The sequence below is a fragment of the Streptomyces sp. NPDC058653 genome (genome assembly GCF_042716895.1).
Taxonomy (GTDB): Bacteria; Actinomycetota; Actinomycetes; order Streptomycetales; family Streptomycetaceae; genus Streptomyces.
Genome location: NZ_JBHXRM010000007.1, coordinates 1 through 49,455, shown reverse-complemented (window position 1 = coordinate 49,455; position 49,455 = coordinate 1). Strand labels below are relative to the sequence as shown.

Below are 49,455 nucleotides of genomic sequence, written 5' to 3'. Positions count from 1 at the left end.
CCCCGGGGGGGGGGCCCGGTGCCTTGTCCCCCCCCCCCCCCGCTCCTGTGAAGACGTATTCCGGAGAATGTCCGTGAACACTAAGAAGAAAAAGCGGCACCGACCCGCCATGCTCGCCTCGCGGCAAGTGGTCGCTCGAAGGGATCAAGGGCCGGTATGTCTATCCTTTTCAGGGGGTCAGGACCCTTTCTCGCCTGGGATTTCCGACCCGGTCCAACCCGGTGGAACCTGGCCCGACAGGGTGAGGATGTGGACTCCGGGTGGACTCTGCCCCCAGTGGGACACCCTCACCGACCAGCGCCGCCAGCACTTGGCCCGCCGTGTCGGCCGCCGCGTGCGTGTAGATCCACGTTACCTCGCCACCCCGCTCGTGGCCCAGGATCTCCTGCACCACCACCTCCGGCACCCCGAGCGCATGCAGCCGCGAGGCGTAGGCGTGCCGGATCTTGTGGAACTGCGGCCAGTACTCGTTCCGCCCTGTCACCACGTCCTTAGTAATACGAGCGACGCCGGCACGCTCCACCGCCTTCACCCACGTCGTGCGGAAGTTCGCCTGCCGCATCACCGCGGAGCGGGGACCCTTGAAAACCAGCTCTTTCGCGCAGAGCCCGTCCTGGACCTTCGAGCGCGTGGCTGCCGCGGGGAACTTCTCCAGGTGCCCCCGCAGCGTCTCCACGGCCAGCGGCGTCAGCGGCACCGTGCGCAGGCCGGCATCCGACTTCGGGTACTCCTTGCGCCCGAGGTGCCCTCGGGCATCCTCCAAGACCTCGTGAACATGCAGCCGCGCACCGTCCAGATCGACATGACACCTGCGCAGCCCGACGAGCTCGCCCCAGCGGAGGCCGGTCTCCTGCGCCACGATCGTCAGCGCGTGATGATGGACCGGCAGGTGTTCGCGAATAAGGTCCAGTTGCGCATAGGTGGGCGGCTTGCGGTCCTGCGGGTGCTTCTTCCGCACCTTCGGCAGTTTGATCGAATCGCACGGGTTGGTCAGAATCCGCTTATCGAGGACTGCCGCTGTCAGCAGGCGGTCGAGGATCTGAAACGCGGCCGGGATGGATGAGGCGGCCAGTGGGCCATGGATCTTCTTCACCCAGCGGTCAACGTCCAGCCACGAGATGCTCGCCAGAGGCCAGGTACCGAACACCGGCTCGACGTGCAGGCGCCACATGCGCTCGTCGCGGGTGAGTGTGTTGAGGGCGCCGCGCTGATTGGGCCACCACATGCCGTGCCACTTGGCCAGGGTGATCTGAGACTTCGCCGGATCCAGGTAGGCGCCGCGCGCCATCGCGGACTTGGCCTCGATGAGGAAACTCTCCGCCTCCTTCTTGGTGGCGAAGTTCTGGTGGCACTGCTTCCCGCCCGGATCCCGGTAGCGGGCCTGCCAGCTGCCGGTGCAGTCCTTGCGGGTGGGCTTCTCATCCGGCCGGAACTTGGCTACACACAGCGAGCATCCACAGGATTTCGCCCGGATCTGCCGGGGGTTGTTCAGGGCCTTACGCGCCACGATGCACCTCCCTCACTCCATGGACGCGCTGCCGGGGGACGGTCCGCCCCTGTGGCATGTCCCATATCGTGAGCGGCTTGCCGCAGAAACAGCGCGCTTCCATTGTGGACTCTGCCGGCTGATCCGCGCCGAGCTCCTCGAGCATCCCCCGTGTGACGACCAGCATCTGAACGCGGCTCAGGTCGTCGGGCACGTGTATCGCAACCTCCTGCCTGCACCAGAAGGTCCGGTGGTCTTGTGTCGGTTCGACGACTACGCACATGGCTTCCCCCTGTGACGCACAGCTGTATCAATTCAGTTGGCGCGCTGGGTGGAGGCAGCGGAGAACCGAGCGTAGCCGCGCACACGGACGGAAGCACCATGCGTACCAAGAGCTACCCGTAACAGAACCGTAACGGCAGAAGGTTGTACAAGATGCCCATGATTTTCACCGGATCAGGAGGTGGTGCGCTCCTCCGAGGCGAGCGTCTCGACGAGCTGGTCAACAACCCGCCGGCGGCCTCCGGAGAGGTTGCGGTAGAGCGCCAGCGTTCGCGCTTCCGCTTCGGGCGACACCTCACCAGGCACTTGCTGTCCGATTGATTCGAACAGTTGCGCGACGGTGACCCCCGGGAGATGCTGGGCAAGGGACCGCAGCTGCTCTTTGGAGTCAGCCGAGTTGCGGGGGGACCTACGCCCCGAGATCCACGCGTTCAGCGTGGCGAGGGGCACCCCAGAGACATCGGCCAGACCCTTCTGGGTCAGGCCGTGCTGGTCGATCACGCGCTCCAAGAGCGCGGACAGGGACTCGCGCTCACGCCTGCTGTCATTCGCCACGTGTAGAAGCATGTGGCCAGCCTTCTACATAGGCAAGCGCAACGTAGAACTGTGACCGAAACCAGTTACGAACCGCTAACGGGACATACACCCAGGGCCACGAAGACCTCCAGGCAACAACAGGCGTGACCGGGCTTGACCGGGTTCTACGTCTACGGTAGAACAGAGATACCGCACAGCGCCCCACAGCCCGAGCGGCCAGAACCTGAACGCCTCAAGGGGAGCGCATGTACCGACGCAACGGCGGACAGCCGATCCGCGACGCAATCAGGCGAGCCGGACTCTCCATCCCCCGACTCGCGGCACGCACCAAGGAGATCGACCCCGACGGCCGCGGCCTCTCGCAGGCGCTCATCGGGTTCTACGCCTCCGACGGTGCGAGCGGCCGGGAATCCGCCAGCACCCGCACTACCGAGCTCATGGCCGCCGGCCTCGACTCCCCCATCGAGGAACTGTTCGGCGACCACCCCGATCCCCCATCCACCCAGGTCTCGTGATCTACGTCTACGAGAGAATGGAGAAACACTGTGTCCCCCAGCACCGCCACTGTCCAGCTTCTGAACCAGAAGCAACTCATGGAGAAGCTCGGCGTCGGTAAGTGGACCATCGACAACCGCATCGAGCGTTACCCGACCGGCCACCCGAACGCCTTCCCCGTCGAGTACATCGGCCGCTTCCGCCGGTTCGAGCTCGACGCCGTCCGCGCCTGGTTCGAGTGGGAGGCCGCCGGCTTCCCCGCCGAGCGCAACGCCGCCTAGTGCGGCATGCGGCCCCAACCGCCGGTGTCGAGACCGGCAGCCGGGGCCTCCGATCCAAACCCACCGAACGCTTAGAACAGGAGCGTGGACCGTGTCCACATCATCCCACCCCGATTCGTTCGTCCTCCTGATCGGCGAGTTCGCGCTCGCCGTGGCTTCGTCGCCCAAGGTCCTCCAGGTGGAGGCGATCACGCGCGCCTCCCAGTACGGCAGCCCGGCCGAGTACCGCTGGGACGAGCACCACAACGGCCTGCGCCTGATGAGCCGCCGTGGCGGCCGTGGCCGCTTCTCGTGGACCCAGTACTGGGTTGCGACCGTGCCGACTCTCACCGAGGGCGGTGCGTCATGAGCGCCCGCCCCGTACCCGCCACCCCGGATGACACCAACCCCAGCGGCCTGACGCCGGAGCGCGAGCAGGAGATCCGCGACCGCCGCGACGAGGCTGTGGATGTCTCGGCACTCGCGTCCTGGCCGCTCTCCGAGTACCGGCTGATCAAGCAGACGCTGATCGACATGGCACTGCTCCTGGCCGAGCTGGACCGGGTCCGTGCCGAGTTGGCGAAGGCGATCGAGCACCGCGCCACCGGCAACCCGATCGGCGGTGCGCGATGACCCTCGACACTCGCATCTTCGTCCTGGGCAAGGTCGAGCCGCACGAGGTCTTCCGCTTCTGCCGGGACCTGCTCGGCGCCGCGGACCGCCACGCCTTCAGCGACAGGCAGGACACGACCTGGCGCGAGGGTGAGTCCTTCGTTGAGCCAGGCAACCCGTGGACGATCAGCAACAACCCGGGACAGGGGCTGCCCGCCTGGCTGATGCTCTACTACCGGCCCGACGAGCCGCTGCGCACGCCGGAGCAGGCAGCCGAGCACGACATGGACTGCAACCTCCCCGAGAGCGGTGACTACGTCGAGGAGTGGGGGCCTTGCGACGGCGAGCGCCACCGCCGCGCCTGCTGGCTGACCGTCTCCTTCGACACCGCCTACGGCTACCGCGACGAGCGCGGCTACGGCTGTGGCGATCTGCACGCCGAGTACATCGCGAAACTCGGCCAGTGGCTGGACGAGCGCCGCGTTCGCTGGGAGTGGATGAACGAGTTCACCGGTGAGGTCCACACCGGCTACTCGCGTCTCATCGATCTTGCATCCGGCGGCTTCGAGGCTTCCGCATGGTTCCGCACGTCCGTGCTCCCTGTCATCCAGGCCGAGACAGGCGGCACCCGATGACGACCCCGACGCCCCCCATTGAGCGCCTGGACGTGCCGCTGGCCGACGTCCTCGCCGACCTGGCCCGCATCCGCGAATCCCTGCCGCTGGACGACCCGGACCGGCACGCACTCGACCTCGACGCCGACACCCGCTTCGCCCAACTCGCCGCCAACTGGAGTGCATCGTGAACTGCGACGAACCGCTGTACAGGGACGGCGAGGGCTACTCGTCCCGCGACTGCCAGTTGAAGCTCGGGCACCCGGGGTCGCACGACTACTTCGGCGAGAGGTTCCCGCGCGTCGAGGTGGCCGAGCCCGACCCGGACATCGCCGACCTCATCGAAGCGGGCGCCCGCGAGCGGCGCACCTGGGGCCTGGACGAGGTCCAGTGGCCCATCGTCGTCGAGGTCACCAGCGTCTACGTCATCAAGGCCCCCGGAGCCACCGAGGACGAAGCCCTGAAGTACTGGGCCGACGGGGGCGACTACCCGAGCCTGGACGGCGAGCAGGCGATCGACGGCAGCATCGAGTTCCGCCGTGTCGACCGGTGGCAGCGCCGCGACACCCTCGGCACCTCCCCGTTTGGGCCGCACATCCAGTGCCCCGACTGCGGCGCTCAGGCGATGAAGCGCGAGTGGTACCACAACCCGCTGCGGAAGTGCCACGGCCCGATCAAGTGGCGGGACATGCGGGCGCCGAGCCTCCGCTATCGGTACCGCCGTGAGATCGCCGCCACGCCCGTCTACGGCGTCGGTCAGGCGGTGGCAGCGTGACCGCCTCCCCGCTCCTCACCGACGCCATATCCCACGCCCGCACAGCGGCAACCGCCGCCGAGACCGTGGACCTGGACAACCGGCTGGCCGTTATCAGCTCCCACGAGACGCTCAGGGCCGAGCTCCGCCGCGTCCTGTGGACCCTTGACCACGACGGGCTCACCGAGGACGACGAGCCGGACGTGGCCGCACAGGTCGACCGCGAGGACGGTGTGCGACGGCCCGTCATCGTCCGCTACCAGCGACCGGCGGTGGCGGCATGACGCCCTACCTGTCCACGAACGCGGCGGTCGCTGGCGAACTCCTTGCCGAGGCGCCCCCGGTTATCACCGGTGCCGCCGCCACCGGCATCGTCCACGCCCTCGGGCTGACCGGGCCCCGCATCCCCGACTGGATCACCGACCCGAACCTGCGGGCCGACATCGCCGCCGGATACATGGAACTCAGCGACGACCTCGCCGGGGGTGCACGGTGAAGGGCTTCTGGATTCGCATCGCCCCCGACGGCTGCGTTCATGGATCAGTCCACGAGGAGTACGTCGGGCCGCTCGCCGAAGACGCGCACAAGGAGTTCACGCCCCGCGTCGCCGACCGACGTAAGGAGGCTGCGGCTGGCTGGCAGCACCAGTTGGTGAACGGCGCCGACTGGGACCGCCGCGCCAAGCCGTGCCTGACCGGCCGCTGTAACCACACCGCGCTCGGCCGCCGAGTCAAGGATGTGCCGCTCCCGGAGGTCGCCTCATGACCGCCCTCCCCACCCTGCGCGGCGTGCTGCGCCCCCACGCCGCCTGACACCGCCGTCGCGCCGTGCCCAAACCGGCGCGACGGCGGGCCACACGAAGAAACCCGCCGAGGACAAGTCGGCGGGCATCCACCACCAGCATCCCAGAAGGGCACCCCGGTGACCGTTTCTCTCTGCAAGCACCGCTTCCCGATCCAGCCCCCGCTCGGCTCGCTCGGACGCCCCGGCGACTGCTCGTTGTGCGGCACGACGTGGAACGAGGTACAGGCCGAACTCCAGCGCCAGGCCGAAGCCCTCATCGTCGGCAGCGCCCACGACGGCACCTGCCCCGACTGCGCCCAGCCGCACCGCCTGATCCGCTTCCAGCCGCAGGACAAGCCGTGGAACGAGATCGGCTACGAGGAGCCCGCCACGTTCCTCTGCATCGACTGCTGGAACGACGCCGCCAAGGCGGACCACGACGGCTTCCACGCCCTGCTGGACGCCATCTGACCACCCTCCCGCGGCGCGACCCCCTGCGCGCCGCACCCGCCGCCCGACCCCACCGGGCGGCGGGCCCCAACGAAAGGCACGCCGTGAACATCCGACTCGGCCGTTGGCAGGTGGAGTACCACCAGCGCGCCATCCATATCCAGAAGCAGCCCGACCCCAAGTGCCAGCAGTGCAAGGGAAACGGCGACATCGCACGCGGGCCGGGCGTCGGCCTGTACGGCGAAGAGCCCGACCTCGCGCCCTGCCCCTGCTGGGACCCGTACCGCAGCCTCCGCATCCCGCTCTGGTGCAAGCCCGCACAGGAAGCGTGGCCCTTCTGATGGCCGCCACCCAGACGCCGACCGGCATCCTGCTCGGCACCTTCACGCCCGGCACCCCCGAGTGGGACGAGGCGCGCGCCGGCCTCACCATCACCGCCACCGAGATCGCCGCAGTCATGGGCCTGTCGCCGTGGATGTCGCCGTTCTCGCTCTGGCACAAAAAGTCCGGACTCAAGACCCCGCCGTTCGAGATGTCGGCGCCAATCGAGTGGGGGACCCGGCTGGAGCCCGCCGTGGCGGCCAAGTTCGAGGACGAGCACCCCGAGTACCTCGCCCGGAAGACTGGCACCTGGCGGCACACCGAACGTGAGTGGCAGCGCGCCACCCCCGACCGGCTCCTCGCACACCGGGAGAACGGCGCCAGCGACGGGAAGCCGATCCGTATCGGCGAGGTCAAGACGTCCCCGTTCGGCGACGGCTGGGGCCCGTCCGGCTCCGACGAGTTCCCCATCCACTACCGCTGCCAGATCACCTGGCAGCAGGACACGCTCGGCCTGACCGAGCCCGCCCACCTAGCCGTCTTGATCGGCGGATGGGACTACCGCGAGTACGTCGTGCCCTACGACGAGGCCGACGCCAAGACCATGCGCGACGCCGCCGAGAAGTTCCTCGACACCGTCCGCAACGGGCAGCGCCCGCCCATCGACGGGGCCGACGCCACCTACCAGACGATCCGCGTCCAGCCCGACGGGCTCGAAGACCGCGACGTCGAAATCCCCATTGAGGACGCCGCCCGGTACGAGATCGCGCAGCAGCAGATGGCGGTCGTGAAGACCGAACTCACCGCCGCCAAGGGCGTGCTCCTCGACCACATCGGCAACGGCAAGCGCGCCGTCGCCTGCGGGCGCCGCATCGCCTACCGCACCGTCCGCGACGGCCAGACCCACTCGATCAGCCCCTACACCAGCAAGGACACCGCCGCATGAGCCAAATCAGCAACGCCATAGCCACCCGCGACGAAGGGCCCGCATCCGTCATCGAGCAGTACAAGCCCGAGCTCGCCCTCGTCGCCGCCAGCCACGTCAAGGTCGACACCTTCGCCCGCCTCGCCGTGGGCGTACTCCGTCAGGACCCGAAGCTCGCCGCCGCGGCACAGAGCAATCCCGGCAGCCTGATGAGCGCCCTCATGACCGCCGCACGCCTCGGCCTTGAGCCCGGCACGGAGCAGTTCTACCTCCGCCCCATCAAGCGCAAGGGCCGGCCCGAGGTTCAGGGCATCGTCGGCTACCAGGGCATCGTCGAACTGATTTACAACGCGGGCGCCGCGTCCTCCGTCGTCGTCGAAGTCGTCCGCGCCAACGACCAGTTCAACTACGTGCCCGGCCTGCACGAGCGGCCCGTCCACAAGGTCGACTGGTTCGGTGACCGCGGCGACCTCGTCGGCACCTACGCCTACGCCGTCATGCAAGGCGGCGCCACATCCAAGGTCGTCGTCCTCAACGGCACGCACATCGCCCGCGCCAAGGCCAAGTCCGACGGCGTCGACAGCGACTACTCGCCGTGGCGCACCGACGAGGAATCCATGTGGCTGAAGACCGCGGCCCGGCGTCTCGGTAAATGGGTGCCCACCTCGGCCGAGAAGCGCAACGCCGTGATCGAGCGGACCGATACACCCGCGCCCCCTCTGGGGCCCGCCGCTGCCGCGCTGAACGAGATGGACCCCGACGACGACGGACCTGTCGACGCCGAGCTTGAACCGGCGGGCGGGTGGCCCGAGACCGCGCAACCGCCCGCGTAGCCCGCACATCAGAGGCCGCCCCCGCGGGAATCGGGGCCGGCCCCCCACCAGGAAAGCAGACCGAAAGGACAAGCCGTGACGCACACCGCCACCCCCGCCGAGAAGCTCCGGATCGGCGCCGAGCTCGAAGCGTTCATCGCCTCCGTCTCCGAATGGGACAGGGCGCTCATCGAGCAGGCCATACAGATCTTCGGGGAGAACGGTCGCCCGTTCTCCATGAACACGTTCCGCGACCTGCTGCCCGAGATGGCACACGGCACCGCAGGACTCGTCTTCCTGTCGCTGATCAACCGGCGGCCGGCGCCGATCGTCGAGATCCGCAAGGTCCGCTCCACGTCCGGGCCCACACACAACAAGCAGATCGGCGAGTACATCCTCGCCCCCTACGCCAGCGGACGGAGGGCGGCATGAGCCCGCTCACCGCGGCCCTCGCCGCGGCCGGCGTGTGGTTCGCCGTCGTGCTCGCCGCGGTCGTCGCCACCATCCCGTTCCTGATCTGCCTCGCCCTCGCCTGGCTGGGCGTCACCGGCGCCCGGCGCATCGACCGCACCCGGAAGGAGCGGACGTGAACACCAAGACCCGAACCGCGCCCCAGCATGGGGAACGCCGCTACTACCTCCGCGGCTGCCGCTGCAACCTGTGCTCCGCCGCGCATCGGCGGTACTGCAAGCAGTACCAACTGGCCACCCTTCACCAGCCCATCCGCGTCGACGCCGCACCTGTCGCGGCACACCTCGACAGCCTCGCCGACCAGGGCTACAGCCACCGGCAGATCGCAGCCCTGGTCAGCCGCTGCGACGGAGAAATCTCCAAACTGCGGCTCCGTCAGCAGCGCACCATCAGCCCCGCACTGGCCCTCATCTACCTGAACCTGCGCCCCAAGGGCGTCACGCCCAACCTGGCGACCGTCGACTCCACCGGCACGGTCCGCCGCGGGCGGGCGCTCCACGCCATCGGTCACCCCGTCTACGACATCGCCCCCCGCATCCCCATGGCGAAGAACGGGCTCGGGCTGATGCTCAAGAACCCGCCGGCGACCGTGCTCCTCTCCGTCGCCAACGGCATGACCGCGGCCTACCAGCAGCTCCGCTGGCGCCCCGGAACATCCATTCACGCCCGCAACAGGGCCGCCCGGCTGGGTTGGCACGGCCCCATGGCATGGGAGGCCATCGACGACCCGGCCTGCCAGCCCGACGACGGCGGGCCCTACCAGCCGCCTCCCAAGAACGGTCGCGACACGTTGCGCCGAGCGGAAATCCGCCACCTGCTCACCCTCGGCGAATCCGCCGCGACCATCGCCCGGCGCATGGGGGTCAGCGAGAAGTACATCCACGACCTCACCACTCAGGGCCTCGACGAACCCACCTACGCCGCCGCCTGAGCGCACGACAAAGGCCCCGCACAGCGGGGCAGGAAGGAGAAGGGGATGTCAGTCGGACGACCGAGCGTCGCGCTCGGCAATTTCCAGGGACTCGCTGATAACTCGCGCGACTTGTCGGCCGCTGGCGTCACCTGCTGCCTGCTTCTTGTCGGCGTAGGCCCGCAGTTGCCGGAGGACGGCGGCGTCCGACTTGGCCTGCTCGTAGAACTCTGGTCCGACGATGACGGCCGCGTCCTTGCCGCGGTTGACGAGGATCGTCGCTTCCCCGCCGAATCGGGCGCGCGCGATGACCTCGCCGAGGACGTTGCGAGCTTCGGCGATCTTTGCGCGGTGCTCGGTGGGGGCTGTGGTCATGGCCTAACAGTAGCGGATTCGCTACGAACCTCAACACCGCGAATCCGCTTTCTTAGCTATGATGGCTACGAAGTCAAGCGGACGAACCACCGAGGCCCCAAGGGTCTGGTTCCGTGCGCCCACTCGGCACCCATGACCACCTCGATCCACAAGGGAGACTCCTTGATCGAGTTCCAACCGCCCACGCCTAACGGGCTTCGCGTCCTCGCCGCGTTCTGCGGCGTCGGAGGATGCACCCGCGGCTACCAGCGGGCCGGCTTCCACGTCACCGGCGTCGACATCGCACCCCAGCCCCGGTACTGCGGCGACGAGTTCCACCAGGGCGACGCCGTCGAGTACATCCGCAAACACGGCCACCAGTACGACCTCATCCACGCCGGGCCGCCGTGCCAGCACGACTGCACCCTCACCGCGGGCACCAACGCCGGGAAGTTCCAGTACCCGGATCTCCTCGACCCGACCAGAGAGGCGCTGGAGGCTACCGGTCGGCCGTTCGTGATCGAGCAGCCGCCCGGCCGGGCTTCGAAGCGGATGCGTGTCGACCTCACCCTGTGCGGGGAGATGTTCGGCCTCGCCGTTATCCGCCACCGCAACTTCGAGCTCGGCGGCTGGACGATGCCGCAGCCCGCCCACCTCAAGCATCGCGGCCGGGTCGCTGGCATGAGACATGGCGAGTGGTTCACCGGCCCGTACTTCGCCGTCTACGGCGACGGGGGTGGCAAGGGAACGGTCGCCCAGTGGCAGCAGGCCATGGGGATCGACTGGACCGACATCCGCAAGGAGATCGCCGAGGCGATTCCTCCGTCATACGCCGAGGCGATTGGTAACTCCTTCGCCGCCAAGTACGCCCGGCAGGTGGCCGCGTGACCGCCGGCCGGCTGCGAAATGGCAGTCAAGTGGCAGATGAACGGCGTACCAACGCCACCGAAAAACCGGAAGCGTTGATCACGAACCCCCGCGCCCCCACCTGACCGGGCCCAACCCGCCGCAGACCTATCCGTACCCGCCAGCCGAGAGAAGTTGCTCATGCCCTGGGTCCGTCTGGACGACCGCTTTCCATCGCACCGCAAGGTCGCGCTGTTGTCCGACCGCGCTTTCCGGCTGCACGTCTCCGCGATCTGCTGGTGCGCCGAGAACCTGACGGACGGACACGTCAGCGACCGCGAACTGACGCTCGTGGCGCACGTGCGCGGCGTCAAGGCCACAGCCAAGCAGCTCGAAGACGCCGGCCTCTGGGACCGCGTCGATGGCGGCTGGGTGGTCCACGACTACCTCGACTACAACCCCTCCCGCGATCAGGTACTGGCCGAGAGGAAGAAGAACGCCGCCCGACAGGAAGCCTTCCGGCAGCGCCGCAACGGCAAACCGATACCGCCTCCGGACGACTCCAATAACGGTCGCAGTAACGGCGTTACGAGCAACGGAAAAACGCACGACAGCGACACGACGGCGACACGAGCGCGACACGACAGCGACACGACGGCGACCGGAACACGTCCACTTCAGGACGAAGAGTCGCAGGTCAACGCGTTTCGTAACGGCGTTACTAACGCTGCCCCGACCCGACCCGACCCGACCCGACCCAAAGACTTGGCTGATGTAGGTGGAGAAAGTGCGGGCAGTGCGACGCCTCACGCCGGGCTTGACGGCCTCACCACCGTCCCCGACGACTTCCACCTGAACGACACGATGCGTCGCTGGGTCGCCTCCACGTTCCCGGGGCTCGACCCCGACTTCGAGACTCAGCAGTTCATCTCCCACTTCCGAGCCGAAGGCCGCCGGAAGCGCAACTGGCACGACGCCTGGCAGAAGTGGATCCGCGACTCGGCGCAGTACGCCTCCAAGCGCCGCACCTCCCCGAGCAACGTCATCGCCCTGCCCTCCGGCCAGACCCTCGCCGGCACCGACGCCAAGGTCGCCGGCTGGGCGGCCATCGCCGAACAGCTCCGCCAGGAAGGAGACTCCGCATGAACTCTGCCGAGGCTGCCGAACTGCTCATGCACGCAGCCGCGTTCGACAACCGCAACGGCTCCACGGCCGCCGCCAAAGCTTGGGCCGCAGCCCTCCACGACGTCCCGCTTGACAACGACGCCCGCAACGCCGTCGCCGCGTACTACACGACCGCGCCGAAGGACCCTGACGCGAAGCTGTGGATCCTGCCGCACCACGTCCGGACCCTCCGTACGAAGATCCGCAACGCCCGGCTGGAGAACTTTCAGTACGAGCCTCTGCCCGACGAGACCACCGCCGCATACCTGGCCCGGTACCGCGGACAGGTGCGGGCGATCGCTTCCGGACGAATTGCACCACCCACCGACCGGCCGGCTCTTGAGGGCGGCCCGTCCAAGAGCTTCATGCGCGAGCTGGAGGCGCACGGCTGGGAGGGCAACCGAACCGTCCCGGACTCCGACGGGGAATCCCTCGCGGACGCGGTGCGCCGTTCCGGCCCGCTCGGTGTCGAGTGCCCCGTGTGCGCCGCCGAGATAGGCCACCCGTGCAAGTCCGGCCGGGCCACGGCGAAGTTCCCTCTTGGCAAGCCGCTCTCGAAGCCGCACACGGCCCGTGCCCGACAGGCGGCCGGTGAACCGCAGTTGACGGTGGAGCAGCGCGCAGTGGAGGAGCAGCGGATCCGTGAGGCGTCCGCCCGAACCCTCGCCCGCCTTGCCGCGGAGCAGGAGATCGCGGACGTCGAGATCGTTGAGGACGCGTCGTGACGGACTTCGATCAGGACGACATTGCGGCGATGCGCCGGGAGAACGGCGGTGCGGACCTGAAGCGGTTCATGCGCGATCAGCTTCGGGCCGGCCTCCGACGCCGGAGCATGCCCACCGTGGCGGCCCCGCCGCCGAAGCCGCCGGGTTACCGGCCGGGTGCTTGGCCGTCCGGCACCAGCCCTCCCGAACCGCGGCCCCAGGCCCACCCGCCCGCAGCGTGGGGTGCGGCGCTCAACGACTACCGGGCCGCACTCATGACCTACGACCACACGCAACTCAACTCCGACCAGCCGTGCGGCTGTGTCACCTGCCAGATCGCGAAGGAGAACTGATGGCCCGCCACATTGCCGCCCCGATGCCCGACACGATCCGACACCGCTTGCGTACCGGCCAGCACCCCGCCCGCGGCACCAACTGCCCCTGGTGCAAGGCCCGCGCGCACCAGCCGTGCCGCATCCCGTCGTCTGGCAAGACCGGTGCGACGGTGCACCAGCAGCGAAAGGACGCGTGGGCGCGTCTCACCGCCTGCTGCACCGCCTGCCAGGTCACCCCCGGTGTCCCGTGCCACCGCGACGGGCGCGAGCTCGAAGGCGGGGCCGTGCACGCCGTCCGGCACACCGAGGCGGAGGTGGCTGCGGCATGAGCACCGAGCAACTGGCCGCACTCCTGGCCGAGTCGATCCCCGACGGGACATTCGGCGGCGCCCGCACCCTCCGATCCGTCCGCGGCGGCAAGCCCGAAACCTGCGGCCCCGACCCGAACGCCGCCCAACACCGGGCCGCCCTCGAAGCCGCCATCCGACGCCCCCGACGCACCGCCGCAGCCTGAGACCGGTCGCCGCCGAAACCGCCCCACCAACCCGAAGGAGAACCCGTGCTCAGCACCGCCCAGTGGTCCACGATCCGCGACCTCGTCGCCTGGCTCGACGCCAACAACGGCCGCTCCCAGGAGGAGATCACCCTCCGGATCCTCAAGTTGACCGAGGAGTCCGGGGAGGTCGCCCAGGCGTGGATCGGTGTCGTCGGCCAGAACCCGCGCAAGGGCGTCACGCACACAATCGCCGATGTGCAGGGCGAGCTGGTCGACGTCATCGTCACCGCCGCGGTGGCGCTCGCGTCGCTGACCGGCAACCCGGCCGCGGTGCTCGACGCGAAGCTCGCGCAGATCGCCGCAGCCCGGCTCACCCCGTGACCTCGCGCTGCGGCCCGCCCCGGGGCGAATCCGGGGCGGGCCTGGCCTCAGCATCCCAACCAACCCCGAAGGAGATCAACATGCCCGACCAGCCCGAGCCCACGAACCCTGCCGCCGAAACCGCGCCGCTCCTGTGCGGCAAGACGATCGGGATCGGCACGCCGCTCCCGTACCACCCGTGCGCCAGGCCCGCTGGGCACCCCGAGGCGTACTGCAAGGACGTCATCGGCGACCACATGTTCCTTGCCGCGTCCGGGGTGCAGCCCGACACCCGGCCCGAGTGCGGCACATGCTCGCTGCCCGTGCCCCGCCACAGCGCCGCATGCCCGAACAAGCCGACCCCCCGGCATACGGGCGACGGCATCCAGGGCAACGGCTACACGCCCGCGCAACTCCTCGGCGCCGACTACGACACCCGGCCGTCGGACCTCGGCCCGGCGGACGGGCAGCAGAAGATGCGGCTCCTGGAGAAGCTGCGCGCGAGCCTCACGCCGATCGAGCCCGTGCCCGACACCGAGCGGCGCGAGTGGTACGCGGCCGCGCTGTACGAGCAGGCGAACCCCGGCTTCCTTTGGGTGGACGCCCTCGCCGCTGAAGTCCCGGACTCCGGCTGGCGAGAGGCAGCCGACGCCGCCTTGGCCGTGGCGGACGAGGAGCAGCGGGACCTGCGCGCCGAGCTGGCCTCCGTGAAGGGCCGCCTGGTCGACTATGAGAACCGCATCACCTGGGACACCAACTGCGGTGAACACGCCCGGCTGTTGGACTCCTGCCGCGCGGCTGACGAGCGGGCTGAGAAGGCGATCCGGCGCGCCTGCGACGAGTACGACAAGCGGCAGGGACTGGAGCAGGTGATCGACGGCCTCCGCGCCGAGCTGGAGAAGGCCCGCGCCACCGTCCTTCGCGAGCGGGCCGACTTCCTCGAAAGCGTGCTCCGGGACTCGCTGGACCCGGACAGCGACCCCCGGTACTGCACCGCGATCCATGACGTCATCCTCGGGCTTCGCCGCCTGGCCGCCGAGACCGACGCCGCCCGGTCCGGTGGGCAGGCCGAGGACGGGGCGCAGCCCGCCCACGCCGGGGGCGACGCCGAGGACTGCCCCGTCTGCCGCCCGCAGATCGACAAGACCGTGCTCTACCCATGGATCTGCCCCGGTGCCGCTGGCGAGGACGGGGCGCAGCAGAAGTGACCGCCCGACCGACCGGTGTCGAGGTCTCCTGCGACGGGCCCACCGGCCGCGATGACTGCCCCGACAGCGCCGCCGTGGCCGCCAGCTACGCGTCCCGGACTGCCCGTCAGGTGCGCGCCGACGGCCGCGAGACCGGCTGGACCCGTCGGCGCCACGACGGCCGCCTGATCGACCTCTGCCCCCGCTGCCGTACCCAGCCCACCCCGCCGACCGCCTGACCCGGCGTGGCGCGCCCTGCCCCCACGGGGCGCGCCACACGCCCGCCTCCCGCCCGAACACCCGCCCGGCGGGGAGCCAGTCACCCCCAGCCCGCCACACGCCCGCACAACGCCACGGAGGACCACATGCCCACCCCACCCCGACGCCGCACCACCCAGGGGAACCTCGCCCGCGTCGTCTTCAAGGCCGCCAGCCAAGAAGCCGCCGCCCGCGCCACCAAGATCCGCACCGAATGCGACGCCATCGACGCCGCCACCGATGACCCAGCGATCCGCGAGGCGACCGCCCGCATCCGCGCCGCCCTCGACGAGCCCGCCAACTGACCCACGGAGGACCCGATGACCACCAACCCCAGCCAGGAACTCCGCACCGCCGCCGCCAAACTGCGCGCGCTCGCCACCGCCGCCACCCCGGGCCCCTGGGCACAAGCCGGCATCGGCGACTTCGGCTGGGGCGTCGACGGCCCCAGCGCCGAGACCCCGGACAGCGACCAGGGCCGAGCCGACGCCAGCTTCATCGCGACCATGCACCCCGGCGTCGGGGCCGCGATCGCCGACTGGCTGGACTGCTGGGTCGGCATCGACTTCAGCGAACACGCCGCCATGCCCGGCGACCTCGCCAACGCACTGTGCGTGGCCCGGCAGATCAACACCGGGGGCACGCCATGAGCGTCCCGTCGGCCCGGCTGCTGACGAACCGGCAGCGCGCTGTGCTGCTCCTCGCGGCGAACGGAAACACCAACGCGGACATTGCGCGCTGGACGGGCACCCGGCCGAACTCTGTGGCGCAAGTTCTGACGACCACGTACCGGGCGCTGGGGGTGCGGGACCGGGCGCAGGCGGTCGCGGTGGCCCTGCGACTGGGGGAGGTGGCGCTCGGGGACGTGCGGGTGCCGGTCGCGTCTCGACTCCAGCCACAACAGGCCCGAGAAGGCCCCCCAGTGGCCGCCTAACGACCGAACGGGCCGTCCGGGCACCCGAGTTCCATCGACCCCAAGAACGACCGCGAGAGGCGCCATACAGCGCGTCGACACGAAAGGACCCGAAATGGCCGCCCTCATCGGCTGGCTCGCCACCACCCTCACCCGCCTCACCCACCGGCTCGGCACCCACCACTACCTGTCCACCGGCTGCCTCCACGCCGACCACGCCTACTGCCAGGGCAAGACCGGCATGGCCGGGGCGAAGAAGCCTGGATCTTGCAAATTCTGCGATGCCGCGTGCCGGTGCCGCTGCCACAACTGACCCACCTGTACCGCCCGAACGGAGCCCGCCGTGAACATGTGCACGATCTGCTGCCGCGACCTGCACCCCGACGAGATCGCCCGCTACGCCTGCCACCCGTGCACCCAGCGCGTCGACCGGCAGCTCCTCGACCTCGCCGGCCCGCGCGGGCTGTACGCCAGGCTCGGGACCCGGCTCGTACCCGGCTCCGGCGGTGGCGGCCCGGCGGTGTCCGGGTCCCGCAACGCGCCGGTGCCGCTGCGGCTGGACGTGCTGAACCTGCTCACAGCGGGCGGCCCGGTCCTCGGCCCGCTGGAGACGTGGGTGCGGGACTGGGAGGTGCGCGGCCGGGCCGAGCTGGATGAGGCCGGGACGTTGCAGCGGCGGGTCGACCACGCGGTGGGGACGCTGCGGTTCAACCTGGAATGGTCGGCGATGAACCATCCGGCGTTCGAAGAATTCGCCCGAGAGATCCACCTCATACACCGCCAGTGCACCTTCCACGTCGCCGGCGAGACACCCCCGCGCGCCATCCCCGTGGCCTGCCCCTGCGGCGCCGTCTTGCGCGTCACCCTCGACACCCCCGGCGCCCGCTGCTACGGGTGCCAGACCCAGTACGGGCACAGCGAGGTGCTGCGGCTGCCGGTCGCCGAACGGCGGGCAGCGGCAGCGTAGGTGCACCTACGTCTCGTCGGGCGGCAGCCGATTCGCGATGCGACTGGCCAACCTGTGCGCCGCAACGTGCCCGTCGCCGTCGCCCGACGCAAGGACCCGCAGCAGCAGTACAGCGGCTTGCGCCTCACGCAAGCTGATCAACGGCAGCCGGTCATCTGGCGAGTCCAGCAAGTCGTGCAGCCGTTCCTCGACTTCTGTGATCGGGGGCGCGTCCAGAACCGGCAGATGTGAGCCGTAAGCGCCTGTCACCCCCATGGAGTCGGCGATCTTCAGCAACGTCGAGACGTCATCGCGCTGCCTGTTCGCACCCAACGGTTCGCTCATGCCCCCTATAACGCCCTGACCGGCCAGCGGTCACACACCGAAGCCCCCGGGCCATCGCGGCTCGGGGGCTTTCGCGCGTCCAGAGTCACCGAGGGAACCGCACCAGCCAGTCGGGCAGTGGCTTCCCGTCGCCGCCGTAGTGCTGGAGCGCGTACTTGAAGCTCAGCATGTCCACGCTGCGCACCGACCGCAGGCCTTCCAGATCCTCCCGGCCGAGCTGGGCCAGCGCGGCTTGCCGCTGCTCCCGGTAGACCCTCGGCCGCTTCCGTTCGAACTGGAGCAGCAGCCGACGGACTTGGTCGTCGTTGAGCTCGTCAGCCGCGTCGTACAGCCGCTGGAGTTCCCGCTGCCGCTCCTCGCGCCCACGCGCCAACTGGCCCGCACGAGCGGCAGCGAGTGCGGAGGAATGTTGCCCCTCGTCGTCTTGGTGATCCGTCTTTAGAGAACCCGTGTTGTTAGAGACCTCCTGGTTGGCCGACTTGCTGGAAGACCGGGTTACTGAACCTCCGGGGTCCTGAAGACCAGTAGCCCGGACATCGGCAACGCCGGGCAGGTCGGTGACCACCGTCTCGGTGCGCCACTGCTTGCGCTCGCCGACGCTTCCGTCGATCCGATGGCGGACATGGGTCAGCAGGCCTGCTTGCTCCAGCTCCTGCATGGCCTTCCGCATGGCGTCGCGACCCTCCGCCTTACCGCCTGCCGATCGCGCCCTTTCCATCAGCTTCTCGAACGTCAGGTCGTACCCGTCGGGATAGCTGAGGAGCTCAAGCAGCAGCCCCTTGGCGCGCCAACTGAGCTTGTGGTTCTGGGCCGTCACGTTGGCGATGGGGACCCACCCGTCGGGCGACATGCTGCGGATGACTCTCATACGCTCAGCGCGCCTTTATCTACGAAACGGCGGGCAGCGAGGCCGCCCGGCCGTAGAGGTTCGTGGTGACCGATTCAGCCGAGCTGACCGCGCAGGACCCGAAGGCTGTCGACGAATCCCTGCGCCTGCGCGATGAAGACGTCCAGCTCCGGACCGGACATCTCCCGCTGACCCTCGCCCTGCACGTAGATGACCTCTTCGCTGCTGCTGTCGAGCTCGTCCAGGCGGAACAGTTCCGCCCGCACGATCACATCCGGGCCGTTGATGCCGGGGGCGGTGAGCAGCAGTTCCGGACTGCGGTGCGCCGTGTCGTGCGTCGACGAGTTGTGGGCCGTCGGGTGGTTGCGGTCCTTGCACCACGCCGGGCACGGCGTCGGGTGAACCGTGGACCGGGACAGGACGGCCGGGCGCTCAGGCGATACGATGCTCATCGAGGTACTCCTTTGATCGGGATGGATCTCTGACTGGCGGGCTGGAACCCGCTGGTTGAACTGGCCGGGCGCTGATACGCCCGGCCGTTCGCGTTCTCAGGGCTTGACCTTCAGTGCGAGGGCTTCCGCGAGGGTCCTCAAGTCGCTCGGAGACATGTAGTTGGCGAGGAGTTCGGCGGCCTGCTGCGGCTGATCGACGGCGATGAGAATCGTCCGGTTGCCGTCGAGGTCACGCACGAACATCCCGGCCCCCTTCCGGGAACTGATCAGGTTCTCCGTCTTGAGGGATGCGAACGCCTGGCGGACCGTGCTTCCTGCGGCGCTGTACTCGCGCCTCAGTTGGTTGATTCCAGGCAGGCGTGATCCGGGCGCGAACTGACCGTCGAGGATCGCAGCCCTCAGGTCGTTCGCGATGTCCTTGTAGCTCACGCGCTTGCCGGAGCGCTTCAACCCGGCAATTTTCAAGGCGTTGTTGCTGATGTTGTGGCGCGGCCCCTCGGACGCGATGGCGAGCCTTTCAGCTTCCTCGGCCTCCTGAAGAGAATCGAGCCAGACGATCTGCTTCAGTTCCACTTCGGGCCACCACGGCTTCGAGCGGCCGTGGTTCCCGAACCGAACCTTGGGGTTGTTCGTGATGCCGACGTACAGGAGATTTCCGTCAGCGTCGTACAGGCGGTAGAGCGCGGTGGGCTCCGCCGAGGGTTGGTCGTCGGTCATTGACGCCCCTCTCGCTTGGCTATGCAAGTTGGTGACGCTCGAACGTTAGCCAGAGTGGACATGGATATGCAAGTGGTGCGACTGGAGCAATCGCTGCGCGCGGGTAGCGTGCCCATATGGGTATGCCAGCGAACGAGTGCAGGGCCCGGTTTGCCGCAGCGCGAGTGCTGCGGCTGGCCACCGTCGATGCCGAGGGTCACCCCCACCTCGTGCCCGCGACCTTCGCCTTGGACGGCGATGTGGTCGTCATCGCCGTCGACCACAAGCCGAAGCGGCATACGAACCTAAAGCGTCTCGCCAACATCAGGGCCAACCCCGCCGTCACGCTCCTTGTCGACCACTACGACGATGACTGGGAGCAGCTCTGGTGGGTGCGCGCTGACGGCACCGCTTCGGTGCTGGAGAGCGAACTTGCGCAGGAACTTGTTGACCGTTTGGCAAACAAGTACGGGCAATATCTTGATCGCCGACCGGACGGCCCCGTGATCAAGATTCGGGTAACCCGCTGGTCAGGATGGATGGCCCGGCAGGAATAGGCGCATATCGGTTCGGCAGGCTTACGCTGACTTGTGTACCCATTCAGTCAGGAGAGTGATGTCACCGAACCCATCCAGGGAGCACCCGTTCAAACGGGTCGCCAACGAACTGCGCGCCGAGATCCTGCGCGGGGATCTCGCACCCGCCGGCAAGCTCCCTTCAGAGAACGAGCTTGCCGAGCGATTCGGCGTCACCAGGTCGACGGTACGGAAGGGGATCGCCCTTCTCCGATCCGAAGGGCTCGTGACGTCACACCAGGGCAAGGGCGCCTTCGTCCGTGAACGGCCGCATGTCAGCTTGCGCCAGACCGGCAGCATCTACAGGGCTCGCCGCAACGCCGGTGGCAAGTCCAACTTCAACGCAGAGGTCGAAGCTCAGGGACTTCGGCCTAAGCAGATCATCAGGGAAGTAGTCGAGACTGGGGCCCCCGAGAAGGTGGCTGAGCGCCTCGGAGTTGAGCCAGGCGCCCCGGTCGTCGCCCGGCGCCTTCTCTTCACCGTGGACGACGGGCCGATGCACTTGGTCGACTGCTACTACGACTCCGCCATCGCAGCTGGGACTCGACTTGCCGAGGCGAGGCTCATCAAAGGTGGCGCGAACGCGTACCTCGAAGACGCCAGCGGTCCGATCGGCCGAAGGATCGTTCAGTTCATCGAAGATCTCGACATCCGAATGCCCTACCCGCACGAGGCCGAGCAACTGGACATCCCGGCGGGCGTTCCCGTTGCACGAGTACTGCGCACGGCCTACGACTCGGCCGGGGATGCCCTCGAAGTGATGGACTCGATCATCCCCTGCGACCGCCACGCCTTCCGGTATGTGATCAACGTGTAGCCCCTACTGCGAGCACATCGGCGCCCCCGACCTTCCGGCGGGGGCGTCTTTTTGCTGCCCGCCGCGACTCGCTCGAAGGAGGAGTAGTCGCGGCACTTGCATAACCAAGCTGTCGCGGCCTATCGTCAGAGCTGTCGGAACTTGCATAGCCAAGTGATCCGAATCCACCAGCCCCTGCCCGATTCCGGAGGACCGCGCATGTCTCCCCGCGACGCACTCGATGTAGTGCTCGACGACCTTCAGGACTCCCTCACCGTCCCTGAGGTGGCCGCTCTCATCGGCGTCCACCAGGCGACGGTCTACCGAGCAATCAAGACCGGCCGACTCCGCTCCACGAGCCGAGGTAGTGGCCAGGTCCGCCGAACCCTCACCAAGATCCCGCGCGCCGCCGTGACCGAGTACCTCGCCGGTTCGGTTATCACCCCGTCGGCGGTGGCGGCATGATCACCACCCTGGTCGGCACGCCCGACCCTGACCGCCGCCCCCTGACCTCCGCTCGCATCACGAATCCGCTGGCGGATGCCCGTTGTGTCGAGACTCGTGCCCGGAACCTGCGGGACGCCTTGCTGGACTTGCCGAAGTCGGAGCGTCCGGCGGTGCGTGCCGAGATGCGCGCCCTGTACGCCGAGGCCGCCGGGCTTCGCCAGCACGCCCAGCGGATGGGGTGGTGACCGTGCCCGCTCCGACGCTGGCGTTGGTGGAGGAGGCGCGCGGCGAGGGTCTCGCGGTTCGTGTCGCCGAGATCGCGTCCACGCCCGGCCACCCGTCGACCGGTTCGGCCTGGATGTACCGGGTGATGGCCCGCATGGCATTCGAGGCGGCTGCCGAGAACGCGGTACAGCCCGAGACGGGGTGGGGGCAGTGACCGCGCAGGAACTCACCGACGCGGACCGTGAGGCTGTGGCCGCCATGGAGCGTGCCCGCGCTGCCGAGAAGGCTGCCGAGGACGCCAAGTTCGAGCGCGACTGCCTGACCGCCGCCCGCCGCTGACCCCAAGACCGCCGTGGTCGCGCGGTGACCACCCCCGTACCCGCGTGACCACGGCTTCCCACCCACCCCAACCGCCATTGAGAGGCCACAGTCATGTCCGGCCAGACCGAAACCGCTTGGCCCGAAGGGGTCATCGCCCGCTTCCTGACCGTCGGTGGAGCCGCCGTCGACCTGTCGTTTGACGACGAGCGGGCGCCCGATGTGCCTGTCCATCAGGGCACAGCCTGGGCTTCGACGAAGCCGATGATCACCATCACGGTGATGGCGCGCTGCACCGGCAGGGGCTGCCGCGCAGGTACCTCCGAGGCGACCGTCATGGAGATCCCGTGGGGCGGACGCCCCCTGGAAACCGAACCCGGCATCGAGGCAACTCGTTGGGGCCAGGCGCACGCCGAGAAGTGCCGCGCGATGCCCCGCCCCACCAACTAACCACCCACCCGACCTGCTTCGAAAGGCACCCCCATGTCTCTGTACCTGCTGTCAGACCTGCTGGACACCCACGAGGCCGCCGAGTCGGCGGTCCTGCACTTCCGCACTCGCCTGGAGGTGGCCCTCGGTACCGGTGACGAGCTGGACGTCCGCCGGGTCCGCGCCGAGGCCGCCGTGTACGAGATGCGCCACCCGAACGTGCGGGTGTTGGACGAGCTCGACGCCATCCAGGCGGCCTGACCCTCCCCGCCTCCGTCGCCGCCGGGTGCCACCACGGAACCGGCGCCGGCAGAGGGGACCGGAACAGCCGGCCCGTAAGCGCACCGATCGACTCACCTGAAAGGACGCCCGTGAACATCGGACTTCTCATCGGCTTGACCCGGTTGCGGGTGGCCCTGCTGGTCGCCGGGCTGGCCTGGTTCTTCGGCCTCACCGCCGACTTCTCCGCCCGCCTCGCGATCGCCGGGCTCGTACTCGTGGCCCTCGCGTTCGACGGGCTCCTCGACGAACAGCGCATCGGCCAGCCCAAGGCCGCCGACCGGCAGCACCAGCCCACCAACTGACCCACCGACACCACGAAGGGACGATCGCCGTGAGCAGCGGATACCTCTCCTGGGCCGAGCGCGAAGCCCAAGCGGAGAAGACGCGCGCCGAAACGAAGCGGATCGCAGCGGAGGCGGAAGCCGCCCAAACCGCCGCCGAGCAGGCCGCCGTATCCGGTGCTGCCAAGACTGCCACCGACGCGCTTGTCGAGCAGGTCAAGCAGGCCAAGCTCGCCAAGCAACTGGAAGCAGTCAAGGACGACTCCAACGACGAGAAGCGACAGCGCAAGCAGCGGCAGAGTGAGAGCCGGGCCGACCAGGGCCTGCGGTTCAAGGCACTCGTCAACGTCGTCATGATCCTCGGGCTCCTCGCCGCCTTGCCCGCCCAGCTCTCCTACTTCCTCCAGCTCCACAAGAAGGGTGAGCAGAACCCCGGCTACTCGTGGCTGATGCTGCCGGTGCCGCTGTTCCTTGAACTCCTCGCCTGGGTCGGAGTCCTGGGTACGCAGTGGGCGCACCGGAAGGGCCTGCCCCGCTGGCCGTTCTGGATCCTCACCGCGACGCTGGCCTCCGTCGCCGGCTACATCAACTTCACCCACGGCGTCGACCAGTACGGCCTCGTGGCTGGCGTCGCCCTGGCGGCAACGTCGATCATCGGACCGCTCCTTGCCGAGGTGCGACAACTTCTTGAGAGCCGCGCGGCAGCCGACCCGAGGAGCCTGGAGCAGCGGGCGCTCGCGAAGGCCGCCGACAGAAAGGCCGCCAAGGAGAAGGAAGCGGCGGACGCCGCCCACGCGGTGGAGGATGCCCGACGCCTGGCGCTGTTCCCCGACGAGTTCGCCGAGTACGAGCGCATCGTCGTCGCGCACCCCACTGGGGCGATCACCCGCGAGGACGCGTGGGAGCAGGCGTGGCACAACTTGCACCTCCTGCCGCTCGGCGTCACGGCCGGAACCCTGGCCGTCCGCGAGGCGGCTCGGGCAGGCATTGAGATCGCACTCGCCGACGCCGGCCGCAGCCCGGAGTCCGTCGCTGTCGACATACTCCTCGCCGACATGTTCGGCCCCGGTCGCGACGACGGTGGACCCTCAGGGAGGGCGTCTGGAGGCGCCCCCGGCGGGGGTGCGGGGGGAGGATCGGGGGCCACTCCGCGGGGCGGCCCCAAGGGCGCTACAACCCTTGGGCGTAAAGGGAAGCAGGCATCTGGCCGCACCAGCTCCAAGACCCCCGAGAAGCCGCTCGACCCGGCCGACGTCGAGAAGGTCCGGAAGCTCGCCGAAATCTCCGGCGGCCCCGACGCACTGTCCGCCCGCAAGGTTCGCGAAGTCATCGGTGGCGGCTCCAACGAGTACGCCGTGCGCCTTCGCGACGCCGTCAAGACCGAGATCCGTCAGGAGTCGAAGTGAGTACCGCAACGCACCCGCAGACGGCCGTCGAGCGGCCCGCGCTGAGCATCGTCAAGGACATCCCCGAGGCGACCAATGGAACGGTCGTCGAGCACCAGGGCAAGTCGGTCCGGCCGGCGTGGCTGGAGTCGCAGGCTGCCCGCCTGGAGCGTGCGAAGCGGCACGCGCTGGGCAACCGCCTGTACGTCCCCTGGATGGGGCGCGGCTACCTCGCCCTTGCCCGCCGCTGGGCCGACGGGTGGCGGGACGACTACCCGCAGATGATCCAGTCCGCGCGTGCCGAGCTCAAGGCGTCCAGTGGGAAAGTGGAAGACGAGTCCAAGTTGAAGGCGACCGTCATCCGGCGCCGCGCCGACTACCGGCGGCACCGGCTGATCTACACCGGCAAGACCGCCGCCTGGGGCAGCGCCACCGCTGTGGGTGCCACCGTCGGAGTGGCGACCGGCGGGCTGTGGATCGATCTCGCGCTCGCCGTCGCCGGGTACGCCACCGGGGTGTGGCAGGGCCGACCCGGCACCCGAACCACCTCCGGTGTCCCACTGAACGGCAGCGTGGCCGAGCTGTGCGCGGGGCTCGATGACGAGACGGTCCAGAAAGCCGTCAACGAGTGCGGGTTCCGCGGCAGCATCCGAATCGTGCAGCCCACCGAGACCAGCCCTGACGGGTCGAGCGTCACCATCTTCGACATGCCCGGAGCGTCCACCGCGGCCGAGCTGAAGAAGAAGCTCGCCTCCCTTGCTGCGGCCCTCGGCCGAGACGTGTCCATGGTGGACGTCACCAAGACCGGGGCTGAGGGCCGGGTGTCTCTGTGGATGAGCGACACCCCGCCGTTCGACGCACCCCGGCCGTCGCCGCTGCTCGACCTGCGAGGTCCGCTCGACGCATTCGACAACGGTGTGCCCGTCGCCTGGAACAAGCGCGGCATGCCCGTCGTGCTCCCGATCAACAACAGCAGCTTCGTCATCGCCGGCGGCACCCGCTCCGGGAAGGGCGTCGGCGCGTCCAACCTGGTCGTCGGTGCCGCCATGGACCCGCGCATCAACCTGCGGATCGTCGCGGGGAAGGAGAACGGCGAGTGGAACGCCTACGCCACCGCCGGTGTCGCCTCCACCTACTTCAAGCCCAGCCCCGAGCGGCTCGTTGCCCTCCTCAAGGCCCTGGTCGCAGACAAGAACCGCCGGGAGCGCACGCTCGACAAGCTGTCGAAGTCGAAGGTCACCACGGACACCATCGGCGCGGTCGGCGGCATCGAACTGCTCATCATCGACGAGGTCGCCACGTACACCAGGCCGGGCAAGCCGATGCGCGACGAGATCCTCGAAGCGCTGACCGACCTCTCAGCCGTAGCGGCTGGTGCCGGAATCCTGATGGTGCTGATCACCCAGTACCCGGAGGTCGACGTCCTTCCCGCGGCGCTGGCAATGAACTGCACCACCCGGTGGGCAATGAAGGTGGAAACGGCTGCGCAGTCGAACGCGATCCTCGGCGGCGGCGCCTCGGGCATGGGCAGGGACTCCTCCAAGTTCGACCCGCCGATCCCCGGCCTCGGCTGGCTTGTGAACGGTTTCGCCGGGATTACCGACCTGGCCCGGTCCTTCGATTTGGACGAGGACCACCGCGGCGAGGTCAGCGAACTGATGCTGCGCGCCGCCAAGCTTCGGGAGAAGGCCGGGCGCCTGGCCGGGGTGTGGGACGACCCGATCGAGCAGATGCTCGCCAAGGAGACCGGCCTTTCATCCGTCGCCGGCGGCCCGAACCGCAACGGTTACCCGGGGCGGGCCGTCGAGGCGTTGAGCCCGGAGCAGCGTCAGCAGCTTGAGGCTGTCCGGGGGGCTCTCGCGGCCATGACGCACTTCGACCGGGACGAGGCCCAGTTGGACGAGATGGCCCGCTTTATCGGCAGCGGCATGACCTCGGCGCGCCTGGGCGAGCTGCTTCGTGACGCGGGCGCCGGCGGCACAGTCAAGATCACCGTTCCCCACAAGGATGGGCGCGTGAACGGCTACCGCCGCGCGGACATCGCTAACGCGGGCCAGTTCCTCAACGGCTCCTGAGCGGCCCGGACACCCCCGGGCGTTGACCTGGTTCGACCCGGTATGCCCTCCGGTCAGGGGGTGGTCAGTTCCCAGACGTGACCCGGGTCGCGTTCACCCCCCGACCGCCCTATGCCCATGGTGCATACCGGGGCAATGCGTGCGCCGTCCTGGGGGCAAACCATCAGAAAACAAACCAAGGAGAACCCTATGACCGCCTGGCAGCCCACCCGCCGAGACCTGAAGAAGTTCACCCGCGACGTTCTCGATCACCCCGGCAAGACCTACTACTCGGTTCTCGACGTGGTGCAGCCCTGGGGAGACACCCGCATGTACCAGGAGATCACCTTCAAGCCGTCCCGGCTCTGGGGTGCCACCTGGGGACACCACGGCATCGAAGGAGTCCTCTCCCTCTACGGGCCCATCACCGACGTGAAGCCCGACGTGCGCCCCCTCTTCGATGGCGGCGGCAAGCAGCACGCCCCGGACACCACCGTCAGCCAGCCCGCCAAGAAGCGCACCCTCGCCCGCCGATAGAAGCCAACCGACAGGAGAAGCACATGGCCCGCCCCGCCAACCACGCCGAACTCTTCAAGGCCGCCGTCGACGCCCGCAAGGAGTTCTTCGCCGACCAGAACCGCACCACCCACCACGCCCTCACGGTCACCGAGAACCGGGCCGTCATGGCCGGCTACTCCTGGCAGGAGATCGTCGACGCCGCCAAGTAAGGCGGATCCATACGGCCACTCGGAGACACAGGGAGAAGCAATGCCCAGCAGCAATATCGCTCGTTACATAACCCCGGCCAAGGCGGTAGTCACCGTCGCCATGGGGTGGGACGGATTCAAGGCGGCTTGCAGTGGATGCCGGGAGACCAAGTTGACCGGCACCTGGAAGCCCGGCCGTGCCGCTGCCCTTAAGTGGGCCGCCGCGCACGCCGACAAGTGCCGCACCCTGCCCCCTAAGTGACCCGCCCTTTCCTGAACCACACCCCAAGGGGATCCACATGCCGTTCAACCCGGACCAGACCCTCAACTGCGGCTGCGTAGTCGCCACCTACACCGTCACCGGCGACCCCGGATGGAGCGGGTGGTGCGCCACCGCCCTGCCGATCATGCGCGCCATGGCCAACAGCGAAGGCAAGGCGAAAACCGCCGCCGGTGCACAGCTCCGAGCCCATGCCAAGGCCAACGGGCTCCGCTGAAGACCGGGGGCGCTCCCCACGCCTGGACAGCCCGGGAGCGCCCCCACCCCACCCGCCACCCGAAAGCAGCAGGAGGACTCTGAGATGACCACGGCCACCGCCGTCAAAGCAAGACCGCCCACCGCGGCGCCGGCACTCGACCTCGACACGCGCCTTGCCGTGGTCGACGCCGCGATGACCGTGCGCCTCCAGGACGCCGTCCTCGCCCACGACATCGACGCCCAGCACCCCGAGACCGTCCTCAACTACGCGGAGATCGTCCGCCTGGTGCCGACCACCACCGGCAGCCCGGTCGCGGCCCTTCTCCGACGGGCCCAGCAGCAGGCCCTCCGCCCCGACGGTTGGTCCCGTGACACCGGCACCAACAGCCGCGGCGGCAACTGCCTGGAGTACGCCCTGATCGCCGAAGCCCGCAACGGGCGCGAAGAGCAGGAAGCCCGCATCCTCCTCCGCCAGGTCATCGGCAGCGGCGACCCCATCACCCACATCAACCGGCGCATCACCCAACCGCGGGCCGCCCAACTCCTCGGCCAAGCCGCCGGGCTGGCCGACAACCTCAACCTCTGACTGAACGAAAGGAACAGCATGCTCAAGAACCTGCTCAAGCGTCGCTCCGCGCCGCAGTCGATCGACCTCGACTCTTCCGCCGACATCGAGGCGGCCAAGAAGGCTGCCGCCGCGGTCAACGCGGGCGACGTCGACGGGGCAGGCGCCATCTGCGCACGCACAGCCAACCCGCGCGCCACAGCATTCGCGGCCTTCCGCTGGATCGAAGTTGAGGAGGGAGCGTGAGCGCCACCGGTTTCCCGAAGCAGATCACCGACGGCAACGGCGATACCTGGGAGCCTGCTGCAGGGCCCGGACGCCACGGTGAGCCTGTCTACTACCCGACCACAGGCCCGGAGAGCTGGGCGCTCACGCCCACCGAGATCCGCGACCAGCACGGCATCCGATCAACCAAGTAGGAGGAACCATGTCCAAGTACGCCGTCGCTTACCCCACCCGCCCAAGCAGTGTGTACACCCAGTGGGTCGAGGCTGACAGCCCGACCGGAGCCGTGCAGGCAGCCGCCAAGCTCGACTGGCCCACCGCCCCCGGCTACACCGTGGCCTTCGACAAGGAGCCCGAGGTGTGGATCAACCGCCGCCCGTACCGAATCCGCTCCAAGCGGGTCTCCGGCCCCGACTACGGCGGCTGACGTGCGACAGCCGGCCGACCTGGCGCGGTGACCCGTGTTCGGGTTACGGGTGTACGTCCCCGAACGGTCGTCGTCCACGCCCGTCGCCGACTTCACGTGCTGCTGTGGGGAGAAGCGGCGGGCCTGCGGCGGCAGTGAGATTGCGGCCCTCACCGCCCACGCCGGCGCCCACCGGGAAACCTGCGAGGCGATCGAACCCAGGCCGTGTGAGCACTGCGGTATCGCCACCCGGCTGTTGTCGAACGGGCAGAACGGCTACCCGGCACACAAGGAATGCCGGGAGACGTGGGAGACCCAGAAGCCCGAGATACGGCGGCGCGAGAAAGCCGCCGAACGCATCAAGAAGATCGAAAAGCAGTGGTACAAGTCGCAGATGCTGCGGGAGCAGCTCACCCGGGATGGCTACGCGCCCGATGTCATAGCCGCACTCATCTCCGGCGGGGCACTGCCCGACCCGGAGGTGGAGGTCGAAGACGACGAGTGAACTCACGGCGGCCCTGGCTATCGCTGGGGCCGTTGCTGGCCTCGTTGTCCGGACAAGGCCAGCCCCCTCACAGGAAGATGACCACATGACGACAGTAAGTGACCGAACGATCACGACCGCCATCGCCAGCCGCGAGGGGACCGCCGAAGACAACGCGGACGCCTGCCGCGTGTACGTACTCGCCGACGGCACGGTTGGCGCCGCAGTCATCGACGGCGTCGGGCATGGACCCCACACCAGCCGCACCGCGCCGCTCCTGGCCGAAGTCGCCGCCCGGCTCTCGGCTCGCCGCGCACCTCTCGCTGGCATCCTGGGTGCCGCCGAGTTGGTCGCTGACGAAGGTGCGGACGGTGAAGAAGCCGACGCGGTCGCGGTCGCCGTGATCCTCCCCCCGGGGGGACGGCAGGCGCGTGCCGCGTGGGTGGGCGACTGTCGGGCTTACGGGTGGGACGGCACGCGGCTCCGCCAGTACTCCACTGACCAAACGATGGGCGAGTGGGCGCGCCGCCACGGCGATGTCCCCATCGAGGTAGCCGCGCACCACGACTCGTGGGTGCGCGTCAGCCTCAGCACCGCCACGGTCGCCTCCGTCGGCGAAGTCGGCATCGACGATCACCTCATCGTGCTCACCTCGGACGGTGTGCACGACCAGATCGACCCCGAAGTGCTGACCACCGTGGTGCGCGAGCACGCCGACAACCCGCAGAACCTGGCCGACGCTCTCGTTGCCGCAGCGCAGGACGACGACGAGGGATACCGCGACGACGCCACCGTCGTAGTCGTTGCCCGCACCCTGGGGGTCGCACCTTGACCGACAAGAGGACCTGGGCCTGGCGAATCACCGACCAGACCCGAAACCGCACGCGACTGGCCGCAGGGCACATAGCGGCCGATGCGGACCTGCGCGAGTGGGACGTCGCCCAGCAGATCGCCAACGAGGCCCGGGAGGTGCACCCCGAATTGGGCGATGTGAACATCGTCCTATGGGCGAAGGAGAGCCTCCTCCCCGACGGCTTTCCGATCCCGTGGCCGTCGGACCGGGACCCGCACGGTGACGACCGCGCACCCTCCGAGGCTGCCCTCTACTCCTTCGCGTCACCCGCCAAGCAGGACCTTGCCGCCCGAGCCAGGGCTGACGCCTTGAGTCGGCGCGATGAGGCCGCCGCCCACATCACAATCCAGGCCGCCGTGAACGTTGTCGCCAGGCTCGACGCCGAAGAGGCTTAACTGCGAAGCGGCCCACCACGCACGGCCCCGACCTTCACCGGCCGGGGCCGTTGCCATTCGACGGGATTCACCGAACCAACCCGTATCAACATCAACAAGCGATAGCATCCCGATCCACCACAGTCCTGGGGGGACCATGACGAACAGCATGCCGCCGCCACCCGAAACACCACCAACGGTCCCGCCGCCCCTGACAGAACCAGGCGACATCCCCCATCAGAAGCACGGCCCTGGGCCCCTCGCCGCCGGGCTCATCGGCCTCACCCTCGGAGCCGGCATAGTTGGCGCCGCATGGACCATCACCGCCAACAGCGACCCCGGCAAGCCTGCCACGTTCACACTGGAAGGCGAGTTCACCCTCCTCGAAGACGCCGTCGATATTGACGACAGCTGCGCCGGCACCGGCGGCTACGACGACATCGCCGAAGGAACCTCCGTCACCGTGTACGGAGCCAAGGGTGACGTCATCGCGACCGGTAGCCTCGGCAAAAGCAGTTCCGCCGCCTTCGGCACGTGCACCTTCGACATCGCCGTCGCGGACGTTCCGAAGGGTGAGAAGTTCTACAAGGTTGAGGTGTCCCACCGGGGCACGCTGCAACTGTCGGCGGAGCAGGCGGAGAACGGGGAGCTCGCCAGCACCCTCGGCTGACCCACCCAGAGCATGTCTCAGCCCCGGGCCGTCTGGTCCGGGGCTGTTGTGGTTGTGGCCCGGGCGAGCCACCTGTCGCCGGCGATCTGCGCGGGGTTTTGGGTGACCGCCACCCGCACACCGTGGTCGGCCAGCAGGTCGAGGAGCTTCAGCCCGTCGGCGCATTCCCGCTGGGTTTCGCCGATGATGCCGATCCGAATCGCCATGCGGCCAGTCTGCCGGGTGGGCGGGGGCGGTTGGGGCGGAAACGGCTACTCGGACCAGGACGGGTCGAAGTCCTTGTGGTCGGTGTACTCCCATGCGAGTAGCCGAAGTTGCCGCTCGGCATTCCGCCCGCCCGGCCCGGCGGTCCCGAGGTACGGCACGACCGTCTCCTCGAACAGGGTTCGTCGGGCTTCGGCCGCCCGCGAACTCCGCTGGGCCTGGCTCTCCGCCGCCTCCAGGGTCACGCCCATTCGTTCCCGTTGCGTGATGAGCGTGTTCCCGATCAGCCGCGCGGTCTCAAGGCCCTCATCCAGCCGGGCCCGGAGGAAGGCCACGAGGCTGGCGGTCATGCGGGGCTCCCAGGCTGGTCGGTGGGCTGCTTACGGAGCCTAGCGGCGCGCTCCTCATACCGTTCGTCAGGCTCGATGCCCGCCTCGCGAGCCATTTTCCGCACGTGGGAATCTGTCCATCCTGACGCGCGGGCTACCTCGGTAGGTCGCACTCCTGCCTGCAGTGAAGCGACCACGTAGGCGCGGCGCTCCTCGCGCGGCAGTTTCGACGGGTCCTTCACCTCGGGCGCCATGATCCGCCGAAGGTTGTGCGGCCCGTAGCGACGGTTCAGTCCCGCCCAGTTGCGAGCCGAGCCCGAGTAGCCAGTCGCCGCGTTCTCCCACCCTGCCGCAGTCCGCCGGAAGTTGAGGTAGCCGGTGGTCACCAATGAGCCGATCGGCGGCTCGTCGGGAGTATCTGCGGAAGCGCCTTGGCGTTCCAATTCGATCTTCCACCACGGGTGAGCCAGGTATTCGCGCGCCCACCCGGGTGACGATCCGCAGGGCAGGGCCGAGTTGCAGTCGGAGCACAGGAGGCCACGAACTGCCCACTGCCCCACGGTTGCGTCGTGGTCCACAACGAGGAAGCCGTGTCCGGTCTGCTCAGGCGCAATGCCGCAGATCTCGCAGACTCCTCGGGCGTGCTCGATGAGCCGGTCGTAGTCGTCGCAGGCCAGTTCGTATGCCTTGTGGGCGCAAGGTGCACTGCGGGGCGGCGCGTGCGAGTGGGCGGCCTGACCGGGAGTGATCACCTTCATACGGTGGAGTCCTCGTTGGCGCGCGCCTTTCGGGCGTGGTCGACGACGCCCCTGTCAGGTCGTGCTGGAAGCTTGGCGCCGGGTTCGCGGATGTACCAGTCGATGAGTTCTCGAATGACCGTCGCACGTTCGGTGCCCATGGCCTTCGCGGCGGCATCGAAGTCGTACCAGGTGTCTCCGATGCGGATCTGGCGGGGCGGCGTCTTCGGCTGATTCGGCGACATGCGCTGACTGTATTCGGGTGTAGCTACCGGCGTCATCTTCGCTCCTTTCGGGTGTAGCTACGAGGTGTAGCTACAAATTCTCGACGATCGGCTTGCGGGGTGTAGCTACGCAAGCTTAAGGTGTAGCTACACCTCGAACAAGGGGTACACCGCACCAGGGGGACTCGTTGAACGTCAGCCGCCACATCGCCCGCACCCACCAGGCCGCCCGCATCGTGACCCAGGCCCTCGCCTACCGGTGCCGCTCAGGTCTCATCGCCGCAGCCGTCGAAGCGGGCCGGCTCATCCGCACCGGCGACCTCCTCGACCGGCTGGGCGCGAGCGACCTGAAGGACGGGCACAAGTCCTGGTACGGGCGCGCGGTCAAGAAGGCATTCGTCGCTGCTAACGGGTCCGAGCCGGTGCGGGTTTGGGCGCAGCACCGCACCACCGGGCGCTACCTGCACGTCCACGCGTACAACCCGTTCGACATGGCCCTGTACATCGGGCTCGCCACGTACAAGCAGACCAAGCACCTCGCCCGCCCCGCGTTCTTCCAGGCGGCATACGCGGAGGCGGCCTAAGACCGACTTCACCGCCGTCACCCGCCCCGTCCCCGGAAGCGCCTCGATGACCACCCTTTTTCGCCTGTGCAACGCAGCCGGTTGCGACTTCCGCACCGAGGTCGACCCCGCCGACCCGGACGCCGCGTGGGACACCGTCACCGACCACTACCAGGCCGACCACGGCATGACCGGGCCCGAGGCCGCGTACTTCGCGTCCTGGCACAGCACCACCAAGGAGGAGCACCGATGACCGCAAGGAAGCCCCGTAAGCCGTGGCGCGTCACCATCATCGGCCCCGACATCCGGGCCGAGTCCGCGCACACCAGCGAGGCGAAGGCATACGAACTGGTCCGGGCTGCACTTGGTGGTGACAGTCCCGCCACCAAGGCGCGCGTTGAGCAATGGGAGAACGGACGCTGGTGGCACTTCGAAACCGTCGATGCTGGGGACGTCCCGTGACGGCCGACATGCTCGTGCCGCCTCACGGCTGCCGCTGGTGCGGCGACGAACAGGGCCACCACGGCAGCCAGTGGGCACCCATCATCGGCCTGCACCAGTGGATCGAGCCCACGCAGAGGCAGATCCTCGCCCGCATGCGCGACCGCCGGGCCGCGCGGCTCGATGCGCCGCCTGCCGTCGTCCACACCGCCACTGTCGGGGTGTCGCCCTCCGACGGCGGGGCGGATATCCCGTTCTGCGTCCACTGCGAAACAGGTGGGTGCCGCCCGTGGATGCGCGCCCAAGCCCGGCTCAACCAGTGGAGATCAACAGTGACCGCCCGCACCACCCCGCCGCCGCTTCCGCCGTGGGAGGAGACCGTGGAAGAAGCCGCCCACGCCGACGACCGGTACTGGGAACGCGACACCGACAACGAGGAGTAGGTCATGGGACAGCAGATCATCAAGCAGCCTGACGGCAAGCTCGCCGTCTTCTCCACCATCACGGACACGTTCATCGTCGTCGACGCCACCCCCGAGGAGCTTGTCGAGTGGCGAGCCGAAGAGGCTGCCGAGCGGGCGCGCGAGCACACCCTGCGCGAGCTGGGCAAGGTGCTCAACGGAGACCCGCGCAGCGCCTGCTTTCAGTTCGCCATGACCTACGAAGAGGCTGTGGAGAAGGACCGCCAAAGCGACGGAGACCTCATCGACCCGCCCACCACCCAGGAGCCCACGCGATGATCCAGCCCGGACAGACCTACCGGTCGTTGAAGCCGAGCGACAAGGGATGGCGGATCCGCATCGTCGAGGTTGGCGCCACGATGGCCCGAGCCGTAGACGCTTCTAACGGGCGCCCCCTGCTCAACCCCGTCATGCTGCACAGCCTCCACGCCACGGCCACCACCCGCGACGGGAAACCCCGCCGCACCGGATACGTACTGGAGACGCCGTGACGCAGATCAACATCCCCGCCGACGGCCTCCAGATCGGCGACGTCATCCTCCACGCCGCCGGCGAAACCGAGGTCCGCGCTCTCACAAGGAACGGCCACACCATCACGACCAACCCCGGCGCCGACGACCAAATCACCGGTCAAGTCTGGCAACACGTCGAAGCACGGAGGGGTGGTCAGGGATGACGGTCGAGTTGTACTGCACCGGTGATCGATGCGCCGACTGCAATCCGCCCGACCCTGGGAATGATCCCTACGGCGAAGGAGGAGAGTGCTGCGAGGCCACCTGCGGTTGCTGCCCACGCGTCGACGAACACGACCACTGCCGACTTACACCCGGTAGCGAAGAGGACAGCAAGTACTGCGACCAGCACGGCGAAGGCTGGCTGTTCGACCGGTCACCCGAAGCCGAACGCCGCTACCAGATTCTCCCTGGCGCCTGACCAGACAAGGCCCGCCCCACCCGGGGCGGGCCTTTCGTTAGTCTATGAACGAGCCGTCACGGCGCCGCTGATGCCTACTGTCCAGGTGCTTGCACTGCGGGCAATGCCGCATAAACCCGCGCTTCACCAACCACGACATGCCCGCCGTGCACAAATGCATCAACCCGACCACCCAGCTCTGCCCCATGCGGGCCACCCCCGGCATCGTGCACGTCCGGCAATCCCTACAACCCCCGGCCATACGGCTACCCCCTGCTGATCGCGGAAGCCGACTGTAAGGCCGATCAGACTGGCGGGGAGGGTGGTTCGGGAAGGTGACCGCCAACGGGTCACGCAGCCTTCAGGCCCGGCTTCCCGTCCGCCTCATCCTCATCGTCGTTGGCGGCGGACTCGGCTTCCTCGTCCCCGTCTTCAGTATCAGGGTCTTCGTCGTCCGCGACCCCACCGCCCGTGTTGAACGGATCCCCGGCCGGAACCGCCGATGACCTGTCCTCGCGGATCCGCTCAACCTCCTCCATGACCTCCGGGTCATCCAGCTCCGGGCTGCGCATCTTGACCTTCATGAACGTGCTGATTGCCCCCGCCGAATCCAACAGCGACAATGTGCGGGCCGTCGCCTCCTGATCCGGCTGCACCGCCTGCGGCCACGACGCCGTCAACTCGGCTGCCGGGTCCACACCCTTCGCACCGCAGTGCCGGACGTCGACCATCATCAACGTCGTCAGATGCTCAATCAGTGCGGGCCGCGTATACAGCAGCTTCGTGCCCCGGGTTGCCAACGACTCCTCCTTGCGGGCCACGGCCTCCGTCGCGGTCACCGCGACGTTGCCCTCCTCACCGAACGACTGGGCGGAGTAGCCGGCAGAGGACAAGATCTGGCGGCGCAGCGCCTTGCACGTCGCCTCGTGTTCTTCAACCCGGATCTTGAACTGGATCTCGCTAATCGAGTCCTTCATTGTCTCCGCACCGAGCAGCCCGGACAGGGCGACAAGGAGTTCCTTGTCCAGGTCAAAGCGTGCGCCTGTCCCCGGGCCGTCCGTGTCCAGCATCGACTGCGGGACGACAAGCTTCGCCTTGCCGAGCCGAAGATCCCTCATCCAGGACGTCCAGGATTCGTCCAGGGCGTCCATCATCGGCTCCACGCCGGCGAAATCCGAGCGCCCCAGCGGTGCCGTGCCGGGGATCCCGTCCCAAGTTCTGTTCGGCAGCACATTCGGCAGATGCGTGATCAGCAGGCGGTTGATGCCCGTCGCCTGGCGGCCCTGGTCGTCAGCGCGTTCGGCCAGGTACTCGGTGTCGGGGTGGGCGGCCAGGCTGTCCGCGCGCGTGCCGAGCACCCCAACGCCGCCCTCGTACAGTCCGTACTCGATGGTGCCCGGCGTGTGATATTCGAGCAGCCGCCACACCTTCGACTGGTCCGTCAGCGGCGGCAGCTCCCGCCACACGATGGCCGCGGCAAGGAACCCCCACCGCCACTCCGGGATCACCGCCGTCGCCGGGAGAACATCCGTCCACGGCCGGGGCCGCAGCGTTGTGTCCCAAACCGCGCGCAGGTACACGTTGCTCAGCCCGGCCGTCGCCTCCGCAGCCTCGCGCATCTTCGCGTGCCCGCGGTCGTCCAGATACCGGCCGATCTGCGCCTGCGTCGTCTTCGCGGTCACGGCATCGGTGGAGTCCTTGTCGACCGTCACCGCCGGAACATCCGCCCACAGCAGGTTCGCGGACATCTCCGCAATGTCGGCGCCGACCGGAACGTGCAGCTTCGCCGCCTGCTGCCCAGGGGAAGGCTGCCGCCCCCAGAACATGCGCAGCTCCTCTCCGCCGGCCCGCCGCTTGTCGACCTCGTACACAGCCGCCAGATGATCCGTGTTGCCCGAGTACCAGGCTTGCCACATGTCCATGTCGGCGTGCGGGATTTCCAACTGGGGCGGCGGCCACGAGGTGTTGCCGGAAGGGGGCAGCGGCATGACGGGTCCTTTCGATCAGGCGGCCAGGGCGAGATGCCGCTGCCACAGAGCACGGGTGGTGAAGATCGCGTAGCGGAGTGCGTCCACCCCGTGATCAGCAACCTTGATGGGCTGCTCGATGCCACGGAGCGCGGCCTGGTCGTCCCAGGAGTAGCCGCCAATCTCCGTGATCAAGTCCCTGCAGGAGGCGTGGACCAGCAGCTTGTTCGCGGCAAGGAGACTGCTCACCGTGCGGATGCCGTCCATGACGTCGTTCTTCGCTGCGGTCGGCGTCAGCTTGTCCCGGCGCAACTGCGTGCTGAAGCTCGCCGCCGATGGGTCGACACAGGCGAACTGCGGGCGGACCGGCCCGATCCCAGGCACATCGCCGAGCCATGCCCGCATGCGCTGCGAATACTCGGCATCCGTGAGCTGACGCTTCTGCTGCCGCGAGTCGTACCGCCAGTCCGCCGCGGCGTACAGCTTCCGGTCCGCACCCAACCCGAGGAGTACAGCATGGAACGGGTTCTTTGTGCCGTAGTCGACACCCAGGCTGATCCACCGGTGGATGCCGGCCTTTGGGAGGGCGGTGACGATGTGTCGGTCCCGGTCCCAGGAGTCGTAGATTGCGCCTTCTGCGGCGACCCATTCGCCCAAAATGAACCGGCGGTAGAAGAGGCCCTCGTGCATGGCTTTGATGTCGCGCACGTAGTCGGCGTCGAGGAACGGGTTGTCGTCGATCGTGAACGAGAACCGGCGCAGCGGCTTCGTGCCCTCCTGGGACAGCCAGTCCCGCATGAACCAGTGCGCCGGATTGTCTGGGTTCGTGGTGCAGAACAACTGGGCGCCCTTGACTGACATGCGACCGAGGAGCTGCTCGAAGAACACCTGCGGAACAAGAGTGACCTCGTCGACGTAGGCGCCGCAGATCGTCATGCCTCGGATCTTCGGTTCCGACTTGGCGTCGTTGGCGCCGATCACGTGCACAACGCGGCCCAAGATGATCGCGGTCGGCGCACCGGGCGTGTAGTGGATGTACGCGGAGATTGCCCCGAACAGAGCTGAGTTCTGTAGCGGCAGAAACAGGTTCCGGTGAATCGTCTGGGACGTTTTCCCGATGATCACAAGCTCGCCCGTGGTGGGGGCGCTCGCAATGAAGATCAGCCACTTGAGCAGGGACGCGATGGTCTTGCCGGAGCGAATCGCGCCCTCCCAGCAGGAGATCTTCGTTGTCGACTCGGCAACAGACCTCACCTGCTTCCGGGACAGCGGCAACGACTCCAGCATCGTCACCAGCTACGCCTCGCCGTCGGTCTCATCCTCGGCCCGCACGTACTCCGACAGGGCGGCACCCAGGCTGCCGAGCATCGACTTCGCCGCGTCCAGGCCAGCGTTCGTCTCGGCCGGCGCGAGCTTCAGGGACTTGTCGACGGCGATGGCGGCGGCGGTCATGAGCTTGACGCGGTCCGCGATGGGCGCCTCGGAAAACGTGTGGTCGTTGTAGTCGTTGTTCTTGCCGCCGAAGCTGAACACCGTGGTTTCCCGGTAGATGCGGTCAAGGGAGTCTTCGGCGATGTCTATGAATCGGGTGGCAAGGAGCTGGCGCCGCGTCTCAAGGTCCGCTTGACGGGCGGCTGTGGCGGAGGCGACTTCGGGTCCGCGTTCGAAGGTGAGCCCGAGCTTTTCGGCGATCTTGCTGATGGTGCTGCCGCTGCGGTCCATGATCTCGGCGATGTCGTTGCGCGACTTGCCCTGTGAGTGAAGTTCGGCGACGCGATCACGGTCGGCGTTCGTGATGGGGCGGGGTGTTCGACGAGCAGCCATCAGCGGCCTCCAGTGCGTGCGTGCCGCCGGAGCAGCAGCGGTAGAGGCGTACCGCCCGTGTGCCATTCGCGCAGGTAGGGAACGAGCGAGCACCGGCAGTGAACGTGGCGAGGCGGACCGCTGATAGCGCTCGGAAACCGGGTGCCCCTCGTGTCGAGTGACAGGCCGCCGGGGAACTCCTGGCCGGGCAGAATCGAACGCCCGGCGTAAGCGGTACACGAGGGGCAGGCGCCTGGCTCGGTCACCCACAGAAGGCGCACAGTGGGGCCGATGGCGCGGGCGACGGCGGTAGCACCCCAGGCGGCTGCGCTGGTTACGGCGACGGCCATGGTCCGGGTGATGCGCCCGATGGCCCGCCTTGCCCGGTTGAAAACGGCGAGGAGCCCGCTGAGGCCGAGCGCGGTAAGGCTGGCAGTAGTGAGCAGCGTGAGGGCGTGCTGGTGCTCCTCCTCGACGGCTGCGGGCGCACCGTCGGCTGCGGCTTTCGCGTCGGGCCCGATGACCGGCTGTACGGCCGGGGGGCGGGTGCCGGTCATGTCGACGACCAGGCTGCTGGCTTGTTGGGCTCCGAGCTGCGCCGCGGTGAACGCGGCGCGCTGGATGGCGCGTTGGGCCTGACTGCCCTGCCCTCGGAACGCGGTTGCGAGCGCGGTGCGGACGGCTGCAATGAGTTTCGCCAGTGCGCTTTCCGCTGGTGCGGTCTGTGCGGCGGACGTGCTGTGCAACCACCGCTGCGTTGCGGCGGCTTGGGCCTCGGCGAGCGCTTCCGCGAGGGATTGGACCGCTGCGGCGGCGGCTTGGGTTTCGAGCCGGCGGATGGCGGCGGGGTGCTGCTGCGCGGTTGCGGCTGCTGCGGTGCTGCTGGCTGCCATTACCCACCTCCGATCCTTTGAATCTAAGGACATCTTGCGCTATGACCTTCGATTGTGCAGCATTGAGGCAGGTTCAGGGTTAACATCTGGGTCAACACGTTGCGGACAAGGCGCCGCACAAGCGTGTAGGCCGCCCAAGGAGGCACCGAGATGACAACCCCCGCCCAGCCCGCACCACCCGAGGGACCGACCACGGAACCCGACACCCAGCCGGCCACCCCGCCCGAACCCCCGGCCGCACCGACTCCGCCAGAGCCGGCCGCACCCGCCAACCCCGCCGAACCGTCAGAGCCCGCCACCGAACCGAAGGCCAAGGCGCCCAAGTTCGAAGGCGACTTCGACCCCGCCCGCTTCGAAAAGCTTGTCGAAAACCTCCGCGGAGACGTCGCGGCCGAGAAGGCCAAGCGTGAAGCCGCGGAGCAAAAGGCCCAAGACGATCAGGCGGCGATGCAGAAGCGCTTCGCCGCCGCCCTCGGACTGGAGCCCGACGAGGAGAAGCCGCTCACCCCGGAAGAGTTGACCAAGAAACTGGCCGAGGAGCAGACACGGACCAAGGCGTCCGACGATCGCGCCCGCCAGACCACGGTTGAACTCGCCGTTTACAAGACGGCCGGGACGCACGGTGGGGACCCTGACGCACTGCTCGACTCCCGTTCCTTCGCCAATGCCATCGCCAAACTCGACCCGGCCGCCGACGGTTTCGACACCGAGGTCGGCAAGGCCGTGAAGGCGGCGGTGGAGGCGAACAAGAAGCTCGCGGCCAAGGCGCCCGAGCCGACACCGGAGCCCACCCCCGCGGGTGGCGCACCGATGGACGGGGCCCCGGGCAGCAAAAGGCAGTTGGGCGAGGCGGACCGCAAGCGCATGACCCCCGCAGAGATCGCCAAAGCCACCAAGGCAGGGCTTTTCAACACCTACCTGGGCGGCGGAGGCTGACCCTAGGAGCCTCCCTTGTCCGTCGCCAATTTCAAGCCTGAGATCTGGAGCGCACTGCTCCTCGACGCACTCCGCGACAGTCTCGTCTACGCCCAGCCGCAGCTCGTAAACAGCGACTACGAGGGCGAGATCCAGAACTTCGGCCAGAGCGTGCACATCACGACCATCGGTGACCCGACGGTCAGCGACTACGACCCCAATGTCGACCTCGACTACGAGGAGATCGAGACTGCGGGCGTCGACCTGATCATCGACCGGAAGAAGTTCTTCGCCTTCAAGCTCGACGACGTCGACAAGGCGCAGGCCAGGGTCAATCCGATGGCCAAGATGGCGACGAACTCGGCGTACAAGATGCGCGACGCCGCCGACGCCTACGTCGCGAGCCTCTACACCGGGGTCGCCGCCGCGAACACGGTCGGCTCCACAGGCTCCCCCGTCAACACGTTCACGACGCCGACGGACGCCTACAACAAGATCCTCATCCCGCTCCGCACCAGGCTTAACCGGGCCAGTGCTCCCACCGAGGGCCGCTATGTCGTCATCACACCGGAGCTGGAAGGAAGCCTCCTCCAGGACGACCGGTTCGTGAAGGTCGACGCCTCCGGCACCAGCGAGGGTCTGCGCAACGGCATCATCGGCCGCGCCGCGGGCTTCGACATCCTCATGTCGAACAACGCCCCCAACCCGTCCGGCGACACCCAGGTCATCCAGGCCGGCTACCCCGGTGCGATCACCTACGCCGACCAGATCCTGGAGACCGAGGCCCTGCGGCTTCCGAACACCTTCGCTGACGCAGTCCGTGGTCTGCACGTGTACGGCGCGAAGCTCGTGCGCCCGAACGGCATCGCGGTCGCGTTCATCGACCCCGCGTGATTCGCGCCCGGCGTGATCCTCGCCGCCTCATCTGACCCAGACCCCGGGAGCCCACCCCATGCCTCGTACCGCAGTTCCGTACACGCCCCTCGTCCCCAACAACCACCTCACCGACGTGGCGGGGACCACGGTCGACTCCACCCTCGTCACCAACGGTGTCGTGATCAACGACGCCGATCCGGAGCACACGCTGATCCGGGTCACGAACACGCACTCCTCGGCCCACTCCGTCACCGTCAAGGCCGGTACCAGCTCCGCCGCTTGGATGGCCGGACAGGGCGACCTTGTCCAGCCCGTCGCGCTCACCTCGGGGGTGGAGTGGCTGGGTCCGTTCACCAGCGCCCGGTTCCAGCAGCCGGGCACCAAGCTGTACGTCGACTTCGCCTCGGGTCACACCGGTGCGATCACCGTCTTCAAGCTTCCTCGGGCGCTCTGATGGCGGCCGGCAAGTACAGGGGCCCGGGCGGTCTGATCGTGCTGCTCGACGAGCCGCTCAACTCTGAGATGGCGAAGCAGGTGTTGAGCGGGCACCTGTCCCGCGTGACCGAGGATTCCTCGGAGCCGGAAGCGCCGGCCGCCCCGAAGACACCGGAACCCACCGACCCTGGCGGGTCTGCGGAGAAGCCCGCGGCGGCAGCGAAGGTCGACGACTGGCGGGCCTACGCGGTGTCCCTCGGCATGTCCGAGGAGGACGCTGCGGCGGCAACGAAGAAGGATCTTCAGGAGTACGTCCAGGTCGTCGAAGACGCGGACGGCAACGAGTAGCCATGGCCTACGCGACCGTCCCTCAACTCGCCGACTGGCTCGCTCCCGAGCCTGCGCCGGCGACCGCTGTGCGCCTGCTGGAACAGGCCTCGGACGCGATCAACGTTGCCCTGTACGGGGTGGCGTATGACGTGGACGACCCCGATGTGCTGGCCGTACTCGCCAAGGCGTGCGTGCGGCAGGTGCACTGGATGGTCGAGCGGGATGACGAGACGGGCGCCCTGTCCGATGTGCAGTCGATGACGGCGGGGAAGCGATCGTTCGCCAGGTTCGCCCGCAGCGGTGGCAGTTCGGGGCTGAGTGCGACGCCGAAGCTGTGCGATGCCGCGGTGGACGTACTGCGCGTGGCGGGGCTGCTGACGTTCCATCCGCTGGTGGTGGGCTGATGCCGGGCCTGATCGGTCGTCAGACGGTGACGCTCCTTGATGCACCTCTCGTGGTCGGCGACTACAACGCCGAGGTCCGGGACTGGGAGCACGCCACCGAGACCCCGGTATACGGCTGCACGATCGATTACACGGGCGCTTCGGAGTCGACGGAGGCCCGCGACCGGACGGTCACTACGGCCGAGTTGTTCATGCCGCGCCGCGCCTCTCGGGTTTCGGAGTGGCAGCGGGTGGTGTGGGACGGGCGCACGTGGGAGGTCGACGGCGTGCCGGCCGATTCCCAGGTGGCAGGCCCGCTCAGTGGCCAGGTCGTGAAGCTCCTGGAGGTGGCCGGATGAGCGACGTTGAGATTTTCGAAGACGCCATCGAGGCCCTGGCCCTGTCCCGGCAGGTCCAGGACGACATGGAAGCCCGCATGGATCAGGTGGTGGCGGTCGCGAAGGCCACCGCCCCGGTGCTGACGGGCGACTACCAGGAGTCGATCCACCGCGTGAAGCAGCCCGACGCCGACGGCACCGTCCATGTCGACACCGACGTGCACTACGCGATCTACGTGGAGCACGGCACCCGGCAGACCGACCGCAACGGCCGCTCCATCCACCCGCCTCGCTACAACCTCAGCCACGCCCTAGACGCCGCAGGAGGCGACCACGATGTCTGACCCCGACCTGGTGAAGCTGAAGCTCACCTTCTGGAACAAAGGCAAGAAGCCCGGCGACGTAATCGAGGTGCGTGCGGAAGACGTCAAGTCCTGGAAGGGCTACGCCGTTCCCGTCGATGCGCCAGCCGCGAAGTCCGCCGAGAAGGCCCCGGTGAAGCAGGTCACCACCGAACCCCCGAAGGCGCCTGCCAAGTGACCACGCCGCTGATCCTCCCCGACTCCAAGCAGATCGCTGTCGAACTGCTCGGCCTGGCCATGCCCGACGTGCACATCACGTCGAAGCTGCCCGAAGGCCGCGCGCTCAACGCGATCATGCCTGCGGTCCGGGTTCTGCGGATCGGCGGCACATCGGATATGCGCGGCTGGTCCGATCCCGCCAGCCGTGACCGGCCCCGATTCTCCGTCGACTGCTACGCGGAAACGGACGGCGCCGCGATGCGCCTGGCCCTGCGGGCGCGCGCCGAATGGGAACTGCTCCCCGGCCAGTCAACGGCCGACGGCACGGTCACTGGCATCTCGGAGGAGACCGGGCCGCAAGACCGACCCGAAGAAGCTGGCACGGGTGTCGCCCGTGTCGGCATGACCTTGGGGATGAGCGTCCGCCCACCCCTCCCGACAAGCTAGGAGGCCCATCGTGGGCGACGCCAGCAACATCATCGTCGGTACAGCCGGCAAAGCGTATGCGGCCGAGATCGGCGCGACGTTCCCTCTCGGACCCGAGATCGCGTGGGGGGCGGATTTCGTCGACATGGGGTTCATCACCCCCGACGGTCTTGAGGAGGCCATGGCGGAAGAGCGCACCACCCTGGACGCCTGGGGCGAAGACGCCCCCGTGGTCGACCTCGCCAAGAAGCGCGACCAGACGTTCAAGCTGACGTTCCGCGAGACAACCGCCCGCCTTCTGTCCCTGTACTACCAGGTCCTCATGACGAACATGACGTCCACCGCCGCGGCGGCAGGCAAGAAGCAGTTCGTCAGCTTCGGCTCCGGGTCAACCCAGGACAAGGTCGAGATCGCCCTCGGCCTCGACGTGATCTACGGCGGCAAGTACCACCGCATCATGATCGCCCGCTGCGGCGTCTCGGACCGAGGCGCCCGCCAGCACTCGCCTGAGAACTCGTCCAACTTCGAGCTGACATTCGGCGCCCTGACCGCCCCCGGCGGCGGGCAGGCCGTTCAGCACTTCATCACGGACGTTCCTGTCCCCGAGGAAGAGGAAGAGGGCTAAGCCCCCGACTGGTGGCCTGTCGCGCACATCTCCTGGGCGGGGGCGGCGCGATGGGCCACCACTTCAAGACCCCCGCCCCGTCCCCGCCTGAGAAGGAACCAATGCCATGGGTAAGCCGAACCGCAAGGTCATCCGCCTCCAGCAGATGCGCGCACAGCGCGCATCAGCCGCCAAGGTCCAGTTCGTTGATGTCGTCTTCGAAAACGCCGACGGCGTCGAGGAGACCTGCACCTTCCCCGTACAGGACAACTGGCCCCTCGAAGTGATCGAGCAGGTCGAGGAGCAGGGCGGCAACGCCAACCTCAACGTTCTTCGCGAGATCGCCCGCCCCGTCGAAGCGTTCGACCGGCTCGTCAAGGTCGCCCACCTCACCGTCGGTGAACTCAAGGAAATCATCGAGCAGATGGACGGGGAGGCGGGCACCGACACGGGGGAAGACTCCAGCTCCTCGCCCTCCTCCGAGAGCACCCAGGAGCCCTCCGAGCCGACATCCAGCGCTACTACCCCGGCCGCCGCCTAGACGAGTTCTGGGCCATGTCCTGGGGCGAAGGCTCGATGAACTGGGCCGAACTCCGCGACCTGGTCGAGCACCTACCGGAGAACTCCGCGACCAAAGCGGCAGCCGCCGGAGACCTCGACGGGCGGCGGTGGACGCAGGACACCTACGCCGTCGCCTCCACCTACAACGCAATCCTCCTGATGATCCGGGTCCTGTGGGCCGCCCACCTCAAGGGCAACCCGCCCGACATGGCCGTCATCGACCCCCCTCGCATGGAGGCCGACGAAGAAAAGGCGCGGCAGGAAGCGGCAGCCGAGAAGCGGGCGATGGCGATCCTCGACCGCTACTCGCCCACCGCGAGCACCCCGGCCGATGACGCGGACATCGACCACTGGGCCAGCAAGATCCGCGAACTTGAAGCGGCGAAGTAGGAGGGGAGGGCAGCGTGGCCGGACCGGAACTTGTCGGACGTACCCGGGTCAGTCTCATCCCGGACCTCAGCACGTTCGGCGACCGCCTCCGCGTCGAGCTGCCCCCCATCGCACTCAAGGCTGGCGAAACCGCCGGTGACGCACTCTCGGACGCCATCGGCGCCCGGCTCAAGGTCGGCCTGCCGAATGCCATGCGTGCCGCCGGTCAGTTCATGCGGCCCGTCGCCACGCAGGCCGGATCCGCTGCGGGCGACTCGTTCGCCAATGGGTTCCAGGCGAAGGTTGAGGCTCGACTCGCGAAGATGAAACCCGCCGTCACGGTGCGCGTGGACCTTGACGATAAGGCCGCCACCGCGGCCCTCAACGCACTGGCCAAGCCTCGAACCATCAAGGCCACCGTCGACCTCGACAGTAAAGCGGCCACGGCCGGCCTGACGGCGCTCACCGCCGACCGCGGCATCAAGTTGACGGCGACGCTGGACGACACGGCGGCGGTTGCAGGGCTCACGAAGCTGACCACGGACCGCACGGTGAAGGTGACCGCGTCCCTGGATGACACGGCTGCCCGCACCGCACTGGGGAAGCTCACCGACCCGCGCACAGTGAAGGTCACCGCCAGTCTTGACGACAAAGCGGCGAAGACGGCGATCGCCCGGCTCATCGGCGACCGCACCGTCCGGATCACCGCACAACTTGACGACACCGCGGCGAAGGCGAAACTTGCCGGCTTCGGGGCGACCACAGTCGACGTGGCAGCGAAGATCAACGACGCGGCGTACAAGCGGGTCGAGAAGGCTCTCGACAAGCTCACCGCCGACCGTAACGTCAACATTCGCCCCGTCATGGACACTCGTGTCGCCGCCGACGAACTGCGCAACCTGTCCCGCCGCCAGCGGGTACGCATCGGCGTCGACGTCGACACAAGGGTCGCCGCCGCAGACATCGCCAACCTCACCAGGCGCCGCGAAGTCGGAGTCACCGCACGGGCCGACACCACCGGGGCGAACACCGCCCTCGCGTTCCTGACACGCAACCGCACCGTCGACATCCGCACCCGGCTCCTCGGACTTGGTGCCCTCACCGCAGCCCTCGGCGCCCTCGGAGGCGGTGGAAGCGGATCCAGCGGCGGCATGGGCATGCTGTCCAGCCGAATCCTCGCCGTCGCCGCGGCAGCCCTCCTTGCCCTGCCGCAGGTCGCAGCCCTCGGGTCGTCCATCGCCCAGATGGGCCCGCTCGCAGCTGTCGCAGCACCGGCAATCCTCACCCTCATCGGCGCGTTCGCCGCCATCAAACTCGGTGCAAGCGGCATCGGCGACGCGATCAAAGCCGCATTCACCCCCGTGCCGGCAGAATCCAAAGCGGCGGCAACTGCGACCCGGCAGGTAGAGACGGCACAGCGCGGCCTGGCGAACGCCCAGCGCGGTGTCGCCGACGCCGAGCGGTCCCTGACCCAGGCGCAGCGTGCCGCCCGCACAGCCCAGGCCGAACTGTCCGCCGCGCGTCGGCAGGCCGCCCGCGACCTGGAGGACATGAACCAGCGCCTCCGACGGGGCTCCCTGGATCAGAAGCAGGCCGCACTCGACGTGTCGCAGGCCGAACTTGATCTGCAGAATGTGCGCACCGACCCCGCCGCCACCCAGCTGCAAATCCAGCAGGCTGACCTTGCCCTTCAGTGGGCCAAAGCGTCCGCCGAGGAGCAGTCCCGGCAGCAGAAGCGCCTTCAGGTCGACACGGCCGCCGCCAACCGGGCCGGGGTGTCCGGGTCTGAGGCCGTGGTGCAGGCCCGCGAGCGCATCCGGGCCGCAGGCGAGCAGGTGGAGGAGCGAGAGCGCAGCGTCGCGGACGCCCACCGTGCTGTCGCCGATGCTGCCCGTGCTGTAGCGGACGCACAGGCGACCGCCGCAACACAAACGTCAGCTCTCGACATAGCCCTCGCCAAACTCTCCCCGAACGCCCGCCAGTTCGTGGGCATCCTCCAGTCCATGGCCCCCGCTTGGCGGGCCATGCGTCTCGATGTTCAAGATGCTCTTTTTGCCGGGCTCGGCACCCGGCTTCAGGCAGTCGGCGGGCAAGTCCTACCCACGGTGCGCACAGGGCTTGTCGGGCTGGCAGGCGTGTTCAGCACCATGGGCAAAAACGCCCTCACCGCCGTCGGCAACCTGGAGAAGACCGGGCAACTCAAGGGCACGTTCGACGTCATCCGCAACGGCCTCGGGAACCTTGCCCAGATCCCCGGCCAGATCGTCACCGGACTCGCCCAGCTCACCATCGCCGCCGGGCCGGCATGGGACCGCATCACCGCGGGCGCCGGGAACGCCATGGATACGGCCGTGGAGAAGCTTGCCGTCGGCTTGGAGAACGGCGGCCTCGAAGAGGCCATCAGTACCGCCTTGGATGTCGCGGTGGCGTTCGGCGGGGTCCTCGCGGACCTGGGCGGCATCTTCTCCAACGTGTTCGGCGCTGCGGCAGCTGGAGGAGGGGACTTTTTTGCCGTCGTCGGCGCCGCACTGGAGGAGATTCGGCGGGTCACGGCACTGCCGGAAGTGCAAGCCGCACTGACCGCGATCTTCACCGCAGTGCAGGCCATCGCCTCCCTGATTGCAGGAACCCTGGGCGCGGTCATCCAGGCGGTGCTGCCCCTGTTCGCGGCCCTGGCCCCGGTTGTGACCGCACTGGCCACTGCCTTGACGCCGGTGCTGGCCCTGCTGGCTCAGGCGCTCGGCCAGGCCCTGATGCCGATCATCAACGCCCTGCTGCCGGTGATCGAACTGATCAGCACCGGGATCATCAGCATCGTCACCGCCCTCACCCCACTCCTCGCACCGATCGGGCTACTCCTCGGGGCAATCATCCAGGCGCTGGCCCCAGTGCTGTCGACGGTCGTCGGCGTGATCGTGCAATTGGTACAGGCGGTCGCCGGCCCGCTCGGCATCGTGATTGCCGCACTCATCCCCGTCGTGCAACTGGTCGGCGATCTCATCGCCCAGGTCTTCGAGGCGATAGCCCCCGTCCTGACACCACTGATCAGCCTGTTCGCGCAGATCGCCGCAGTGATGGCCGGACTGTTCGCCACAGCGATCAAGGCCCTGATCCCGGCACTGATGCCACTCATCCCGGTGATCATCCAGGTTGTTCAGATCCTGGTACAGCTGCTGACCGCCGTCCTGACACCGCTAGCCCCGGTCGTCTCCCAGATCGCCGGCCTGTTCGGTCAGTTCCTCGGAACGGCCATGCGGGCCCTGGCCCCGATCATCGGTCAACTCGCCGGCCTGCTGCTGCAACTGCTGCCCACGCTGCTGCCACTAATCCCGGCCGTAGTCGACCTGGTCATGGCCGTACTCCAATTGCTGCCCGCGCTGTTGCAGCTGGCGCTGTCGGTGATCGTGCCGCTGATGCCGCTGCTCGTACAGTTGGCCGGGCTGCTTACCGGGGTGCTGGGTGCGGCGCTGGCGTTCCTGATCCCGATCGTTGTGTGGGTCATCGAGATGGTGACCAAACTCGCCGAGATCGTCGTCAAGGTCGTCACGAAAATCGTGGAGGGCTTCACCTGGCTCTTCGACATCCTCCTCGGCCACTCGATCATCCCCGACATTGTCAACGGTGCGGTCAGCTGGTTCACCAGTCTCCGAGACCGGGCCCTGGGTATTTTCCGGGCCGTCAGAGACGGCGTTGTTCGCGCCTGGCAGTCCCTGTGGGACGCGGTGAAGTCCACGGCCACCAACGCGTGGGCGGCCGTCCGCAAGGGCTTGGACAAGTTCGCCGACGGCATGAAGGGTGCCTTCGAGACCTTGAAAAAGGGCCTTGGGAAGATCTGGGACGGCCTGAAGTCCCTGGTCAAGGAGCCCATCAAGTTCTGGATCCAGACGGTATATAACCGCGGAATTGTCAGCGTATGGAACAAAACAGCCGCCAAGATTCCCGGTGTTGCCGATCTCAAGGAGATGTCCCTTCCGAAGGGTTTCGCCCGCGGTGG

At 68.3% G+C, this 49,455-nt stretch carries 87 protein-coding genes and 1 pseudogene; 73 read left to right on the top strand and 15 right to left on the bottom strand.

The features are described from left to right. Nucleotides 1–169 precede the first annotated feature (169 nt). Both ACFWU9_RS08470 and ACFWU9_RS08465 read right to left on the bottom strand, forming a co-directional pair. Nucleotides 170–1,507, bottom strand: a complete 1,338-nt coding sequence (locus tag ACFWU9_RS08470) for a tyrosine-type recombinase/integrase (protein WP_384315663.1) — start codon at nt 1,505–1,507, stop codon at nt 170–172. A 435-nt stretch (nt 1,508–1,942) separates the two neighbouring features. Further along, nucleotides 1,943–2,323, bottom strand: coding sequence for a helix-turn-helix transcriptional regulator (locus ACFWU9_RS08465; RefSeq protein ID WP_384315661.1), 381 nt, complete (start codon nt 2,321–2,323; stop codon nt 1,943–1,945). A 227-nt stretch (nt 2,324–2,550) separates the two neighbouring features. Here ACFWU9_RS08465 and ACFWU9_RS08460 point away from each other — a divergent pair, with 227 nt between their 5' ends. From ACFWU9_RS08460 to ACFWU9_RS08380, 17 genes are all read left to right on the top strand, one after another. Next, a complete protein-coding gene (locus ACFWU9_RS08460; protein WP_384315659.1) occupies nt 2,551–2,820 on the top strand; it encodes an XRE family transcriptional regulator in 270 nt (89 codons plus the stop codon). A 30-nt stretch (nt 2,821–2,850) separates the two neighbouring features. Further along, entirely contained in the window at nt 2,851–3,081 is a 231-nt protein-coding gene (locus ACFWU9_RS08455) for a hypothetical protein (RefSeq protein ID WP_384315657.1), read from the top strand. 91 nt (nt 3,082–3,172) lie between these two features. Next, nucleotides 3,173–3,430 carry a hypothetical protein gene (locus ACFWU9_RS08450; RefSeq protein WP_384315655.1) on the top strand — a complete coding sequence of 86 codons (258 nt, stop codon included), beginning with the start codon at nt 3,173–3,175 and terminating at the stop codon, nt 3,428–3,430. Then, nucleotides 3,427–3,693 carry a hypothetical protein gene (locus ACFWU9_RS08445; protein ID WP_384315654.1) on the top strand — a complete coding sequence of 89 codons (267 nt, stop codon included), beginning with the start codon at nt 3,427–3,429 and terminating at the stop codon, nt 3,691–3,693. Before ACFWU9_RS08450 ends, ACFWU9_RS08445 begins: the two co-directional genes overlap by 4 nt. Further along, a complete protein-coding gene (locus ACFWU9_RS08440) occupies nt 3,690–4,307 on the top strand; it encodes a hypothetical protein (protein ID WP_384315652.1) in 618 nt (205 codons plus the stop codon). The genes ACFWU9_RS08445 and ACFWU9_RS08440 overlap by 4 nt, the downstream gene beginning before the upstream one ends. Then, nucleotides 4,304–4,477 carry a hypothetical protein gene (locus ACFWU9_RS08435; protein WP_384315650.1) on the top strand — a complete coding sequence of 58 codons (174 nt, stop codon included), beginning with the start codon at nt 4,304–4,306 and terminating at the stop codon, nt 4,475–4,477. The genes ACFWU9_RS08440 and ACFWU9_RS08435 overlap by 4 nt, the downstream gene beginning before the upstream one ends. Continuing rightward, nucleotides 4,474–5,061: a hypothetical protein gene (locus ACFWU9_RS08430; RefSeq protein WP_384315648.1), complete on the top strand. Its 588-nt coding sequence runs from the start codon at nt 4,474–4,476 to the stop codon at nt 5,059–5,061. The genes ACFWU9_RS08435 and ACFWU9_RS08430 overlap by 4 nt, the downstream gene beginning before the upstream one ends. Next, a complete protein-coding gene (locus ACFWU9_RS08425) occupies nt 5,058–5,324 on the top strand; it encodes a hypothetical protein (RefSeq protein ID WP_384315646.1) in 267 nt (88 codons plus the stop codon). The genes ACFWU9_RS08430 and ACFWU9_RS08425 overlap by 4 nt, the downstream gene beginning before the upstream one ends. Beyond that, nucleotides 5,321–5,536 (top strand): hypothetical protein, encoded by a 216-nt coding sequence (locus ACFWU9_RS08420; protein WP_384315644.1) that lies wholly within the window; start codon nt 5,321–5,323, stop codon nt 5,534–5,536. Before ACFWU9_RS08425 ends, ACFWU9_RS08420 begins: the two co-directional genes overlap by 4 nt. Further along, the gene (locus ACFWU9_RS08415; protein WP_384315642.1) at nt 5,533–5,805 is read left to right on the top strand and encodes a hypothetical protein; all 273 of its coding nucleotides are present in this window, start codon (nt 5,533–5,535) and stop codon (nt 5,803–5,805) included. The genes ACFWU9_RS08420 and ACFWU9_RS08415 overlap by 4 nt, the downstream gene beginning before the upstream one ends. 156 nt (nt 5,806–5,961) lie before the next feature. Then, nucleotides 5,962–6,294: a hypothetical protein gene (locus ACFWU9_RS08410; protein ID WP_384315640.1), complete on the top strand. Its 333-nt coding sequence runs from the start codon at nt 5,962–5,964 to the stop codon at nt 6,292–6,294. 83 nt (nt 6,295–6,377) lie between these two features. Continuing rightward, nucleotides 6,378–6,614, top strand: a complete 237-nt coding sequence (locus ACFWU9_RS08405; protein WP_384315638.1) for a hypothetical protein — start codon at nt 6,378–6,380, stop codon at nt 6,612–6,614. Further along, nucleotides 6,614–7,540, top strand: a complete 927-nt coding sequence (locus tag ACFWU9_RS08400) for a YqaJ viral recombinase family protein (protein WP_384315636.1) — start codon at nt 6,614–6,616, stop codon at nt 7,538–7,540. Before ACFWU9_RS08405 ends, ACFWU9_RS08400 begins: the two co-directional genes overlap by 1 nt. Further along, nucleotides 7,537–8,352 (top strand): recombinase RecT, encoded by an 816-nt coding sequence (locus tag ACFWU9_RS08395; protein ID WP_384315634.1) that lies wholly within the window; start codon nt 7,537–7,539, stop codon nt 8,350–8,352. The genes ACFWU9_RS08400 and ACFWU9_RS08395 overlap by 4 nt, the downstream gene beginning before the upstream one ends. A gap of 75 nt (nt 8,353–8,427) precedes the next feature. After that, entirely contained in the window at nt 8,428–8,763 is a 336-nt protein-coding gene (locus ACFWU9_RS08390; RefSeq protein ID WP_384315632.1) for a hypothetical protein, read from the top strand. Further along, nucleotides 8,760–8,921, top strand: coding sequence for a hypothetical protein (locus ACFWU9_RS08385; protein WP_384315630.1), 162 nt, complete (start codon nt 8,760–8,762; stop codon nt 8,919–8,921). Before ACFWU9_RS08390 ends, ACFWU9_RS08385 begins: the two co-directional genes overlap by 4 nt. Continuing rightward, nucleotides 8,918–9,733 (top strand): hypothetical protein, encoded by an 816-nt coding sequence (locus ACFWU9_RS08380; protein ID WP_384315628.1) that lies wholly within the window; start codon nt 8,918–8,920, stop codon nt 9,731–9,733. The genes ACFWU9_RS08385 and ACFWU9_RS08380 overlap by 4 nt, the downstream gene beginning before the upstream one ends. A 48-nt stretch (nt 9,734–9,781) precedes the next feature. Here ACFWU9_RS08380 and ACFWU9_RS08375 read toward each other — a convergent pair whose 3' ends face one another. Then, nucleotides 9,782–10,087: a type II toxin-antitoxin system prevent-host-death family antitoxin gene (locus ACFWU9_RS08375; protein WP_384315626.1), complete on the bottom strand. Its 306-nt coding sequence runs from the start codon at nt 10,085–10,087 to the stop codon at nt 9,782–9,784. Nucleotides 10,088–10,219: 132 nt separating this feature from the next. Between ACFWU9_RS08375 and ACFWU9_RS08370 the strand changes: the two genes are divergently transcribed. From ACFWU9_RS08370 to ACFWU9_RS08305, 14 genes are all read left to right on the top strand, one after another. Further along, nucleotides 10,220–10,954: a DNA methylase gene (locus ACFWU9_RS08370; RefSeq protein WP_384315624.1), complete on the top strand. Its 735-nt coding sequence runs from the start codon at nt 10,220–10,222 to the stop codon at nt 10,952–10,954. 159 nt (nt 10,955–11,113) lie between these two features. Next, nucleotides 11,114–12,058, top strand: coding sequence for a hypothetical protein (locus ACFWU9_RS08365; protein WP_384315622.1), 945 nt, complete (start codon nt 11,114–11,116; stop codon nt 12,056–12,058). Continuing rightward, entirely contained in the window at nt 12,055–12,801 is a 747-nt protein-coding gene (locus ACFWU9_RS08360) for a hypothetical protein (RefSeq protein WP_384315620.1), read from the top strand. Before ACFWU9_RS08365 ends, ACFWU9_RS08360 begins: the two co-directional genes overlap by 4 nt. Continuing rightward, nucleotides 12,798–13,133 (top strand): hypothetical protein, encoded by a 336-nt coding sequence (locus tag ACFWU9_RS08355; protein WP_384315618.1) that lies wholly within the window; start codon nt 12,798–12,800, stop codon nt 13,131–13,133. Before ACFWU9_RS08360 ends, ACFWU9_RS08355 begins: the two co-directional genes overlap by 4 nt. Beyond that, the gene (locus tag ACFWU9_RS08350) at nt 13,133–13,444 is read left to right on the top strand and encodes a hypothetical protein (protein WP_384315616.1); all 312 of its coding nucleotides are present in this window, start codon (nt 13,133–13,135) and stop codon (nt 13,442–13,444) included. The genes ACFWU9_RS08355 and ACFWU9_RS08350 overlap by 1 nt, the downstream gene beginning before the upstream one ends. Further along, nucleotides 13,441–13,629: a hypothetical protein gene (locus ACFWU9_RS08345; protein WP_384315614.1), complete on the top strand. Its 189-nt coding sequence runs from the start codon at nt 13,441–13,443 to the stop codon at nt 13,627–13,629. The genes ACFWU9_RS08350 and ACFWU9_RS08345 overlap by 4 nt, the downstream gene beginning before the upstream one ends. A gap of 45 nt (nt 13,630–13,674) precedes the next feature. Next, on the top strand, nt 13,675–13,992 hold the full coding sequence (locus ACFWU9_RS08340) for a MazG-like family protein (protein ID WP_384315612.1): 318 nt from the start codon (nt 13,675–13,677) through the stop codon (nt 13,990–13,992). Between the two features lie 80 nt (nt 13,993–14,072). After that, entirely contained in the window at nt 14,073–15,179 is a 1,107-nt protein-coding gene (locus ACFWU9_RS08335) for a hypothetical protein (RefSeq protein WP_384315611.1), read from the top strand. Next, the gene (locus ACFWU9_RS08330; protein ID WP_384315610.1) at nt 15,176–15,397 is read left to right on the top strand and encodes a hypothetical protein; all 222 of its coding nucleotides are present in this window, start codon (nt 15,176–15,178) and stop codon (nt 15,395–15,397) included. Before ACFWU9_RS08335 ends, ACFWU9_RS08330 begins: the two co-directional genes overlap by 4 nt. Nucleotides 15,398–15,523: 126 nt before the next feature. Next, the gene (locus ACFWU9_RS08325) at nt 15,524–15,721 is read left to right on the top strand and encodes a hypothetical protein (protein WP_384315609.1); all 198 of its coding nucleotides are present in this window, start codon (nt 15,524–15,526) and stop codon (nt 15,719–15,721) included. Between the two features lie 15 nt (nt 15,722–15,736). Then, nucleotides 15,737–16,066: a hypothetical protein gene (locus ACFWU9_RS08320; RefSeq protein ID WP_384315608.1), complete on the top strand. Its 330-nt coding sequence runs from the start codon at nt 15,737–15,739 to the stop codon at nt 16,064–16,066. Beyond that, a complete protein-coding gene (locus ACFWU9_RS08315; protein WP_384315607.1) occupies nt 16,063–16,350 on the top strand; it encodes a response regulator transcription factor in 288 nt (95 codons plus the stop codon). Before ACFWU9_RS08320 ends, ACFWU9_RS08315 begins: the two co-directional genes overlap by 4 nt. Nucleotides 16,351–16,444: 94 nt before the next feature. Then, nucleotides 16,445–16,642, top strand: a complete 198-nt coding sequence (locus ACFWU9_RS08310) for a hypothetical protein (protein ID WP_384315606.1) — start codon at nt 16,445–16,447, stop codon at nt 16,640–16,642. Between the two features lie 36 nt (nt 16,643–16,678). After that, nucleotides 16,679–17,296 (top strand): hypothetical protein, encoded by a 618-nt coding sequence (locus ACFWU9_RS08305; protein WP_384315946.1) that lies wholly within the window; start codon nt 16,679–16,681, stop codon nt 17,294–17,296. A 6-nt stretch (nt 17,297–17,302) separates the two neighbouring features. Here the strand turns inward: ACFWU9_RS08305 and ACFWU9_RS08300 are convergent, their stop codons facing one another. The 4 genes from ACFWU9_RS08300 to ACFWU9_RS08285 all read right to left on the bottom strand — a co-directional run bounded on the left by ACFWU9_RS08300 (nt 17,303) and on the right by ACFWU9_RS08285 (nt 19,636). Continuing rightward, nucleotides 17,303–17,620 (bottom strand): hypothetical protein, encoded by a 318-nt coding sequence (locus tag ACFWU9_RS08300; protein ID WP_384315605.1) that lies wholly within the window; start codon nt 17,618–17,620, stop codon nt 17,303–17,305. Nucleotides 17,621–17,705: 85 nt separating this feature from the next. Then, nucleotides 17,706–18,488 carry a hypothetical protein gene (locus ACFWU9_RS08295; RefSeq protein ID WP_384315604.1) on the bottom strand — a complete coding sequence of 261 codons (783 nt, stop codon included), beginning with the start codon at nt 18,486–18,488 and terminating at the stop codon, nt 17,706–17,708. 74 nt (nt 18,489–18,562) lie between these two features. Continuing rightward, nucleotides 18,563–18,919 (bottom strand): DUF6907 domain-containing protein, encoded by a 357-nt coding sequence (locus ACFWU9_RS08290; RefSeq protein WP_384315603.1) that lies wholly within the window; start codon nt 18,917–18,919, stop codon nt 18,563–18,565. Between the two features lie 96 nt (nt 18,920–19,015). Further along, nucleotides 19,016–19,636, bottom strand: coding sequence for a GntR family transcriptional regulator (locus ACFWU9_RS08285; RefSeq protein WP_384315602.1), 621 nt, complete (start codon nt 19,634–19,636; stop codon nt 19,016–19,018). Nucleotides 19,637–19,758: 122 nt separating this feature from the next. On the opposite strand from ACFWU9_RS08285, the gene ACFWU9_RS08280 reads away from it, so the two are divergent. From ACFWU9_RS08280 to ACFWU9_RS08175, 22 genes are all read left to right on the top strand, one after another. Next, a complete protein-coding gene (locus ACFWU9_RS08280) occupies nt 19,759–20,172 on the top strand; it encodes a TIGR03668 family PPOX class F420-dependent oxidoreductase (protein ID WP_384315944.1) in 414 nt (137 codons plus the stop codon). 58 nt (nt 20,173–20,230) lie between these two features. Further along, nucleotides 20,231–21,007, top strand: coding sequence for a GntR family transcriptional regulator (locus ACFWU9_RS08275; protein WP_384315601.1), 777 nt, complete (start codon nt 20,231–20,233; stop codon nt 21,005–21,007). Nucleotides 21,008–21,205: 198 nt separating this feature from the next. After that, nucleotides 21,206–21,451, top strand: a complete 246-nt coding sequence (locus ACFWU9_RS08270; RefSeq protein ID WP_384315600.1) for a helix-turn-helix domain-containing protein — start codon at nt 21,206–21,208, stop codon at nt 21,449–21,451. Further along, complete coding sequence (locus ACFWU9_RS08265; protein ID WP_384315599.1) at nt 21,448–21,678, top strand: hypothetical protein; 231 nt, start codon at nt 21,448–21,450, stop codon at nt 21,676–21,678. Before ACFWU9_RS08270 ends, ACFWU9_RS08265 begins: the two co-directional genes overlap by 4 nt. A 2-nt stretch (nt 21,679–21,680) precedes the next feature. Further along, nucleotides 21,681–21,872 (top strand): hypothetical protein, encoded by a 192-nt coding sequence (locus ACFWU9_RS08260; protein WP_384315598.1) that lies wholly within the window; start codon nt 21,681–21,683, stop codon nt 21,870–21,872. Then, complete coding sequence (locus ACFWU9_RS08255; protein WP_384315597.1) at nt 21,869–21,997, top strand: hypothetical protein; 129 nt, start codon at nt 21,869–21,871, stop codon at nt 21,995–21,997. The genes ACFWU9_RS08260 and ACFWU9_RS08255 overlap by 4 nt, the downstream gene beginning before the upstream one ends. Nucleotides 21,998–22,090: 93 nt before the next feature. Further along, nucleotides 22,091–22,426, top strand: a complete 336-nt coding sequence (locus tag ACFWU9_RS08250) for a hypothetical protein (RefSeq protein ID WP_384315596.1) — start codon at nt 22,091–22,093, stop codon at nt 22,424–22,426. 33 nt (nt 22,427–22,459) lie between these two features. After that, nucleotides 22,460–22,666 (top strand): hypothetical protein, encoded by a 207-nt coding sequence (locus ACFWU9_RS08245; protein ID WP_384315595.1) that lies wholly within the window; start codon nt 22,460–22,462, stop codon nt 22,664–22,666. 110 nt (nt 22,667–22,776) lie between these two features. Continuing rightward, nucleotides 22,777–22,989: a hypothetical protein gene (locus ACFWU9_RS08240; RefSeq protein ID WP_384315594.1), complete on the top strand. Its 213-nt coding sequence runs from the start codon at nt 22,777–22,779 to the stop codon at nt 22,987–22,989. 29 nt (nt 22,990–23,018) lie between these two features. Beyond that, nucleotides 23,019–24,374: a hypothetical protein gene (locus tag ACFWU9_RS08235; protein WP_384315593.1), complete on the top strand. Its 1,356-nt coding sequence runs from the start codon at nt 23,019–23,021 to the stop codon at nt 24,372–24,374. Next, complete coding sequence (locus ACFWU9_RS08230; RefSeq protein ID WP_384315592.1) at nt 24,371–26,428, top strand: hypothetical protein; 2,058 nt, start codon at nt 24,371–24,373, stop codon at nt 26,426–26,428. The genes ACFWU9_RS08235 and ACFWU9_RS08230 overlap by 4 nt, the downstream gene beginning before the upstream one ends. A gap of 189 nt (nt 26,429–26,617) precedes the next feature. Continuing rightward, the gene (locus ACFWU9_RS08225) at nt 26,618–26,944 is read left to right on the top strand and encodes a hypothetical protein (RefSeq protein ID WP_384315591.1); all 327 of its coding nucleotides are present in this window, start codon (nt 26,618–26,620) and stop codon (nt 26,942–26,944) included. Nucleotides 26,945–26,967: 23 nt separating this feature from the next. Beyond that, nucleotides 26,968–27,135, top strand: coding sequence for a hypothetical protein (locus ACFWU9_RS08220; RefSeq protein ID WP_384315590.1), 168 nt, complete (start codon nt 26,968–26,970; stop codon nt 27,133–27,135). A 278-nt stretch (nt 27,136–27,413) separates the two neighbouring features. After that, nucleotides 27,414–27,611 carry a hypothetical protein gene (locus ACFWU9_RS08215; RefSeq protein ID WP_384315589.1) on the top strand — a complete coding sequence of 66 codons (198 nt, stop codon included), beginning with the start codon at nt 27,414–27,416 and terminating at the stop codon, nt 27,609–27,611. Between the two features lie 84 nt (nt 27,612–27,695). Further along, a complete protein-coding gene (locus tag ACFWU9_RS08210) occupies nt 27,696–28,178 on the top strand; it encodes a hypothetical protein (RefSeq protein ID WP_384315588.1) in 483 nt (160 codons plus the stop codon). A gap of 18 nt (nt 28,179–28,196) precedes the next feature. Then, nucleotides 28,197–28,403 (top strand): hypothetical protein, encoded by a 207-nt coding sequence (locus tag ACFWU9_RS08205; RefSeq protein ID WP_384315587.1) that lies wholly within the window; start codon nt 28,197–28,199, stop codon nt 28,401–28,403. Further along, entirely contained in the window at nt 28,400–28,576 is a 177-nt protein-coding gene (locus tag ACFWU9_RS08200; RefSeq protein WP_384315586.1) for a hypothetical protein, read from the top strand. Before ACFWU9_RS08205 ends, ACFWU9_RS08200 begins: the two co-directional genes overlap by 4 nt. A gap of 8 nt (nt 28,577–28,584) precedes the next feature. Beyond that, complete coding sequence (locus tag ACFWU9_RS08195; RefSeq protein ID WP_384315585.1) at nt 28,585–28,809, top strand: hypothetical protein; 225 nt, start codon at nt 28,585–28,587, stop codon at nt 28,807–28,809. 49 nt (nt 28,810–28,858) lie between these two features. Beyond that, entirely contained in the window at nt 28,859–29,293 is a 435-nt protein-coding gene (locus ACFWU9_RS08190; protein ID WP_384315584.1) for a hypothetical protein, read from the top strand. A gap of 85 nt (nt 29,294–29,378) precedes the next feature. Further along, entirely contained in the window at nt 29,379–30,104 is a 726-nt protein-coding gene (locus ACFWU9_RS08185) for a PP2C family protein-serine/threonine phosphatase (protein ID WP_384315583.1), read from the top strand. Continuing rightward, the gene (locus ACFWU9_RS08180) at nt 30,101–30,520 is read left to right on the top strand and encodes a hypothetical protein (RefSeq protein ID WP_384315582.1); all 420 of its coding nucleotides are present in this window, start codon (nt 30,101–30,103) and stop codon (nt 30,518–30,520) included. Before ACFWU9_RS08185 ends, ACFWU9_RS08180 begins: the two co-directional genes overlap by 4 nt. Before the next feature lie 136 nt (nt 30,521–30,656). Further along, on the top strand, nt 30,657–31,169 hold the full coding sequence (locus ACFWU9_RS08175; protein ID WP_384315581.1) for a hypothetical protein: 513 nt from the start codon (nt 30,657–30,659) through the stop codon (nt 31,167–31,169). Between the two features lie 17 nt (nt 31,170–31,186). Here ACFWU9_RS08175 and ACFWU9_RS08170 read toward each other — a convergent pair whose 3' ends face one another. Genes ACFWU9_RS08170 through ACFWU9_RS08155 form a run of 4 tightly spaced genes read right to left on the bottom strand, consistent with a single transcriptional unit; the run spans nt 31,187 to nt 32,684 of the window. Further along, complete coding sequence (locus ACFWU9_RS08170) at nt 31,187–31,375, bottom strand: hypothetical protein (protein ID WP_384315580.1); 189 nt, start codon at nt 31,373–31,375, stop codon at nt 31,187–31,189. A 45-nt stretch (nt 31,376–31,420) separates the two neighbouring features. Next, nucleotides 31,421–31,723: a DUF6221 family protein gene (locus tag ACFWU9_RS08165; protein ID WP_384315579.1), complete on the bottom strand. Its 303-nt coding sequence runs from the start codon at nt 31,721–31,723 to the stop codon at nt 31,421–31,423. Further along, a complete protein-coding gene (locus ACFWU9_RS08160) occupies nt 31,720–32,460 on the bottom strand; it encodes an endonuclease domain-containing protein (RefSeq protein WP_384315578.1) in 741 nt (246 codons plus the stop codon). The genes ACFWU9_RS08165 and ACFWU9_RS08160 overlap by 4 nt, the downstream gene beginning before the upstream one ends. Continuing rightward, on the bottom strand, nt 32,457–32,684 hold the full coding sequence (locus ACFWU9_RS08155) for a hypothetical protein (protein WP_384315577.1): 228 nt from the start codon (nt 32,682–32,684) through the stop codon (nt 32,457–32,459). Before ACFWU9_RS08155 ends, ACFWU9_RS08160 begins: the two co-directional genes overlap by 4 nt. Nucleotides 32,685–32,851: 167 nt before the next feature. On the opposite strand from ACFWU9_RS08155, the gene ACFWU9_RS08150 reads away from it, so the two are divergent. Genes ACFWU9_RS08150 through ACFWU9_RS08120 form a run of 7 tightly spaced genes read left to right on the top strand, consistent with a single transcriptional unit; the run spans nt 32,852 to nt 34,804 of the window. Further along, nucleotides 32,852–33,247 (top strand): hypothetical protein, encoded by a 396-nt coding sequence (locus ACFWU9_RS08150; protein WP_384315576.1) that lies wholly within the window; start codon nt 32,852–32,854, stop codon nt 33,245–33,247. 46 nt (nt 33,248–33,293) lie between these two features. Further along, entirely contained in the window at nt 33,294–33,479 is a 186-nt protein-coding gene (locus tag ACFWU9_RS08145) for a hypothetical protein (RefSeq protein ID WP_384315575.1), read from the top strand. Then, nucleotides 33,476–33,688, top strand: coding sequence for a hypothetical protein (locus ACFWU9_RS08140; RefSeq protein WP_384315574.1), 213 nt, complete (start codon nt 33,476–33,478; stop codon nt 33,686–33,688). Before ACFWU9_RS08145 ends, ACFWU9_RS08140 begins: the two co-directional genes overlap by 4 nt. After that, nucleotides 33,685–34,110, top strand: a complete 426-nt coding sequence (locus ACFWU9_RS08135; protein WP_384315573.1) for a hypothetical protein — start codon at nt 33,685–33,687, stop codon at nt 34,108–34,110. Before ACFWU9_RS08140 ends, ACFWU9_RS08135 begins: the two co-directional genes overlap by 4 nt. A gap of 3 nt (nt 34,111–34,113) precedes the next feature. Next, complete coding sequence (locus ACFWU9_RS08130) at nt 34,114–34,407, top strand: hypothetical protein (protein ID WP_384315572.1); 294 nt, start codon at nt 34,114–34,116, stop codon at nt 34,405–34,407. Further along, complete coding sequence (locus ACFWU9_RS08125) at nt 34,404–34,619, top strand: hypothetical protein (protein ID WP_384315571.1); 216 nt, start codon at nt 34,404–34,406, stop codon at nt 34,617–34,619. Before ACFWU9_RS08130 ends, ACFWU9_RS08125 begins: the two co-directional genes overlap by 4 nt. Then, nucleotides 34,616–34,804, top strand: coding sequence for a hypothetical protein (locus ACFWU9_RS08120; RefSeq protein WP_384315570.1), 189 nt, complete (start codon nt 34,616–34,618; stop codon nt 34,802–34,804). The genes ACFWU9_RS08125 and ACFWU9_RS08120 overlap by 4 nt, the downstream gene beginning before the upstream one ends. Nucleotides 34,805–35,390: 586 nt before the next feature. Here ACFWU9_RS08120 and ACFWU9_RS08115 read toward each other — a convergent pair. The 4 genes from ACFWU9_RS08115 to ACFWU9_RS08100 are packed head-to-tail and all read right to left on the bottom strand — an operon-like array spanning nt 35,391 to nt 39,703. Further along, entirely contained in the window at nt 35,391–37,028 is a 1,638-nt protein-coding gene (locus ACFWU9_RS08115) for a hypothetical protein (protein ID WP_384315569.1), read from the bottom strand. A gap of 15 nt (nt 37,029–37,043) precedes the next feature. Then, a complete protein-coding gene (locus ACFWU9_RS08110) occupies nt 37,044–38,294 on the bottom strand; it encodes a PBSX family phage terminase large subunit (RefSeq protein ID WP_384315942.1) in 1,251 nt (416 codons plus the stop codon). Between the two features lie 9 nt (nt 38,295–38,303). Continuing rightward, nucleotides 38,304–38,831 carry a helix-turn-helix domain-containing protein gene (locus ACFWU9_RS08105; protein WP_384315568.1) on the bottom strand — a complete coding sequence of 176 codons (528 nt, stop codon included), beginning with the start codon at nt 38,829–38,831 and terminating at the stop codon, nt 38,304–38,306. Next, on the bottom strand, nt 38,831–39,703 hold the full coding sequence (locus ACFWU9_RS08100) for a hypothetical protein (protein WP_384315567.1): 873 nt from the start codon (nt 39,701–39,703) through the stop codon (nt 38,831–38,833). The genes ACFWU9_RS08105 and ACFWU9_RS08100 overlap by 1 nt, the downstream gene beginning before the upstream one ends. A gap of 150 nt (nt 39,704–39,853) precedes the next feature. On the opposite strand from ACFWU9_RS08100, the gene ACFWU9_RS08095 reads away from it, so the two are divergent. The 13 genes and pseudogenes from ACFWU9_RS08095 to ACFWU9_RS08035 all read left to right on the top strand — a co-directional run. After that, nucleotides 39,854–40,639: a hypothetical protein gene (locus ACFWU9_RS08095; protein WP_384315566.1), complete on the top strand. Its 786-nt coding sequence runs from the start codon at nt 39,854–39,856 to the stop codon at nt 40,637–40,639. A gap of 15 nt (nt 40,640–40,654) precedes the next feature. Continuing rightward, nucleotides 40,655–41,512, top strand: coding sequence for a P22 coat protein - protein 5 domain protein (locus ACFWU9_RS08090; RefSeq protein ID WP_329390251.1), 858 nt, complete (start codon nt 40,655–40,657; stop codon nt 41,510–41,512). 58 nt (nt 41,513–41,570) lie between these two features. Further along, nucleotides 41,571–41,948: a hypothetical protein gene (locus ACFWU9_RS08085; protein WP_384315565.1), complete on the top strand. Its 378-nt coding sequence runs from the start codon at nt 41,571–41,573 to the stop codon at nt 41,946–41,948. A 38-nt stretch (nt 41,949–41,986) separates the two neighbouring features. Next, nucleotides 41,987–42,277, top strand: coding sequence for a hypothetical protein (locus ACFWU9_RS08080; RefSeq protein ID WP_384315564.1), 291 nt, complete (start codon nt 41,987–41,989; stop codon nt 42,275–42,277). A gap of 2 nt (nt 42,278–42,279) precedes the next feature. Next, a complete protein-coding gene (locus ACFWU9_RS08075) occupies nt 42,280–42,663 on the top strand; it encodes a hypothetical protein (RefSeq protein ID WP_384315563.1) in 384 nt (127 codons plus the stop codon). Next, complete coding sequence (locus ACFWU9_RS08070) at nt 42,663–43,001, top strand: hypothetical protein (protein ID WP_384315562.1); 339 nt, start codon at nt 42,663–42,665, stop codon at nt 42,999–43,001. Before ACFWU9_RS08075 ends, ACFWU9_RS08070 begins: the two co-directional genes overlap by 1 nt. Then, nucleotides 42,998–43,324 (top strand): HK97 gp10 family phage protein, encoded by a 327-nt coding sequence (locus ACFWU9_RS08065; protein WP_384315561.1) that lies wholly within the window; start codon nt 42,998–43,000, stop codon nt 43,322–43,324. Before ACFWU9_RS08070 ends, ACFWU9_RS08065 begins: the two co-directional genes overlap by 4 nt. Then, nucleotides 43,317–43,520: a hypothetical protein gene (locus tag ACFWU9_RS08060; protein ID WP_384315560.1), complete on the top strand. Its 204-nt coding sequence runs from the start codon at nt 43,317–43,319 to the stop codon at nt 43,518–43,520. Before ACFWU9_RS08065 ends, ACFWU9_RS08060 begins: the two co-directional genes overlap by 8 nt. Continuing rightward, nucleotides 43,517–43,948, top strand: coding sequence for a hypothetical protein (locus ACFWU9_RS08055; protein ID WP_384315559.1), 432 nt, complete (start codon nt 43,517–43,519; stop codon nt 43,946–43,948). Before ACFWU9_RS08060 ends, ACFWU9_RS08055 begins: the two co-directional genes overlap by 4 nt. A gap of 10 nt (nt 43,949–43,958) precedes the next feature. Further along, the gene (locus ACFWU9_RS08050) at nt 43,959–44,552 is read left to right on the top strand and encodes a phage tail protein (RefSeq protein ID WP_384315558.1); all 594 of its coding nucleotides are present in this window, start codon (nt 43,959–43,961) and stop codon (nt 44,550–44,552) included. A gap of 106 nt (nt 44,553–44,658) precedes the next feature. Beyond that, on the top strand, nt 44,659–45,072 hold the full coding sequence (locus ACFWU9_RS08045; RefSeq protein ID WP_384315557.1) for a hypothetical protein: 414 nt from the start codon (nt 44,659–44,661) through the stop codon (nt 45,070–45,072). 14 nt (nt 45,073–45,086) lie between these two features. Continuing rightward, nucleotides 45,087–45,482 (top strand): hypothetical protein, encoded by a 396-nt coding sequence (locus ACFWU9_RS08040; RefSeq protein ID WP_384315556.1) that lies wholly within the window; start codon nt 45,087–45,089, stop codon nt 45,480–45,482. Nucleotides 45,483–45,496: 14 nt separating this feature from the next. Next, nucleotides 45,497–49,455: pseudogene (locus ACFWU9_RS08035) on the top strand (peptidase M23); the annotation flags it as partial.

Coding starts and splice junctions, on each gene's coding strand:
- ACFWU9_RS08460 (WP_384315659.1), top strand. CDS start 2,551: ATGTACCGACGCAACGGCGGACAGCCGATCCGCGACGCAATCAGGCGA.
- ACFWU9_RS08445 (WP_384315654.1), top strand. CDS start 3,427: ATGAGCGCCCGCCCCGTACCCGCCACCCCGGATGACACCAACCCCAGC.
- ACFWU9_RS08440 (WP_384315652.1), top strand. CDS start 3,690: ATGACCCTCGACACTCGCATCTTCGTCCTGGGCAAGGTCGAGCCGCAC.
- ACFWU9_RS08435 (WP_384315650.1), top strand. CDS start 4,304: ATGACGACCCCGACGCCCCCCATTGAGCGCCTGGACGTGCCGCTGGCC.
- ACFWU9_RS08420 (WP_384315644.1), top strand. CDS start 5,321: ATGACGCCCTACCTGTCCACGAACGCGGCGGTCGCTGGCGAACTCCTT.
- ACFWU9_RS08400 (WP_384315636.1), top strand. CDS start 6,614: ATGGCCGCCACCCAGACGCCGACCGGCATCCTGCTCGGCACCTTCACG.
- ACFWU9_RS08395 (WP_384315634.1), top strand. CDS start 7,537: ATGAGCCAAATCAGCAACGCCATAGCCACCCGCGACGAAGGGCCCGCA.
- ACFWU9_RS08385 (WP_384315630.1), top strand. CDS start 8,760: ATGAGCCCGCTCACCGCGGCCCTCGCCGCGGCCGGCGTGTGGTTCGCC.
- ACFWU9_RS08375 (WP_384315626.1), bottom strand. CDS start 10,087: ATGACCACAGCCCCCACCGAGCACCGCGCAAAGATCGCCGAAGCTCGC.
- ACFWU9_RS08370 (WP_384315624.1), top strand. CDS start 10,220: ATGACCACCTCGATCCACAAGGGAGACTCCTTGATCGAGTTCCAACCG.
- ACFWU9_RS08365 (WP_384315622.1), top strand. CDS start 11,114: ATGCCCTGGGTCCGTCTGGACGACCGCTTTCCATCGCACCGCAAGGTC.
- ACFWU9_RS08360 (WP_384315620.1), top strand. CDS start 12,055: ATGAACTCTGCCGAGGCTGCCGAACTGCTCATGCACGCAGCCGCGTTC.
- ACFWU9_RS08350 (WP_384315616.1), top strand. CDS start 13,133: ATGGCCCGCCACATTGCCGCCCCGATGCCCGACACGATCCGACACCGC.
- ACFWU9_RS08345 (WP_384315614.1), top strand. CDS start 13,441: ATGAGCACCGAGCAACTGGCCGCACTCCTGGCCGAGTCGATCCCCGAC.
- ACFWU9_RS08335 (WP_384315611.1), top strand. CDS start 14,073: ATGCCCGACCAGCCCGAGCCCACGAACCCTGCCGCCGAAACCGCGCCG.
- ACFWU9_RS08325 (WP_384315609.1), top strand. CDS start 15,524: ATGCCCACCCCACCCCGACGCCGCACCACCCAGGGGAACCTCGCCCGC.
- ACFWU9_RS08320 (WP_384315608.1), top strand. CDS start 15,737: ATGACCACCAACCCCAGCCAGGAACTCCGCACCGCCGCCGCCAAACTG.
- ACFWU9_RS08315 (WP_384315607.1), top strand. CDS start 16,063: ATGAGCGTCCCGTCGGCCCGGCTGCTGACGAACCGGCAGCGCGCTGTG.
- ACFWU9_RS08310 (WP_384315606.1), top strand. CDS start 16,445: ATGGCCGCCCTCATCGGCTGGCTCGCCACCACCCTCACCCGCCTCACC.
- ACFWU9_RS08305 (WP_384315946.1), top strand. CDS start 16,679: ATGTGCACGATCTGCTGCCGCGACCTGCACCCCGACGAGATCGCCCGC.
- ACFWU9_RS08300 (WP_384315605.1), bottom strand. CDS start 17,620: ATGAGCGAACCGTTGGGTGCGAACAGGCAGCGCGATGACGTCTCGACG.
- ACFWU9_RS08295 (WP_384315604.1), bottom strand. CDS start 18,488: ATGAGAGTCATCCGCAGCATGTCGCCCGACGGGTGGGTCCCCATCGCC.
- ACFWU9_RS08290 (WP_384315603.1), bottom strand. CDS start 18,919: ATGAGCATCGTATCGCCTGAGCGCCCGGCCGTCCTGTCCCGGTCCACG.
- ACFWU9_RS08285 (WP_384315602.1), bottom strand. CDS start 19,636: ATGACCGACGACCAACCCTCGGCGGAGCCCACCGCGCTCTACCGCCTG.
- ACFWU9_RS08280 (WP_384315944.1), top strand. CDS start 19,759: ATGCCAGCGAACGAGTGCAGGGCCCGGTTTGCCGCAGCGCGAGTGCTG.
- ACFWU9_RS08275 (WP_384315601.1), top strand. CDS start 20,231: ATGTCACCGAACCCATCCAGGGAGCACCCGTTCAAACGGGTCGCCAAC.
- ACFWU9_RS08270 (WP_384315600.1), top strand. CDS start 21,206: ATGTCTCCCCGCGACGCACTCGATGTAGTGCTCGACGACCTTCAGGAC.
- ACFWU9_RS08265 (WP_384315599.1), top strand. CDS start 21,448: ATGATCACCACCCTGGTCGGCACGCCCGACCCTGACCGCCGCCCCCTG.
- ACFWU9_RS08250 (WP_384315596.1), top strand. CDS start 22,091: ATGTCCGGCCAGACCGAAACCGCTTGGCCCGAAGGGGTCATCGCCCGC.
- ACFWU9_RS08245 (WP_384315595.1), top strand. CDS start 22,460: ATGTCTCTGTACCTGCTGTCAGACCTGCTGGACACCCACGAGGCCGCC.
- ACFWU9_RS08225 (WP_384315591.1), top strand. CDS start 26,618: ATGACCGCCTGGCAGCCCACCCGCCGAGACCTGAAGAAGTTCACCCGC.
- ACFWU9_RS08220 (WP_384315590.1), top strand. CDS start 26,968: ATGGCCCGCCCCGCCAACCACGCCGAACTCTTCAAGGCCGCCGTCGAC.
- ACFWU9_RS08215 (WP_384315589.1), top strand. CDS start 27,414: ATGCCGTTCAACCCGGACCAGACCCTCAACTGCGGCTGCGTAGTCGCC.
- ACFWU9_RS08210 (WP_384315588.1), top strand. CDS start 27,696: ATGACCACGGCCACCGCCGTCAAAGCAAGACCGCCCACCGCGGCGCCG.
- ACFWU9_RS08205 (WP_384315587.1), top strand. CDS start 28,197: ATGCTCAAGAACCTGCTCAAGCGTCGCTCCGCGCCGCAGTCGATCGAC.
- ACFWU9_RS08195 (WP_384315585.1), top strand. CDS start 28,585: ATGTCCAAGTACGCCGTCGCTTACCCCACCCGCCCAAGCAGTGTGTAC.
- ACFWU9_RS08185 (WP_384315583.1), top strand. CDS start 29,379: ATGACGACAGTAAGTGACCGAACGATCACGACCGCCATCGCCAGCCGC.
- ACFWU9_RS08175 (WP_384315581.1), top strand. CDS start 30,657: ATGACGAACAGCATGCCGCCGCCACCCGAAACACCACCAACGGTCCCG.
- ACFWU9_RS08170 (WP_384315580.1), bottom strand. CDS start 31,375: ATGGCGATTCGGATCGGCATCATCGGCGAAACCCAGCGGGAATGCGCC.
- ACFWU9_RS08165 (WP_384315579.1), bottom strand. CDS start 31,723: ATGACCGCCAGCCTCGTGGCCTTCCTCCGGGCCCGGCTGGATGAGGGC.
- ACFWU9_RS08160 (WP_384315578.1), bottom strand. CDS start 32,460: ATGAAGGTGATCACTCCCGGTCAGGCCGCCCACTCGCACGCGCCGCCC.
- ACFWU9_RS08155 (WP_384315577.1), bottom strand. CDS start 32,684: ATGTCGCCGAATCAGCCGAAGACGCCGCCCCGCCAGATCCGCATCGGA.
- ACFWU9_RS08145 (WP_384315575.1), top strand. CDS start 33,294: ATGACCACCCTTTTTCGCCTGTGCAACGCAGCCGGTTGCGACTTCCGC.
- ACFWU9_RS08140 (WP_384315574.1), top strand. CDS start 33,476: ATGACCGCAAGGAAGCCCCGTAAGCCGTGGCGCGTCACCATCATCGGC.
- ACFWU9_RS08130 (WP_384315572.1), top strand. CDS start 34,114: ATGGGACAGCAGATCATCAAGCAGCCTGACGGCAAGCTCGCCGTCTTC.
- ACFWU9_RS08125 (WP_384315571.1), top strand. CDS start 34,404: ATGATCCAGCCCGGACAGACCTACCGGTCGTTGAAGCCGAGCGACAAG.
- ACFWU9_RS08115 (WP_384315569.1), bottom strand. CDS start 37,028: ATGCCGCTGCCCCCTTCCGGCAACACCTCGTGGCCGCCGCCCCAGTTG.
- ACFWU9_RS08110 (WP_384315942.1), bottom strand. CDS start 38,294: ATGCTGGAGTCGTTGCCGCTGTCCCGGAAGCAGGTGAGGTCTGTTGCC.
- ACFWU9_RS08105 (WP_384315568.1), bottom strand. CDS start 38,831: ATGGCTGCTCGTCGAACACCCCGCCCCATCACGAACGCCGACCGTGAT.
- ACFWU9_RS08100 (WP_384315567.1), bottom strand. CDS start 39,703: ATGGCAGCCAGCAGCACCGCAGCAGCCGCAACCGCGCAGCAGCACCCC.
- ACFWU9_RS08095 (WP_384315566.1), top strand. CDS start 39,854: ATGACAACCCCCGCCCAGCCCGCACCACCCGAGGGACCGACCACGGAA.
- ACFWU9_RS08085 (WP_384315565.1), top strand. CDS start 41,571: ATGCCTCGTACCGCAGTTCCGTACACGCCCCTCGTCCCCAACAACCAC.
- ACFWU9_RS08075 (WP_384315563.1), top strand. CDS start 42,280: ATGGCCTACGCGACCGTCCCTCAACTCGCCGACTGGCTCGCTCCCGAG.
- ACFWU9_RS08070 (WP_384315562.1), top strand. CDS start 42,663: ATGCCGGGCCTGATCGGTCGTCAGACGGTGACGCTCCTTGATGCACCT.
- ACFWU9_RS08065 (WP_384315561.1), top strand. CDS start 42,998: ATGAGCGACGTTGAGATTTTCGAAGACGCCATCGAGGCCCTGGCCCTG.
- ACFWU9_RS08060 (WP_384315560.1), top strand. CDS start 43,317: ATGTCTGACCCCGACCTGGTGAAGCTGAAGCTCACCTTCTGGAACAAA.
- ACFWU9_RS08045 (WP_384315557.1), top strand. CDS start 44,659: ATGGGTAAGCCGAACCGCAAGGTCATCCGCCTCCAGCAGATGCGCGCA.
- ACFWU9_RS08040 (WP_384315556.1), top strand. CDS start 45,087: ATGTCCTGGGGCGAAGGCTCGATGAACTGGGCCGAACTCCGCGACCTG.